41 protein-coding genes and 2 pseudogenes are annotated in these 57,671 nt (G+C 62.6%); 30 read left to right on the top strand and 13 right to left on the bottom strand.

Translation table 11 applies throughout. The features are described from left to right. Positions 1-255: 255 nt before the first annotated feature. The 10 genes from RHE_RS24235 to RHE_RS24190 all read left to right on the top strand — a co-directional run bounded on the left by RHE_RS24235 (position 256) and on the right by RHE_RS24190 (position 14,893). Positions 256-1,599, top strand: coding sequence for an adenylate/guanylate cyclase domain-containing protein (locus tag RHE_RS24235; RefSeq protein WP_042119811.1), 1,344 nt, complete (start codon positions 256-258; stop codon positions 1,597-1,599). 156 nt (positions 1,600-1,755) lie between these two features. Beyond that, positions 1,756-3,645 (top strand): ABC transporter ATP-binding protein, encoded by a 1,890-nt coding sequence (locus RHE_RS24230; RefSeq protein ID WP_011427900.1) that lies wholly within the window; start codon positions 1,756-1,758, stop codon positions 3,643-3,645. Continuing rightward, positions 3,645-5,552 carry an ABC transporter substrate-binding protein gene (locus tag RHE_RS24225; protein WP_011427899.1) on the top strand — a complete coding sequence of 636 codons (1,908 nt, stop codon included), beginning with the start codon at positions 3,645-3,647 and terminating at the stop codon, positions 5,550-5,552. The genes RHE_RS24230 and RHE_RS24225 overlap by 1 nt, the downstream gene beginning before the upstream one ends. Positions 5,553-5,555: 3 nt before the next feature. Further along, positions 5,556-6,554, top strand: coding sequence for an ABC transporter permease (locus tag RHE_RS24220; RefSeq protein WP_011427898.1), 999 nt, complete (start codon positions 5,556-5,558; stop codon positions 6,552-6,554). Further along, on the top strand, positions 6,554-7,726 hold the full coding sequence (locus RHE_RS24215) for an ABC transporter permease (RefSeq protein ID WP_011427897.1): 1,173 nt from the start codon (positions 6,554-6,556) through the stop codon (positions 7,724-7,726). Before RHE_RS24220 ends, RHE_RS24215 begins: the two co-directional genes overlap by 1 nt. A 97-nt stretch (positions 7,727-7,823) precedes the next feature. Beyond that, positions 7,824-9,032 (top strand): glycosyltransferase family protein, encoded by a 1,209-nt coding sequence (locus tag RHE_RS24210; protein WP_020922951.1) that lies wholly within the window; start codon positions 7,824-7,826, stop codon positions 9,030-9,032. Positions 9,033-9,041: 9 nt separating this feature from the next. Then, a complete protein-coding gene (locus RHE_RS24205) occupies positions 9,042-10,289 on the top strand; it encodes a glycosyltransferase (protein ID WP_042119808.1) in 1,248 nt (415 codons plus the stop codon). Continuing rightward, entirely contained in the window at positions 10,286-11,431 is a 1,146-nt protein-coding gene (locus tag RHE_RS24200) for a glycosyltransferase family protein (RefSeq protein ID WP_011427894.1), read from the top strand. Before RHE_RS24205 ends, RHE_RS24200 begins: the two co-directional genes overlap by 4 nt. 182 nt (positions 11,432-11,613) lie before the next feature. Next, the gene (locus tag RHE_RS24195; protein ID WP_011427893.1) at positions 11,614-14,328 is read left to right on the top strand and encodes an ABC transporter ATP-binding protein; all 2,715 of its coding nucleotides are present in this window, start codon (positions 11,614-11,616) and stop codon (positions 14,326-14,328) included. A gap of 97 nt (positions 14,329-14,425) precedes the next feature. Then, entirely contained in the window at positions 14,426-14,893 is a 468-nt protein-coding gene (locus RHE_RS24190) for a cyclic nucleotide-binding domain-containing protein (RefSeq protein WP_004679746.1), read from the top strand. Positions 14,894-14,900: 7 nt separating this feature from the next. On the opposite strand, the gene RHE_RS24185 is transcribed toward RHE_RS24190, so the two are convergent. The 3 genes from RHE_RS24185 to RHE_RS24175 all read right to left on the bottom strand — a co-directional run bounded on the left by RHE_RS24185 (position 14,901) and on the right by RHE_RS24175 (position 17,226). After that, positions 14,901-15,191, bottom strand: coding sequence for a type II toxin-antitoxin system RelE/ParE family toxin (locus RHE_RS24185; RefSeq protein WP_011427892.1), 291 nt, complete (start codon positions 15,189-15,191; stop codon positions 14,901-14,903). Further along, complete coding sequence (locus RHE_RS24180; RefSeq protein WP_063503104.1) at positions 15,188-15,649, bottom strand: hypothetical protein; 462 nt, start codon at positions 15,647-15,649, stop codon at positions 15,188-15,190. Before RHE_RS24180 ends, RHE_RS24185 begins: the two co-directional genes overlap by 4 nt. A 245-nt stretch (positions 15,650-15,894) precedes the next feature. Then, on the bottom strand, positions 15,895-17,226 hold the full coding sequence (locus RHE_RS24175; protein WP_011427890.1) for an MFS transporter: 1,332 nt from the start codon (positions 17,224-17,226) through the stop codon (positions 15,895-15,897). Between the two features lie 378 nt (positions 17,227-17,604). Between RHE_RS24175 and cyoA the strand changes: the two genes are divergently transcribed. The 6 genes from cyoA (at position 17,605) to RHE_RS24145 (ending at position 23,915) form a co-directional block, all read left to right on the top strand. Further along, complete coding sequence (gene cyoA, locus RHE_RS24170; RefSeq protein WP_041679050.1) at positions 17,605-18,789, top strand: ubiquinol oxidase subunit II; 1,185 nt, start codon at positions 17,605-17,607, stop codon at positions 18,787-18,789. A gap of 42 nt (positions 18,790-18,831) precedes the next feature. Further along, positions 18,832-20,835, top strand: a complete 2,004-nt coding sequence (gene cyoB / locus RHE_RS24165; protein WP_011427888.1) for a cytochrome o ubiquinol oxidase subunit I — start codon at positions 18,832-18,834, stop codon at positions 20,833-20,835. Between the two features lie 5 nt (positions 20,836-20,840). After that, entirely contained in the window at positions 20,841-21,461 is a 621-nt protein-coding gene (gene cyoC, locus RHE_RS24160) for a cytochrome o ubiquinol oxidase subunit III (RefSeq protein ID WP_011427887.1), read from the top strand. After that, positions 21,458-21,859 (top strand): cytochrome o ubiquinol oxidase subunit IV, encoded by a 402-nt coding sequence (cyoD, locus tag RHE_RS24155; RefSeq protein WP_011427886.1) that lies wholly within the window; start codon positions 21,458-21,460, stop codon positions 21,857-21,859. The genes cyoC and cyoD overlap by 4 nt, the downstream gene beginning before the upstream one ends. A 46-nt stretch (positions 21,860-21,905) precedes the next feature. Then, entirely contained in the window at positions 21,906-22,661 is a 756-nt protein-coding gene (locus RHE_RS24150; protein ID WP_011427885.1) for an SURF1 family protein, read from the top strand. Between the two features lie 108 nt (positions 22,662-22,769). Beyond that, complete coding sequence (locus RHE_RS24145) at positions 22,770-23,915, top strand: acyltransferase family protein (RefSeq protein WP_011427884.1); 1,146 nt, start codon at positions 22,770-22,772, stop codon at positions 23,913-23,915. A gap of 32 nt (positions 23,916-23,947) precedes the next feature. Here RHE_RS24145 and RHE_RS24140 read toward each other — a convergent pair whose 3' ends face one another. The 4 genes and pseudogenes from RHE_RS24140 to RHE_RS24130 all read right to left on the bottom strand — a co-directional run bounded on the left by RHE_RS24140 (position 23,948) and on the right by RHE_RS24130 (position 28,778). Further along, complete coding sequence (locus tag RHE_RS24140; protein ID WP_011427883.1) at positions 23,948-25,885, bottom strand: hybrid sensor histidine kinase/response regulator; 1,938 nt, start codon at positions 25,883-25,885, stop codon at positions 23,948-23,950. Between the two features lie 70 nt (positions 25,886-25,955). Next, positions 25,956-27,362: an FAD/NAD(P)-binding protein gene (locus RHE_RS24135; protein ID WP_011427882.1), complete on the bottom strand. Its 1,407-nt coding sequence runs from the start codon at positions 27,360-27,362 to the stop codon at positions 25,956-25,958. Between the two features lie 461 nt (positions 27,363-27,823). Next, a pseudogene (locus RHE_RS32190) lies at positions 27,824-28,155 on the bottom strand (LysR substrate-binding domain-containing protein); the annotation flags it as partial. A 5-nt stretch (positions 28,156-28,160) separates the two neighbouring features. Continuing rightward, positions 28,161-28,778, bottom strand: a complete 618-nt coding sequence (locus RHE_RS24130) for a flavodoxin family protein (RefSeq protein ID WP_011427880.1) — start codon at positions 28,776-28,778, stop codon at positions 28,161-28,163. A 276-nt stretch (positions 28,779-29,054) separates the two neighbouring features. Between RHE_RS24130 and RHE_RS24125 the strand changes: the two genes are divergently transcribed. The 4 genes from RHE_RS24125 (at position 29,055) to RHE_RS24110 (ending at position 34,728) form a co-directional block, all read left to right on the top strand. After that, complete coding sequence (locus RHE_RS24125) at positions 29,055-30,863, top strand: ABC transporter ATP-binding protein (RefSeq protein ID WP_041679089.1); 1,809 nt, start codon at positions 29,055-29,057, stop codon at positions 30,861-30,863. A 196-nt stretch (positions 30,864-31,059) separates the two neighbouring features. Then, the gene (locus tag RHE_RS24120) at positions 31,060-32,958 is read left to right on the top strand and encodes an ABC transporter ATP-binding protein (protein ID WP_011427878.1); all 1,899 of its coding nucleotides are present in this window, start codon (positions 31,060-31,062) and stop codon (positions 32,956-32,958) included. Positions 32,959-33,069: 111 nt separating this feature from the next. Beyond that, complete coding sequence (locus tag RHE_RS24115; RefSeq protein WP_011427877.1) at positions 33,070-33,381, top strand: hypothetical protein; 312 nt, start codon at positions 33,070-33,072, stop codon at positions 33,379-33,381. Positions 33,382-33,690: 309 nt separating this feature from the next. Then, the gene (locus RHE_RS24110) at positions 33,691-34,728 is read left to right on the top strand and encodes a LacI family DNA-binding transcriptional regulator (RefSeq protein WP_011427876.1); all 1,038 of its coding nucleotides are present in this window, start codon (positions 33,691-33,693) and stop codon (positions 34,726-34,728) included. A 10-nt stretch (positions 34,729-34,738) separates the two neighbouring features. Here RHE_RS24110 and RHE_RS24105 read toward each other — a convergent pair whose 3' ends face one another. Both RHE_RS24105 and RHE_RS24100 read right to left on the bottom strand, forming a co-directional pair. Continuing rightward, positions 34,739-36,031, bottom strand: a complete 1,293-nt coding sequence (locus RHE_RS24105) for an MFS transporter (protein ID WP_011427875.1) — start codon at positions 36,029-36,031, stop codon at positions 34,739-34,741. A 136-nt stretch (positions 36,032-36,167) separates the two neighbouring features. Continuing rightward, entirely contained in the window at positions 36,168-37,367 is a 1,200-nt protein-coding gene (locus tag RHE_RS24100; protein WP_011427874.1) for a multidrug effflux MFS transporter, read from the bottom strand. A 171-nt stretch (positions 37,368-37,538) separates the two neighbouring features. Between RHE_RS24100 and RHE_RS24095 the strand changes: the two genes are divergently transcribed. Continuing rightward, complete coding sequence (locus RHE_RS24095; RefSeq protein ID WP_041679049.1) at positions 37,539-38,279, top strand: TetR/AcrR family transcriptional regulator; 741 nt, start codon at positions 37,539-37,541, stop codon at positions 38,277-38,279. Here RHE_RS24095 and RHE_RS24090 read toward each other — a convergent pair whose 3' ends face one another. Then, the gene (locus RHE_RS24090; RefSeq protein ID WP_011427872.1) at positions 38,280-38,720 is read right to left on the bottom strand and encodes a response regulator; all 441 of its coding nucleotides are present in this window, start codon (positions 38,718-38,720) and stop codon (positions 38,280-38,282) included. A 269-nt stretch (positions 38,721-38,989) separates the two neighbouring features. Here RHE_RS24090 and RHE_RS24085 point away from each other — a divergent pair. Then, positions 38,990-39,530 (top strand): annotated as a pseudogene (locus RHE_RS24085) (L,D-transpeptidase family protein). Between the two features lie 8 nt (positions 39,531-39,538). On the opposite strand, the gene msrA reads toward RHE_RS24085, so the two are convergent. Further along, positions 39,539-40,243 carry a peptide-methionine (S)-S-oxide reductase MsrA gene (gene msrA / locus RHE_RS24080; RefSeq protein ID WP_011427870.1) on the bottom strand — a complete coding sequence of 235 codons (705 nt, stop codon included), beginning with the start codon at positions 40,241-40,243 and terminating at the stop codon, positions 39,539-39,541. A gap of 208 nt (positions 40,244-40,451) precedes the next feature. On the opposite strand from msrA, the gene RHE_RS24075 reads away from it, so the two are divergent. The 5 genes from RHE_RS24075 to cueR all read left to right on the top strand — a co-directional run bounded on the left by RHE_RS24075 (position 40,452) and on the right by cueR (position 53,724). Continuing rightward, positions 40,452-45,923 carry an alpha-2-macroglobulin family protein gene (locus tag RHE_RS24075; RefSeq protein ID WP_011427869.1) on the top strand — a complete coding sequence of 1,824 codons (5,472 nt, stop codon included), beginning with the start codon at positions 40,452-40,454 and terminating at the stop codon, positions 45,921-45,923. Continuing rightward, a complete protein-coding gene (pbpC, locus tag RHE_RS24070) occupies positions 45,920-48,001 on the top strand; it encodes a penicillin-binding protein 1C (RefSeq protein WP_011427868.1) in 2,082 nt (693 codons plus the stop codon). Before RHE_RS24075 ends, pbpC begins: the two co-directional genes overlap by 4 nt. Positions 48,002-48,060: 59 nt before the next feature. Continuing rightward, positions 48,061-50,664: a malto-oligosyltrehalose synthase gene (gene treY / locus RHE_RS24065; protein ID WP_011427867.1), complete on the top strand. Its 2,604-nt coding sequence runs from the start codon at positions 48,061-48,063 to the stop codon at positions 50,662-50,664. A gap of 138 nt (positions 50,665-50,802) precedes the next feature. Beyond that, complete coding sequence (locus tag RHE_RS24060) at positions 50,803-53,325, top strand: heavy metal translocating P-type ATPase (RefSeq protein ID WP_011427866.1); 2,523 nt, start codon at positions 50,803-50,805, stop codon at positions 53,323-53,325. A gap of 9 nt (positions 53,326-53,334) precedes the next feature. After that, the gene (cueR, locus tag RHE_RS24055; protein WP_011427865.1) at positions 53,335-53,724 is read left to right on the top strand and encodes a Cu(I)-responsive transcriptional regulator; all 390 of its coding nucleotides are present in this window, start codon (positions 53,335-53,337) and stop codon (positions 53,722-53,724) included. Positions 53,725-53,729: 5 nt separating this feature from the next. Here the strand turns inward: cueR and RHE_RS24050 are convergent, their stop codons facing one another. Continuing rightward, positions 53,730-54,038 carry a hypothetical protein gene (locus RHE_RS24050; RefSeq protein WP_042119802.1) on the bottom strand — a complete coding sequence of 103 codons (309 nt, stop codon included), beginning with the start codon at positions 54,036-54,038 and terminating at the stop codon, positions 53,730-53,732. A gap of 176 nt (positions 54,039-54,214) precedes the next feature. Here RHE_RS24050 and RHE_RS24045 point away from each other — a divergent pair, with 176 nt between their 5' ends. The 3 genes from RHE_RS24045 to RHE_RS24035 are packed head-to-tail and all read left to right on the top strand — an operon-like array spanning position 54,215 to position 56,239. Then, positions 54,215-54,754 (top strand): sigma-70 family RNA polymerase sigma factor, encoded by a 540-nt coding sequence (locus RHE_RS24045; RefSeq protein ID WP_011427863.1) that lies wholly within the window; start codon positions 54,215-54,217, stop codon positions 54,752-54,754. Continuing rightward, the gene (locus RHE_RS24040) at positions 54,741-55,508 is read left to right on the top strand and encodes an anti-sigma factor family protein (RefSeq protein WP_011427862.1); all 768 of its coding nucleotides are present in this window, start codon (positions 54,741-54,743) and stop codon (positions 55,506-55,508) included. The genes RHE_RS24045 and RHE_RS24040 overlap by 14 nt, the downstream gene beginning before the upstream one ends. 20 nt (positions 55,509-55,528) lie before the next feature. Continuing rightward, positions 55,529-56,239 carry a Bax inhibitor-1/YccA family protein gene (locus tag RHE_RS24035; protein WP_011427861.1) on the top strand — a complete coding sequence of 237 codons (711 nt, stop codon included), beginning with the start codon at positions 55,529-55,531 and terminating at the stop codon, positions 56,237-56,239. 120 nt (positions 56,240-56,359) lie between these two features. On the opposite strand, the gene RHE_RS24030 is transcribed toward RHE_RS24035, so the two are convergent. Beyond that, complete coding sequence (locus tag RHE_RS24030) at positions 56,360-57,496, bottom strand: RHE_PE00001 family protein (protein WP_011427860.1); 1,137 nt, start codon at positions 57,494-57,496, stop codon at positions 56,360-56,362. Positions 57,497-57,671 lie beyond the last annotated feature (175 nt).

Here is a 57,671-nt window from a genome sequence, read left to right as displayed (position 1 = left end):
AAAAAGTCCGGGTCCCATTGTTTCGCGTCTGCAGCATCCCTATCTGAGTTTGATATTGTACCATCGAGAAAGGATTTCCCGTCCGCTTCCTCGCCAGGGGAACTGAGGGGCGCTGCTGCCGGGCTTTCGGCAGATCGTTGACAAATATTACCGCTCGTACATCCTGATTTCCTTGTGACCTGCGCATGAAAATGCGTCGGCCGAGGGACTTTTGGCTCTTTAGGGATGGCGTGCCTTATGAGGATCATACCGCGAATGAGCACGATCGAATCCAGCGTGTCCTCCATCCTGTTGGACCGCGTCGCCGAATGGCTGACGAATTCTTCACTGGCGGGGAACGATCTCGAAACTATCGTGAGCGGCTTCTGCGAAAGGATGGCCTCCGCCGGCCTGCCGATTGCGCGCGTGCACCTGACCTTTTCGATGCTGCATCCGCTCTACGATGCGCTGAGCTTCACCTGGCGGCGCGCCAGCGGCGTCACCATCGAGGGTTTTCGCATGCCGGCCGGCCAGAAGCCGGACCGCTTCCTGCAGAGCCCCTATTATTACCTGCTCGACAACAACCTGCAGCACATCCGCCGCCGGCTGATGCAGGAAGGGCCGGCCGAATTCCCGATTTTCGAGGACCTGCGCAAGGACAGGATGACCGATTACCTCGCCTTCGTGCAGCCCTTCGGCGATGATTCGGTGCAGGGCATGATGGGCTCCTGGTCGACCGACCATCATAACGGTTTTACTGACGACATGATCGACGCGCTGCTGCGAATGCAGAACCATCTGGCGGTCGCCGCCAAGATGGCAGTGCTCGGCAAGCTCGCCAACAATATGCTGACCACCTATCTCGGTGGCGACGCCGGCAAGCGGGTGCTGAACGGACAGATCCGCCGCGGCGACGGCGAGACGATCCGCGCGGCCCTCGTCATGGGCGACATGCGCGAATCCACCATGTATGCCGAAAAAGAGGGCCGCCAGGCCTATATCGACACGCTGAACCAGTTCTTCGACGCGATCGCCGCCCCCTTCAACCGCAATGGCGGCGAAATATTGAGCTTCCTCGGCGACGGCTTCCTGGCCGTCTATCCCTGCGGGCGCCACAAGGATCCGTCGAAGATCGCCTGCGAGGCAGCACTTTCGGCCGTTCACCAGGCCCAGGCACGGGTCGCCGAGCTCAACGGCGAACGCGAGCAGAAGGGTCTCAGCAAGATCGGCTACGGCATCGGCCTGCATGTCGGCAACGTCATGTTCGGCAATGTCGGCCTGAAGGACCGCCTGACCTTCTCCGCCTTCGGATCAGCGGTCAACGAAGTGCAGCGTCTGCAGATCCTGACCAAGAAATACGGCCGAGAGGTCGTCGCCAGCCAGGCCTTCGCCGGTTATTGCGGCGGCGAATGGACGCGGCTCGGCGAGGAGAAGCTGCGCGGCATCCGCCAGAAGGTTACGGTGCTGCAGCCGCGCGCCCCGGCCCCGGAGATCCATGTCGACGAACATTTCCGCGAGGCCGTGCAGAACGGACTTTCCGAAGCCGAACAGGTCATTCTCCTGCACCGCGACGCCAAGAAACAGGTGAAGCGCACAAGTATGGAGAAATTCATCCAGTAAAACGCCAGGTTGCGACCGCTAAAACGGCGCGTTTCTTCCGGACAGAGATGGTGAAACGCGGCAATTTCCCCTTGATTGTCATCAGCTAGACACCCCGTTTGCGGTACGATAGTGTTGCCTTAACGGGAACATAGAAGACTGGGGAATTTCATTGGTATGGCGTCCGCTGCCGATCTGTTGCGTATTGAGAATCTCGACGTCTCCTTCTCGGTTTTCGGCGATCGCCTGCGTGTCGTAAAGGAAGCCAATCTCCGCATCCTTCCGGGCAAGGTCACCGCTCTCGTCGGTGAATCCGGCTCGGGCAAATCGGTGATCAGCCAGGCCATCATGGGCATCCTGCCCAATCCGGCCAGAGCGTCGGGCAGCATCCTCTTTACCGATCCGCTCGACGGCAGCACGACCGATATCCTCTCCTTGTCACGCGACAGCGAGCAGATGCGCGACCTGCGCGGCCGGCGCATGGCGACGATCTTCCAGGAGCCAATGACCTCGCTCTCGCCGCTGCACACCGTCGGCAACCAGATCAGCGAAGTGCTTTTGATCCACACCGAGATCGACAAGCAGGAGGCGCGTGAAAGGACAGAGGAAATGCTCGGCCTCGTCGGCTTTTCCAATCCGCACCGCACCTACGACATGTATCCGTTCGAATTGTCCGGCGGCATGCGCCAGCGCGCGATGATCGCCATGGCGCTGATCTGCAAGCCGGCGCTCCTGATTGCCGACGAGCCGACGACGGCGCTCGATGTGACGATCCAGGCGCAGATCCTGGAATTGCTGCGCGACCTGCAGGCCAAGCTCGGCATGGCGATGCTGCTCATCACCCACGATCTCGGCATCGTCGCAAACATGGCCGACGAGGTGGTCGTCATTTATCACGGCGAGATCATGGAAGCCGGGCCGGTCGAGGCGATCTTCCGCAACCCGCAGCATCCCTATCTCAAGGCGCTGATGGCCGCCGTCCCGCATTTCGACATGAAACCCGGCGAGCGGCTGAAGGCGCTGCGCGATGTGCGGGTCAATCTTGAGGCGCTTGTTGGCCAGAAAAAGCCGCTGCAAGCGGAAACGCCGGGCACGCTGCTGTCCGTCACCAATCTGTCGAAGACCTACAAGACGCGCAAGCGCAGCTTTCTCGGCAAGCACGAGGCCACCGTGCTGCGCGCCGTCGACGATGTCAGCTTCGATATCCGCCGCGGCGAATGTCTGGGTCTGGTCGGCGAATCAGGCTGCGGCAAGACCACGCTCAGCAAGATCCTGATGCGCGCGATAACGCCGGATTCCGGCGCGGTCCTCTTCAACGACGGCAAGGAGGTCATCGACGTCCTCGCGGTCAAAGGCGACGAGCTGCAGGATATGCGCACCAAGATCCAGATGGTGTTCCAGGATCCAGTCTCCTCGCTTTCGCCGCGCATGACGGTGCGCAACATTCTCAGTGAACCGCTTGAAATTCACGATCGCGGCGACAGCGACGAGCGCAAGCGCAAGGTCGAAGGGCTGATGGCGGCGATCGGCCTAGACAAGCGCTATCTCAGCCGTTACCCGCACAGCTTCTCCGGCGGCCAGCGCCAGCGCATCGGCATTGCCCGTGCACTCGCCCTCGGCCCGAAACTCGTCATTCTCGACGAACCGGTCTCGGCGCTTGACGTCTCCGTCCAGGCGCAGATCCTCAACCTCTTGAAGGATCTGCAGAAGGAGCTGGGGCTGACCTATCTCTTCATCTCGCACAACCTCGCCGTGGTCGACTACATGGCCGACCGCATCGCCGTCATGTGCAAGGGCCGCATCGTTGAGATCGCGCCGCGCGAAATTATTCTGCGCGATCCGGTCCACCCTTATACGAAATCGCTGCTCGCCGCCGTCCCCTTCCCCGATCTCGACCGCCCGCTCAATTTCAAGGCGCTCCGGGAAAACGGCGCCGCCGACAAGCAGAACTGGGGCGCGACCTTCACCGCCGAGCATGACGACGCTTCCGAGCTTGCCTATGCCGACCTCGGTGACGGCCATCTGGTGCGCGCCCGCAAGGGCGCCGATGCCAGGGAGTTGCGCTGATGGTGACGCGTCGCACTTTTCTGGGCGGCCTCGTCGGTGCTGCGATCGCGCCGGCGGTGCTTCGCGCCGAGCAGGCAGTCGAGCCGGAGTTCCTCAAGGAGAAGCTGACATCCGGCAGCCTGCCTGCTATGGCCGAGCGCATTCCCGCCCGCCCGCGCATCGTCAACCTGAAGGAACTGGGGCTCGAGCCCGGCACCTATGGCGGCACGGTGCGGACCATCATCGGCAGCCAGCGCGACATCCGCTTCATGACGATCTACGGCTATTCCCGCCTGGTCGGCTATAACAAGCACCTGCAGTTCCAGCCTGACATTCTGGCCGACTTCCGCTCCGAGGACGACACCGTCTTCACCTTCACGCTGCGGGAAGGCCATAAATGGTCCGACGGAGAGCCGTTTACGGCCGACGATTTCCGCTACTGGTGGGAAGACGTCATCCTCAACGACAAGCTGACGCCGGGCGGCGGCGCCCTCGAGCTTCGTCCGCACGGCAATCTGCCGCGCTTCGAAATGCTCGATGCTCTGACGGTGCGCTATACCTGGGAAAAACCCAACCCGATGTTCCTGCCGAGCTTGGCAGGCCCGCAGCCGCTCGTCATTTTCGGGCCGGCGCATTACCTGAAGCAGTTCCATAAGAAGTTCCAGCCCGACCAGGCGAAGATGGAACAGATGATGCAGACGAGCCGCGTCAAGAAGTGGCAGGATCTGCACATCAAGATGGCGCGCTCCTACCGTCCGGAAAATCCGAACCTGCCGACGCTCGATCCCTGGCGCAACACGACGGCGCTGCCGGCCGAGCAGTTCGTCTTCGAGCGCAACCCGTTCTTCCACCGCGTCGACGAGACCGGCAGGCAGCTGCCCTATCTCGACCGTTTCGTCCTCAACGTCTCCTCCTCGTCGATCATCGCCGCCAAGGCGGGTGCGGGCGAGGCCGACCTGCAGGCGACCGGCATCGATTTCAACGACTACACCTTCCTGAAGGAGGCGGAGAAGCGCTTTCCGGTGAAGGTCAATCTCTGGAAGGTCGCACGCGGCTCGCGCATCACGCTCTTGCCGAATCTCAACTGCGCCGACGAGGTGTGGCGCGGCCTTTTCCGCGATGTACGCCTGCGCCGGGCGCTGTCGCTGGCGATCAACCGGCACGAAATCAACATGGTCGCATTTTACGGCTTGGGCACGCCGAGCGCCGATACCGTGCTGCCCGACAGCCCGCTGTTCAAGCAGGAATATGCCGACGCCTTCGTCAAGTTCGACCCCGACGAGGCCAACCGCCTGCTCGACGAGCTCGGCCTGGCCAGGCGCGGCGACGACGGCATCCGGCTGCTGCCGGATGGGCGGCGCGCAGAGATCACCGTCGAGACCGCCGGCGAAAGCAATCTCGATACGGACGTGCTGGAACTGGTGCACGATCACTGGGCCGATATCGGCCTTGCGCTTTATACCCGCACCTCGCAGCGCGACGTCTTCCGCAACCGCGCCATGAGCGGCACGATCATGATGTCCATCTGGTACGGCCTCGACAACGGCGTGCCGACGGCCGACATGTCGCCGTCCGGTCTTGCGCCGACGCTTGACGATCAGCTGCAGTGGCCGCTCTGGGGCATGCATTATCTTTCCGCCGGCCAGGAGGGCGTGGCGCCCGACCTGCCGGAGGCGGCCGAACTGATCGATCTGCTCAAACAATGGGGCTCAACAGCAAAATTCGAGGAGCGCCAGGCGATCTGGCACAGAATGCTGTCGCTCTATACGCAGCAGGTCTTCTCGATCGGCCTCATCAACAGCACGTTGCAGCCGATCCTGCGCGCGGCCAAGCTGCAGAACCTGCCGGAGAGAGCGCTCTACGGCTTCGATCCCACCTCCTATCTCGGCGTCTATATGCCGGATGTTTTCTGGTACAAGGAGGCCTGAGGCGTGCTCAGATACATTCTCTGGCGCATCGCCGCCATGGTGCCGACACTCTTCGTCATTTCGGCGCTGGTTTTCACCATCATCGAGCTGCCCCCCGGCGACTTCTTCGAGAGCCAGATCGCCGAGCTGCGCGCCTCCGGCGAGACCGCCAACCTCCAGGAAATCGAGGAAATGCGTCAGCAATACGGCTTCGACAAGCCGGAGATCGTGCGCTATTTCTACTGGGTCGGCGGCATGCTGCACGGCGATTTCGGCTATTCCTTCGAATACCAGCTGCCGGTCTCGGATGTGGTCGGCGAACGACTGTGGCTGACGATTCTCGTCTCCTTCACGACGATCCTGCTCACCTGGCTGATCGCCTTTCCGATCGGTATCTATTCGGCGACGCATCAGTATAGCTGGGGCGATTACGGGCTGACCTTTCTCGGCCTGCTCGGCATCGCCATTCCGAACTTCATGCTGGCGCTGATCCTGATGTATTTCGCCAATGTCTGGTTCGGGCTGTCGATCGGCCACCTGATGGACCAGCAATATCTCAACGCGCCGATGAGCTGGGAAAAGGCGAAGTCGATCCTCGCCCATCTCTGGATCCCCGTCATCATCGTCGGCACGGCCGGCACGGCCGGCATGATCCGGCGGCTGCGCGCCAATCTTCTCGACGAGATGCAGAAGCAATATGTGACGACGGCCCGCGCCAAGGGCCTGCACCCGATGCGGGCGTTGGTCAAATATCCGCTGCGCATGGCGCTCAATTTCTTCATCGCCGACATCGGCTCGATCCTGCCGTCGATCATTTCGGGCGCCGAAATCGTCGCCATCGTCCTATCGCTGGAGACGACCGGGCCGATGCTGATCAAGGCGCTGCAGAGCCAGGACATGTATCTCGCCGGCTCGTTTCTGATGTTCCTCGCCTTCTTGAACGTCATCGGCGTGCTGATTTCCGATATCGCCCTCGGCTTCCTCGATCCCCGCATCCGTCTGCAAGGCAGGAGCACCAAATAATGTCGCCCCTTCCCGCACCCGGCGCGCCACTTCCCCACTACGTCTCGACTGCGCCTTTCGATCCGCATGCGACCGAAACCATGACGGCGGCGCAATCGCGCATCCATCTCGCCTCGCAGAAACAGCTGATGTGGTGGAAGTTCAAGCAGCACAGGCTGGCCTTGATCTCCGGCATCTTTCTTGCCGCCGTCTACCTGATGATCCTGATCGTCGAGTTCCTGGCGCCCTACGGCCTGCACACCCGCAACGTCGATTTCATCCATGCGCCGCCGCAGCGCGTTCACTTCTTCGACAAGGGAGAGTTCGTCGGCCCCTTCGTCTACGGCCGCAGCATGACGCTCGATCTCGATACACTGCACAGGGTCTATACCGACCGGCCGAACGACGTGCAGCCGATCCGTTTCTTCTGCCGCGGCGATTCCTATAAATTCTGGGGTGTCGTCGCCTCGAACTACCATCTCATCTGCCCGGCGATCGGCGGCCAGATGTTCCTGCTCGGCACCGACCGGCTCGGCCGCGACGTGCTGTCGCGCATCCTCTATGGCGCACGCATATCGCTGACGATCGGCCTGATCGGCATTTCGATCAGCTTCGTGCTCGGCATCGTCATCGGCGGCCTTGCCGGCTACTGGGGCGGCGTGTTCGACCTCATCGTCCAGCGCCTGATCGAGGTGCTGCAATCGCTGCCGAGTCTGCCGCTATGGATGGCGCTCGCCGCCATCATGCCGGTGACCTGGAGCCCGATCGTCATTTATTTCGGCATTACCGTCATCCTCGGCATCATCGACTGGACCGGGCTGGCGCGGGCCGTGCGCTCCAAGCTCCTGGCGCTGCGCGAGGAGGATTACGTGCAGGCCGCGCAGCTGATGGGCGCCAGCACGCCACGCATCATCGGCCGCCATCTGGTGCCGGGCTTCATGTCGCATCTCATCGCCTCGGCGACGATTTCGATCCCCGGCATGATCCTCGGCGAGACCGCGCTCTCCTTCCTCGGCCTCGGCCTTCGCCCGCCGATCACCAGCTGGGGCATTCTGCTGACCGAGGCAAAAAGCGTCAGCGTCATCGCCTTCTATCCTTGGCTGCTCTTTCCGATCATTCCTGTTGTTCTTGTCATTTTGGCGTTCAACTTTCTGGGAGACGGCTTGCGTGATGCGGCAGATCCCTACAAATAGCAGGAAACCCGGCGGCGCCTCACGGCACCGCGCCCGCCTCGTGACCTCCGGACGGTGGGGGTACTAATTCATGTTGTTCACCCCGGAGGGAACACCCATGGCCAGACGTCTCGAAGATGCTCGCATCCTCATGTACAGCCACGACACCTTCGGCCTCGGCCACCTGCGCCGCTGTCGCGCCATCGCCCATGCATTGGTCGAGGACTATCGCGGCCTCAACATCCTGATCATTTCGGGCGCGACGATCGCCGGCGCCTTCGACTACCGCGCCCGCGTCGACTTCGTGAAGATCCCGAGCGTCATCAAGCTGCGCAACGGCGAATATACCTCGCTTGCCAGCCACATCGATCTGCACGAGACGCTGAAGATGCGCGAATCCAGCATCCGCCACACCGCCGAGACCTTCCAGCCCGACATTTTCATCGTCGACAAGGAGCCGATGGGACTGAAGGGCGAGGTCGAGGATACGCTCGCCTATCTCAAGGCCCGCGGCACCGTGCTGGTGCTCGGCCTGCGCGAGATCATGGACGCGCCGCATCTGCTCGATGCCGAGTGGAAAAGAAACGGTATCATGCAGAAGATCGACCAATATTACGACAGCGTCTGGGTCTATGGCCCGCCGGACTTCTACGACCCGCTGATCGGTCTCGATGTGCCGGTCAGTCTGCGCCGGAAGATGGATTTCGTCGGCTTCCTGCAGCGCAGCGTTTCCAAGGGCAAAACCTCGATCCACGCCCGCAAAGACAATTACCTCCTCGTTACCACAGGCGGCGGCGGCGATGGTTCCGATCTCGTCCACGACGTGATGAATGCCTATGAGGCCGATCCGACGCTGACGCAGAAGGCGCTCGTCGTGCTCGGGCCCTATATGCCGGCCGCCGAGCGCGCCAAGCTGGTGCAGAAGGGTGAAGCCATCCCCTACATCGAGGTGATCGAGTTCGACAATCATATGGAAGAACTGATCGACGGCGCCACCGGTGTCGTCGCCATGGGCGGCTACAACACCTATTGCGAGATCCTCTCCTTCGACAAGCCGGCCCTCATCGTGCCGCGCGTCAAACCGCGCGAGGAACAGCTGCTGCGCGCCAAGCGAGCCAGCGAGCTCGGTCTCGTCGACATGCTGCTGCCGGAGCAATCGGTTGATCCCGCCATCATGGCCGCGGCGCTGAAGCGCCTGCCCTCCCGCCTGCCGCCGTCGAAAAGCGGCAGCAATATGCATCTCGAAGGGCTGGATCACATCTCGCAGACCGTCGGCCGGTGGCTCGACGGCCGGGCCACCCACCTTGCCGTCGTCGGCGCAGAATAGGGCACAGCCTTGCCGCCACGCCGCAATATCCTCGTCGTGCTGAAAGGCTATCCCCGCCTTTCGGAAACCTTCATCGCCCAGGAACTGCTCGGCCTCGAAAGGGCCGGCTTCGACCTGACGCTGATTTCCATGCGCCGGCCGACCGACAAGAAGCGCCATCCCGTACATGACGAGATCAAGGCGCGCGTCGTCTATCTGCCGGAATATCTGCACGAGGAACCGATCCGCGTGCTGAAAGGCCTCGTCGCCGGCTTCGGTAAAACCGGCTTCAAGGCGGTGATGAAACGCTTCTTCGCCGACCTCAAGCGCGACCCCTCCCGCAACCGCTTCCGCCGCCTCGGCCAGGCGCTGGTGCTGGCGCGCGAATGGCCGGATGGAGGCGAGTGGCTGCATGCCCATTTCATCCATACGCCGGCCTCGGTAACGGAATATACAAGCATCCTGACGGGCATGCCCTGGACCTGTTCGGCCCATGCCAAGGACATATGGACCTCGCCCGACTGGGAACTGAAGGAGAAGCTGAAGAGCGCCCGCTGGACCGTCACCTGCACCAGGACCGGCTACGAGCACATGCGCATGCTGACATCGCGCAAGGAGGCCATACATTTGAGCTATCACGGCCTCGATCTCGCCCGCTTCGGCCATTTTTCCGGCGCACATTCGCAGAGAACCGGCAACGACCCGGCCGATCCGGCCTTCATCCTCAGCGTCGGCCGCGCCGTCGAGAAGAAGGGCTACGACGTGTTGCTGCGGGCGCTGGCGCTGCTGCCGGCCGATCTCCATTGGCGCATGGAGCATATCGGCGGCGGCGACGAGCTTGCCATGCTGAAGGCGCTCGCAGCCGAGCTCGGCCTCTCCGGCCGCATCGTCTGGAAGGGCGCCATGGCACAGGAAGACGTGCTCGATCACTACCGCCGCGCCGATCTCTTTGCGCTCGCCTGCCGCATCGCCGCCAACGGCGACCGCGACGGTTTGCCGAACGTGTTGGTCGAGGCCTCGAGCCAGCGCCTCGTCTGCATCTCCACGACGGTATCCGGCGTACCGGAACTGCTGACGGACGGCGAGAACGGCCTCGTCGTGCCGCCGGAGGATCCGGCGCTGCTCGCCCGGGCGCTGGAGGCGGCGATCCGCGATCCGGCGCTGCGCCAGCGCCTCGGCGACGCCGCCGAAAGGCGGGTGCGCGAGGACTTCGATTATCATTCCAGCATCAGACAGCTCACCGGCCTGTTCGAGGCCGAATGGCAGAAGGCGTCATGACGGCACCGCGCATCTTCTTCTACGTCCAGCACCTGCTCGGCATCGGCCACATCGCCCGCGCCAGCCGCATCGCCAATGCGCTGGTCAGGGACGGCTTCGACGTCACCGTGGTGACCGGCGGCCTGCCGGTGCCGGGCTTTCCCGGCGAGGGTGTGAAGACCGTGGCTCTGCCGGCGGTCGTCGCCAGCAATGCCGGTTTCTCCGGCCTCGCCGATGCTGATGGCCGGCCGGCCGGCGAAGAATTCCTCGCCGCCCGCCGGCAATTGCTGCTCGACGCCTTCCATGCCGCAAAGCCCGATGTCGTCATCATCGAGGCCTTCCCCTTCGGCCGGCGGCAGATGCGCTTCGAACTCCTGCCCCTGCTTCGAGCGATCGAAGAGGCCGAACCGCGGCCAAAACTCGTAAGCTCGGTGCGCGACATCCTGCAGGAAAACCGCAAGACCGGCCGCGATCAGGAGACCGTGGCGCTGGTCAGGGATCATTTCGACGCCGTGCTGGTCCACGGTGATCCCGGCTTCGTCAGACTCGAGGATACCTTCCCGCTGGCGCCAGAAATCGCCGACAAGCTGCGTTATACCGGCCTCGTCGCGCCGCCGCCGGCACCCGAACCGGCGGAAACCTTCGATATCATCGCATCGGCCGGCGGCGGCGCGGTCGGCGCCGAGCTGATCGGCGCGGCAAAGGAGGCGGCGAGACTGCTGCCGAGCGATCTTCGCTGGCTGCTGATCTCAGGTCCCAATCTGCCGGAGCCCGATTTTGCCAGGCTGTCGCGGGACGTAGCCCCGAATGTGACGCTGGCGCGCTTCCGCAAGGATTTTCCCTCGCTCTTGCGGTCCGCTAGGGTGTCGATCTCCCAGGCCGGCTACAACACGGTCGGCGACCTCTTGCGCACCGAGTGCCGGGCGATCCTCATTCCCTTCGTCGCCGGCGGCGAGACCGAACAGACGGTGCGGGCCGAGCGGCTGCAGGCGCTGGGTCTTGCCGAAATCCTACCGGAACAAGGGCTGACCTCAGCCCATGTGAAAGAGGCTGTCGAAAAGGGGCTGGCAGCGCCTCGGCAGGAGCCGGCCTCGCTCGATCTCGACGGAGCGGAGAAGACGGCCGCCATCATTCGCTCGATGATTGCCGAATCGCTCGCCTAATTTAAAAATCCTGTGATATAAGCAGAGTTCCGGCGAGAATCGGCCTTTCTGCAGCCGGTGCCCTTCGCCTTGTTTTCATTGCGATATCGGCGGTCCGGCTGCATGGTCCTGTTCTCGACAATTCCTCCCGTCCCGCGCCCGGATCGCGCCTTCGGAATTTCCCAGCACGCTGACGGTTAGTCATGGAAAAGAGCCTCGCCCGCTACATCTGGAAGAACACGCGGCTGCAGCAGCTGTGGATCCTGGCTGTCGTCGCGGCCTCGATGATCCCCTATTTCCTGTCCTTCGATCTGCCGAAGCAGATCGTCAACGGACCGATCCAGGGCGACGGCTTTGAAGGCCCCGGCGCAACCCAGACCTTCATGCATATCGCCTATGACATTCCACTGATCGGCCATGTCGAATTCTTCAAGGGCGTGCAGCTCGACCGCTTCCAGATGCTGATGGCTCTCAGTCTGGTATTCCTGGCGCTGGTGGTGCTGAACGGGCTCTTCAAATTCTACATCAACACCTATAAGGGCCGACTCGGCGAACGCATGCTGCGGCGCATCCGCTTCGAACTGATCGACCGGGTGCTGCGGTTTCCGCCGGCTCATTTCAAGCGGGTGAAATCGGCCGAGATCGCCACCATGATCAAGGACGAGGTGGAGCCGATGGGCGGCTTCACCGGCGACGCCTTCGTCTCGCCCGCCCTGCTCGGCGGTCAGGCGATCACCGCGCTCGCCTTCATCATCGTGCAGAATTTCTGGCTCGGCATGATCGCCGCCGCCATCGTCGGCGTCCAGGCAGTCGTCATTCCCCGCATGCGCAAGCGCTTGCTGGATCTCGGCCGCCAGCGGCAGCTGACGGCCCGCGAGCTTTCCGGTCGCGTCGGCGAAATCGTCGAGGGCATCGGCACGATCCACGGCAACGACACATCCAACCTCGAACGCGCCGATATCGCCTGGCGGCTCGGCCGCATCTTCTCGATCCGCTACGACCTTTACCAGTGGAAGTTCCTGGTGAAGTTCATCAATAACTTTCTCGCCCAGGTCACGCCCTTCCTGTTCTACGCGATCGGCGGTTATCTCGCGCTGCAGGGCCGGCTCGACATCGGCCAGCTCGTCGCCGTCATATCGGCCTACAAGGACCTGCCCGGGCCGCTGAAGGAACTGATCGACTGGGACCAGATGCGCCAGGACGTGCAGGTGAAATATCAGCAGGTCTACGAGCAGTTCAACGTCGAGCCCTTGATCGACAGTAGGATCCAGGAATTGGCGACCGCACCCGTGGGCGCACTGACCAGCGCGCTGGTCGTCACCAATCTGACGCTTTCGGACGACAGCGGCGCCCGCCTCGTCGACCACGTCTCGGTCGAAATCAAGCCGAACGAGACGGTTGCAATCGTCGGTCCGAACGGCAGCGGCGCCGAAGCATTCGCCGAAGCGCTCGGCCGCATGATCTGGCCCGACTCCGGCCGCATCACCATCGACGGACGCGACCTGCTCGAGCTGCCGGAATCGATCACCGGCCGCCGCATCTCCTACGCCTCGGCCGACACCTTCTTCTTCCATGGCACGCTCGCCAGCAATCTGCTCTACGGCCTCAAGCACGCGCCGATGATCGACCCCGTCTACGACGAGAAGCAAGAGCAGGAGTATAAATGGCACTCCGCCGAGGCGCTGAAGGCCGGCAACCCGACGCTCGACCTCAACAGTGATTGGGTGGATTACCAGGCGGCCGGCGCCAATGGACCGGATGATCTCCTCAAAGCGATCCGGCCGGTGCTCGACGCCGTGCTGATCTCGCAGGACATCCTCGACCTGGCGCTGCGCTCGAACGTCAATACCGAGGTGCATGTGGCGGTCAGCGACCATGTCGTGGCGCTGCGCGCCTCGCTGCGCGACCGGCTGCGCGACGAAGGGCTCGACGGCATCGTCGTGCCCTTCGATTTCGACGCCTACAATGCCCAGGCGACGGTCGGTGAGAACCTGCTCTTCGGCACGATGAAGCGGCCGCTGATGACCAACCGCCGGCTTGCCGCCCACCCCTATTTCCAGCAGCTGTTCCGCGAGACGGGCCTCAGCACCGATCTCTACGCCATGGGCCTCGAGATTGCCGAAAACGCCGTCGAACTCTTCCACGACCTGCCGCCGGATCATCCTTTCTTCCAGCAGCTGACCTTCATGACGGCGGACGACATTCCGACTTATCAGGCGCTTCTGCAGAAGCTGCAAAGCCGCCGCTTCGAGGACGCCACGCCTGAGGAGCGGTCCGCCATCATCCGGCTTAGCTTCGCCTATATCGAGCCGCGCCACCGCTTCGGCCTGCTGACCAACGAGCTGATGGACAAGATCGTCAGCGCCCGCAAGCAGTTCCATGCGCATATTCCGGCCGACCTCGCCGAGTTGATCGAGCGCTACGACGCCGAGCGCTTCACCCCGTCGGCAAGCCTGATGGACAATGTGCTCTTCGGCCGTATCGCCTATCAGCAGGCCGACGCCTCCGACCGCATCCGGGCCATCATGGGCGAGCTCTTCGACGCGCTCGACCTTTATGACGATGTCCTGTCGATCGGTCTCGAATTCGACGTCGGCTCCGGCGGCAAGCGGCTGACCATGGTGCAGCGCCAGAAGCTGAATCTTGCCCGCGCACTTCTGAAGCGCTCGGACTATTTCGTCTTCAACCGGCCGCTGTCGGCACTGGATCAACGCGTTCAGGATCAGATCACCCGCAACATCATCGAAGACCTGCATAAGGAAGGTGAGCGCCCGGCGATCATCTGGGTGCTTTCGAATGCGCGGCTCGCCGAAATGTTCGACCGGATCCTGCTCTTCGACCGCGGCGGGCTGGCGGAAGCCGGAAACTATCCGGAACTTTCCGAGAAAAACGGTATGTTCAAGGAACTGTTATCGTAATATTCTATTGGGGCGGCGATGGTAGGCGTTCCCGGGGGAACGCCCGGAATTGAGGCGCCGGGTTCCAAGAACCCTGCGTCAGGGGATTGAAACGCTCATGCTGTTGAGAGACGAAGTCGAAATGCTGCGCCGGGTGCCGATCTTTTCGAGGATTGCGCCAGCGAAACTCAAGCTTTTGGCCTTCACCTCCGACCGCATGACCTACAAGGCCGGTCAGGATCTCTTCCATCAGGGTGATGTCGGCGACGCGGCCTATGTCATTCTCTCCGGCAGCGCCGACATCATCGTCTCCTCGCCGGCCGGCGAAATCAAGGTCGCCGATGTCGAGCTCAATTCCATCGTCGGCGAAATCGCCATCCTCTGCGATGTCTCACGCACGGCAACGGTGCGCGCCACCTCGCCCCTTGAGGTGCTGCGCATCAGCAAGGAGCACTTCCTGAAGCTGCTCAGCGACTTCCCCGAGATGGCCGTGGAAATCATGCGCGTGCTTGCCGACCGCCTGAACCACACCACCGCGGAACTGACCGCGGCGCGGGCGGCGAAGCAGCCGCAGATGGCGCAGTAAGAAACACTCAGCGTTTCGGCGGCCAGTGCTGGGCGCCATGAAGAAGGCGCAGTATTTCCACCCTCTGCGCCTTTTTGTCGATGCGATAGATCAGCAGGAATGCGGTGCGCGGAATGACCAATTCCCGTGTTCCCTCGAGACGACCGCTGCGTCCTGCTTCGGGGTGATCGGCGAGCATTTTGGCCTGATGCCGGATAACATCATCCAACGCGATTGCAGCCTTCGGATTTTGCGCGAAGACGTGCCGAAGCTGATGTTCCCGATCCAGAAGCGTCTGCTGCAGCCAGCTAACGATCAAGCCTCATCTCCGGATTCCACCTGCGCGAGCAGTTCGGCCCGAAGCTTGTCCATTCGTTCTTCGGCATCCTGTGCAGTGATCCAGACCGCGTTCGGATCATCGGCTTGGCGGATCGCTTCCTCGACCTGTTCGCGAAACCACTTGTCGTATTCCGCCGCCTTATGGGTCCGACGCAGAGCTGCGGCCCGATCCGGTCGAGACGCCGTCTCGGAAACGTAATCGGCCGCATCGACATCGAACTGCGAGATGCCGACATCCTTGAGATAGGAGACCAGCGTATCCATACGCTTAAACAGGCGCACCTGCCGGCTGCGTTGAGCGGCGAGCGGACGTTCTGATTTGCCGTAGCGGATAACGACGGACCAGCCGCCGGTCTTGCCGACGACATGCGCGGCTTCGACCGCTCCGGCATCGACAAGGCGGGAAAGGGTTGAATGATCGACGGTTTCTGCGGTCACGGCCATATCCTCGTTGCGGCGACAAGGATATGCATTTAATTATAGATTGCAATGCATTCAATAATTGGATTTGGGCAGATTCGCGCCGATGGCTGCCCCTCACCTAACCCTCTCCCCGTAAAAACGGGGAGAGGGGACGTGCGAGAGCTTGGCGGGGGACGGAGAGGTTGCGGCTTGATCCCTTCGCCCCGTTTACGAGGAGAAGGTGCCGGCAGGCGGATGAGGGGCGGGCCTCGACGCCCCGCCTATTCGCGCTGTTCCAGCGCCTTGCTGAAGGCCAGCGCCGCCAGCGTGCAGATGGCGCCGGAAAGCAGGTAGTAGCCGACGAAGGTCAGGCCGAAGCGGCTGGAGAGGCTGAGCGCCACCAGCGGCGCAAAGCCGGCGCCGACCAGCCAGGCAAGGTCCGAGGTGAAGGCAGCACCGGTATAGCGATAGCCGCGGCCGAACCGCGACGAGATCGAGCCGGTTGCCTGGCCGAAGGACAGGCCGAGCACGCCGAAGCCGATGATGACGAAAGCGTCGTGGCCGTTATTACCGGATGCGATCAGGATCGGCCCGACAAAGCTGAAGACGGCGATGATGACGGCGCAGATGGCGAGCTGGGCGCGCCGGCCGATACGGTCGGCGATCAGGCCGGAGGCGATGATGGCGACGACGCCGACCATGGCGCCGACCACCTGCACCACCATGAAGGTGCCGATCGGCTGGTTGCCGTAAAGGCTCATCCAGCCGAGCGGGAAGATGGTCACCAGGTGGAACATGGCGAAACTGGCAAGCGGCACGAAGGCGCCGATCAGGATGTCGCGGCCGTGAACGCGCAGCACCTCGAGGATCGGTGCGGCCTCCAGCTCATGTTGCTCGAGCAGCGTACCGAATTCCTTGGTCATGACCAGGCGCAGACGCGCAAACAGCGCCACGACATTGATCGCGAAGGCGACGAAGAAGGGATAGCGCCAGCCCCAGGAAAGGAAGTCCTCGCTGGAAAGGTTGGCGACGAAATAACCGAAGAGCGTGCTTGCCAGCGCAAAACCGATCGGAGCGCCGAGCTGCGGGATCATTGCGTACCAGCCACGGTGATTGGGCGGCGCGTTGAGTGCGAGCAGCGATGCCAGGCCGTCCCAGGCGCCGCCGAGCGCGAAGCCCTGGCCGAGTCGGAAGAGCGCCAGCAGCGCGATCGACCAGACGCCGATCTCCGCATAGCCGGGCAGGAAAGCAATCGAGGCCGTGGAGCCGCCGAGCAGGAAGAGCGCGATCGTCAGCTTCGTGCCGCGCCCATACATCCGGTCGATGGTCATGAAGACGACGGAGCCGACGGGACGGGCGAGGAAAGCGAGCGAGAAGATGGCGAAGGAATAGAGCGTGCCGGTCAGCCTGTCGGGCGCGAAAGGAAAGACGAGCTGCGGAAAGACCAGGACCGAGGCGAGGCCGTAGACGAAGAAATCGAAGAATTCCGACATGCGGCCGATCACCACGCCGATGGCGATGCTGCCCGGTGACACCGGCTTGTCGTCGTGAATACGCCGTGCGTCGCGTTCAAGCGACGACGACGACGGTCCGTAATGCGATGTTGTTGCCATAAAACGCCTCCTCGTTAAGGCGCTTGCGGCAAGGCGCCTCAAGTCTGATCTTGATCAAACCTGCAGGCTTATCAAGTCCGTAAGACCGAAATAGTTCATCATCACGGCTCAAATGAAGCGCAGATGGAAAAAATTGCGTGATCCGGACGGTGATTTTCCCCTGCAAATGCTGGCCTGACCGGCAGTTGCGGATATATTGGACTGAACATGCGCAGGGGCTAAAATCCTTCTATATTCCATCAGGATTTCAAAGCACTAGCGCCCGATGATTTTTGCCGCAGTGCGGCATGTTTGCTGCACTGCGACCTTCCGCCTCATGTCGCTATCCGGTTCAGTGCTTTAGTCGCGGACAAAACGAAACAACAAGAGCTTAGAGACGTGCCAAAACTCATGAAGTTTTCCCGCCTTCTATCCGTCTTGCCGCTGCTTTTCCTGGCAGGATGCAACATGGTGGTCATGGCGCCCTCCGGCGACATCGCCGCGCAACAGCGCGATCTGATCGTCATCGCGACGGTGCTGATGCTTCTGATCATCGTTCCGGTGATCTTCCTGACGCTGCTCTTCGCCTGGCGCTACCGCCGCTCCAACACTGCCGCGACTTATGCGCCGGAATGGCATCATTCGACCCGCCTCGAAATCGTCATCTGGGCGGCACCCCTGGCGATCATCATTGCGCTCGGCGCCGTCACCTGGATATCCACGCATAAGCTCGATCCCTACCGCCCCCTCGACCGGCTCGATGCCGAGCGCGCCATCCCGGCCGATACCAAGCCGCTGACCGTCGAGGTCGTGGCGCTCGACTGGAAATGGCTGTTCTTCTATCCCGAACTCGGCATCGCCACCGTCAACGAGCTTGCCGCTCCCGTCGACATGCCGGTCAATTTCAAGATCACCGCCTCCTCGGTGATGAACTCCTTCTACATCCCCGCCCTTGCCGGCCAGATCTACGCCATGCCCGGCATGGAGACGAAGCTGCACGCCGTCATCAACCGGGAAGGCGAATATGAAGGCTTCTCCGCCAATTACAGCGGCGCCGGCTTCTCGCACATGCGCTTCAAGTTCCATGGCCTCACCCGCGCAGGCTTCGACGCCTGGGTAGCCAAGGTCAAGCAGCAGGGCACGATGCTCAACCGCGACGCTTATCTGAAGCTGGAGAAGCCGAGTGAGAAGGAGCCGGTGCGTTATTATGCCGGCGCCGACGCCGATCTTTACACCGCCATCCTCAACATGTGCGCGACGCCGGGCAAGATGTGCATGAACGAGATGATGCACATCGACATGATGGGCGGCGGCGGCAAGGAAAGTGCTGAGAACCGCGAGAAGCTGCAATACGACAACCGCCACGCCGGCGAAGGCGTGGTGGCGCCCGCCGCCACCGTGCCGGCAACGGGGGCTCCGGCACGCAGCGAGCCAGACAGAAGCACCGATGGCAACAGCATGCAGCATGACATGCCCGGGATGCACAGCACGCCCGGAATGGACATGCAGCATGACGGCCATTCCATGCCCGGCATGGGCAACGACGCCGGTCCGGCGCCGGCGCAGCTCAACAACAACAATTAACCTGGCGCTTTGCGTCGCAAGACATAATGAACGGGTTGTTCCATGTTTTCCAATCCTGACCTCCTGAAGTTGATCTTCGGCCGGTTGACCCTCGACGCCATTCCCTACCACGAGCCGATTCTGGTCGTGACCTTTATCGGCGTCGTCATCGGCGGTCTCGCCGTGCTTGGCGCCATCACCTATTTCAAGTTCTGGGGTCCGCTCTGGCACGACTGGATCTGCAGCGTCGATCACAAGAAGATCGGCATCATGTATGTGATCCTGGCCGTCATCATGCTCTTGCGCGGCTTTTCCGATGCGATCCTGATGCGCGTCCAGCAGGCAATCGCCTTCAACGGGTCGGAGGGCTACCTGCCGCCGCACCATTACGACCAGATCTTCACCGCCCACGGCGTCATCATGATCTTTTTCGTGGCGATGCCCTTCGTCACCGGCCTGATGAACTTCGTGGTGCCGCTGCAGATCGGCGCGCGCGACGTCTCCTTCCCCTTCTTGAACAACTTCTCCTTCTGGATGACGACCGCCGGCGCGATCATCATCATGCTGTCGCTGTTCATCGGTGAATTCGCCCAGACCGGCTGGCTCGCCTACCCGCCGCTATCGGGGGCCGCCTATAGCCCGGGTGTCGGCGTCGACTATTATATCTGGGGCCTGCAGGTGGCCGGTGTCGGCACGACGCTCTCCGGCATCAACCTGATCGCCACCATCGTCAAGATGCGCGCGCCGGGCATGACCTTCATGAAGATGCCGGTCTTCACCTGGACCGCACTCTGCACCAACGTGCTGATTGTCGCCTCCTTCCCGATCCTGACGGCAACGCTCGCGCTGCTGTCGCTCGACCGCTATGCCGGGACGAACTTCTTTACCAACGACCTCGGCGGCAATCCGATGATGTACATCAACCTCATCTGGATCTGGGGCCATCCGGAGGTCTACATTCTGGTGCTGCCGGCCTTCGGCATCTTCTCGGAAGTCGTCGCCACCTTCTCCGGCAAACGCCTGTTCGGCTATGCCTCAATGGTCTACGCCACCTGCGTGATCATGATCCTGTCCTACATCGTCTGGCTACACCACTTCTTCACAATGGGTTCCGGCGCCAGCGTCAATTCCTTCTTCGGCATCACCACGATGATCATCTCGATCCCCACGGGAGCGAAGATCTTCAACTGGCTCTTCACCATGTATCGCGGCCGCATCCGCTACGAGGTGCCGATGCTGTGGACGGTCGGCTTCATGGTGACCTTTGTCATCGGCGGCATGACCGGCGTCATGCTCGCCGTGCCGCCGGCCGACTTCGTGCTGCACAATTCACTGTTCCTCATCGCCCACTTCCACAACGTCATCATCGGCGGCGTTCTCTTCGGCATGTTCGCCGGCGTGAACTACTGGTTCCCGAAGGCCTTCGGCTTCAAGCTCGATCCCTTCTGGGGCAAGATGAGCTTCTGGTTCTGGCAGATCGGCTTCTGGTTCGCCTTCATGCCGCTCTACGTGCTCGGCCTTATGGGCGTCACCCGCCGCATGAGCCAGTTCGAGGATCCGTCACTGCGGATCTGGTTCATCGTCGCCGCCTTCGGTGTCGGCCTGATCGCGCTCGGCATCGCCGCCTTCCTGATCCAGATCGTCGTCAGCTTCATCAAACGCGAGGAATTGCGAGACGATAGCGGCGATCCCTGGGATGCCCGGACGCTGGAATGGTCGACCTCCTCGCCGCCGCCGGACTACAACTTCGCCTTCACGCCCGTGGTGCACGATCATGACAGCTGGTACGACATGAAACGGCGCGGCTACGAGCGCCCGCTCGGCGGCTTCAAGCCGATCCACATGCCGAAGAATACCGGCACCGGCGCCATCCTGTCGGCAATCAGCGTCGCGCTTGCCTTCGGCCTGATCTGGTACATGTGGTGGCTGGTCGTCGTCTCCGCCGTCGCGCTGCTCGTGGTGGCGATCGGCCATACGTTCAACTACAAACGCGACTTCTACATACCCGCCGGCAAGGTGACCGAAACGGAAGGCAAGCGCACGGCGCTGCTTGCCGAGCAGGTGTAATGACCATGAGCGATCAAACCATCGACAGGGCCGAAAAGCCTGAATTCTATCTGACCGAAGACCATCATCCGGAGGGGAGCACCAATCTCGGCTTCTGGCTCTATTTGATGAGCGACTGCCTGATCTTCGCGGTGCTGTTTGCCACGCACGGCGTGCTCGGCCGGAACTATGCCGCCGGGCCGTCGCCGGCCGATCTCTTCGATCTGCCGATCGTCGCCCTCAACACCTCGATGCTGCTCCTCTCGTCGATCACCTACGGCTTCGCCATGCTGCAGATGGAGCGGAACGCCAAGGCGGAAACGCTGTTCTGGCTTGCCGTCACCGGCCTGTTCGGCGCAGCCTTCATCGGGCTCGAGCTTTACGAGTTCATCCACCTGATCCACGAGGGCGCAGGGCCGACGCGCAGCGCCTTCCTCTCCTCCTTCTTTACGCTCGTCGGCACCCACGGGCTGCACGTCACCTTCGGCATCATCTGGCTGATCACGCTGATGGTGCAGGTGTCGATGCACGGGCTGGTCGAGGCCAACCGCCGCCGCCTGATGTGCCTTTCGATGTTCTGGCACTTCCTCGACGTCGTCTGGATCGGCGTCTTTTCCTTCGTCTATCTGCTCGGAGTTGTCGGATGAGTTCGCAAGCCCCTGCTCATGAGGACGCCCACGAGGCGCATCACGGCCACAGCCACGGCCATCAGGCCGGCCATGGCACCTTCCGCAGCTATATGGCGGGCTTCGCGCTATCCGTCGTCCTGACCGCCATTCCCTTCTGGCTGGTCATGGCGGGCGTCTTCGCAAGCCCGGCGGTGACGGCGGTGCTGGTGATGGCCATCGGCGCTGTCCAGATCGTCGTCCATATGGTCTTCTTCCTGCATATGAACCCGAGAAGCGAGGGCGGCTGGACGATGATGGCGCTGATCTTCACCCTCATCATCGTCGCGATCGCGCTCTCCGGTTCGCTCTGGGTCATGCATCATCTCAACACCAACATGATGCCGATGAGCCCCGAGATGATGAAGAACATGCCGTGATGACATCGAAAGGGCGGCGGCAACGCCGCCCGAAGCGGTTCTTGCCATGAGCGAGACTTCCCCGGAAAAAGAGGATAGACGGCATTCGCCTGCAAAACGCGCGCTCTTTGTCGTCTGCCTGGCGCTGCTTGCCGCAGCGCTTGCTGCGCTCGGCACCTGGCAGGTGCAGCGGCTGGCCTGGAAGCGCGACCTCACCGCCCGCATCGACCAGCGCGTGCATGCCGCAGCAGTGCCCGCCCCGGCGCGGACCGAATGGGCCAAGATCAATGCCGACGACGAATATCGCCGGGTAAACGCGGCCGGGACGCTGGCCAACGACAGGGAGACGCTGGTCTACGCCTCGACGGCGCTCGGCCCGGGTTATTGGGTGATGACGCCGCTCACGCTTGCCGACGGCACTGCTATCCTCATCAATCGCGGCTTCGTTCCCACAGACAAGCGCGACCCGGCCGCGCGCCGCGAAGGCCAGGTGTCGGGGCCGGTCGAGATCACCGGGCTGATGCGGATGACGGAGCCGAAGGGATCGCTGCTGCGATCCAACGACGTTGAAGCCGACCGCTGGTATTCACGCGATGTCGCCGCCATCGCGCAAAAGCGCGGCGTTGATGGGGTCGCACCCTATTTCATCGATGCCGACGCCGCTGCCAATCCGGGCGGCCTGCCAGTCGGCGGCCTGACGGTCATCCATTTCCCAAACAACCATCTCGTCTATGCCATCACCTGGTACGGGCTGGCGGCGATGGCGCTCGCCTTGCTGGTATTCATCCTTCGCGGCGAGATCGGAAGAGGCGGCCGCCGATAGCGGAGCACCGGCAAGCAGTTGCGCCGGACGCTCGAGCGCAACCGGATTAATATCATGTAAAGTGATGTCCGCTACTGCTTGCCTGAACAGAATATGTAAAAGCTGCACATGAACCGGCCGGATTACATTCCCAGTCTCGATGGATTGCGCGGCATCGCCGCGCTGCTGGTCGTTCAAGCTCATATCGGCCTTATCTTTCCAAACACCGCCCAGCATTTGATGACGATGGGCAGCGAAGCCGTCGGCCTGTTCTTTGTCCTTAGCGGCTTTCTGATGGCCCATCTCTATGGTTCACGGCCGGTGACCAGGGAAAATGTACTGGATTTCCTGGTGAGCCGTTTTGCCCGCATCTATCCGGTCTATCTGGCTGCGGTTCTGCTCGTGGCGATGCTGTCCGGCATGCAGGGTCTGAATTTCGTCCAGCCTATCATCGGCGGCACGGACTTTCTGCGTCATGTCCTTCTTCTGGGCTCGAGCGGCGTTTTCTGGTCAATTCCCCCGGAAATTCAATTCTATCTGCTCTTCCCGATCCTGTGGCTTTGCTTAGCCCACCCGCACCGCTATGGCGGCCTCATCGCGGGCTTCGCCGTGGCAGTCGTCGTCGATGGTCTGCTTGAATTGCCGGGGCCGGGAATCATGCTCGTTTCCAAGCTCCCTTACTTTCTTTTCGGCGCGCTTGCCGGGAGGATGAATTCTTCGTGGCAGGGATGGGCGCCATCCGGCCTCACGGGGTTCTTCACTCTGCTCCTTCTGGCGGTATTCTTCGCTTACAGGCATGTCCTGCCGAGTTTTTCCCCCGCATTCTGGGGCCTGCAGAGCGCGGCCGCCGCAGCGGTGATCGTGGCGCTGGTCGCGCGGCAGCCGCCCGTCGCAGCCCATCTCCTGGCAGCTGCGCCCGTGAGATTCCTCGGCACGATCAGCTTCTCGCTCTATCTTTTCCACGTCCCGATCATGTTCCTTGTCCATCGGACTTTTGAATCTTGGATTCCGGAATCGGTGCTCATCGCGGTGGCGCTTGCCGTGGCGATGGGGGGAGCATGGTTCCTGCATGAGACGATAGAAGTCCCAAGCAGACGCCTGCTCGTCGCCTGGTGGCAGCATCATCGGTGGCGCCTGGTCTCGCGCGACACGCCGGCCTCGGGGATCGAACGGGCGATCCTCGACCTGCAGGCGGCCGAAAAGCGCCTTCTGAACGGCGCAGCTTCAGCCACGGCGGTCATCCCTTGCAACGGCGACGAGAAGCTCCGCGCATAACGGGTTCGCCGGACCAGCTCAGCCGCCTCATTTCACGCTCCTTGAGAAGCGACCCGGCTGATCGCATCGGCGAGCTGCGCCTGCGAGAAAGGCTTGCCAAGGCGGGGCAGATTGGCGGCGCCGGCGCCGTCGGGCAGATCGGCATAGCCGGTGGCGAGGATGATCGGCATCTCGGGCCACTCGCTGCGGATCGCCTCGGCGAGCTGCGCCCCAGTCATGCGCGGCATGGCGTGATCGCAGATGACCAGATCGACCGACTCCTTGCGCAGGATGTCGAGCGCCTCGGGACCGGCCATCGCCTCGAAGACGGTGTGGCCGAGATCCTCGAGCATCAGCGTCGTATTCATCAAGACCAGGCCGTCGTCATCGACGGCGACGATGCGCAGCCGGCGCCGTGCATCGTCATCCGCTCGCCGCACGTCGGCCGCTACAGCGGCCCGCTGCTCGACGGCGACGACGGGGAACCATAATTCCGCGGTCGTTCCTTCGCCGGGGCGGCTTTTCAGGATGAGCCGGCCGCCGGACTGGGTTGCAAGACCCTGCACCATCGAAAGGCCGAGACCGGTGCCCTTGCCGACACCCTTGGTGGTGAAGAATGGCGTAACCGCCTGCTCCAGCGTCTTTGTGTCCATGCCCTCGCCTTCATCGATCACGGCGATCCGGACATAGCGGCCGGCCGATAGCGGCCCTTTGCCAGCGGCGATCGACTCCTCCGACGCGCGCAGCACGATGCGGCCGCCCGACGGCATTGCGTCGCGCGCGTTGACGACGAGGTTGAGGATCGCCATCTCCAGCTGGTTCGGATCTGTGAGGATGGTCGGAAGCCTGACGGGGAAGGAGGTTTCGATCGTGGTGAGAGGACCGAGCGAACGGCTCAGAATATCCATCATGCCACGCACCAGACCGGAGACGTCGATCGGCTCCATAAGCAATTCCTGCCGGCGGGAGAAGGCAAGCATGCGCTGGGTCAAGGCAGCACCGCGCTGGGCGCCCTGCATGGCATTGTCGACGAGCGATGTCAGCGAGAGATCCTGCGGCATGCGTTTCTTAAGGATTTCCAGGCTGCCGAGGACGGCCATCAGCAGATTGTTGAAATCATGGGCGATACCGCCGGTCAGTTGACCGATCGCCTCCATCTTCTGCGATTGGAAAAGCTCTTCGCGGGCCTGTTCCAACGCCCGCTGCGTCTCCATCTTTTCGGTGATGTCGCGGGTGATCTTGGCAAAACCGAGGACTTCGCCGTCATCGCCCCGGATGACATCGACAACGACGCTCGCCCAGAATCGGGTGCCGTCCTTGCGGACGCGCCAGCCTTCCCTTTCGAACCGGCCTTCGGCGCGCGCGACGCGCAGCGCCGTCTCCGGCAGGCCAGCCGCGCGATCCTCGGGCGTATAGAAGGTCGAAAAATGCCGGCCGATGATCTCATCAGGCCGATAGCCCTTGATGCGCTCGGCGCCAAAATTCCAGCTGCTGACATTGCCATTGGGATCGAGCATGTAGATGGCATAGTCCGAAACGCCCTGGACGAGGCGGCGAAATTGCTCCTCGCTCTGGCGGATCGCGTGCTCGGCGGCCCTGCGTTCGGTGAGGTCGCGGGTGATCTTGGCAAAGCCGACCAGTTCGCCGGAGGGGTGGCGGATCGGATCGATGACGACATGCGCCCAAAAGCGGCTGCCGTCCTTGCGCTGGCGCCAGCCCTCCCCCTCGAACCGTCCCTGCTCGAGCGCCGTGGCAAGCGCGCGCTCGGGAATTCCGGCCGCGCGGTCCTCGTCCACATAAAAACGCGAAAAATGCTCGCCGAGAATTTCCGAGGGCTTGTAGCCCTTGAAGCGCTGAGCGCCGGTATTCCAGCTCGTGACGATGCCTTCGGGGCTCAACATGTAGATGGCGTAGTCGGTGATGGCATCGACCAGAAGACGAAAGCGTCCCTCTTCGCTAAGAGACGTAACATGTCGATCCAGCACTTCCATCTGCCCCTCTCGGTCACCAGCGCTCTTAACGCTACGGGGGCGCAGATGGTTCCGAAAAGATCACACTTTTTCAGACGGCCCTGACCTGCGGATAGAACCGCTCGCCGATCCGCTCGGCAGCGGCATAGGCCTGTGAAACGATCTCGGGGACGAGATCAATATCGGGCAGGCTGCCGAGGCCGAGCGGGCCGACGGCAAACAGTCCGGCGACCGTTGAGCCGTCCTCCAGGAAGGGCTCGCCCAGCGCAGTGACCGCCAGCCCGAGCGAAAGTTCGTCCGGCATGGCGAGGCCGGAGGAAAACAGGCTCTGCATCAGCGGCGCGGAAAGATCCGGCGCCTGGCAGCGGCAATCGATAATGCGCTCGGCATAGATGACCTCTTCGACAGAGGAGCCGGCCGGCGTGAAGAACAGGCCGCTCAAGCCGCGGCGGCCGGCCCGGCCGCGACGCAGCACGGTGCGGCCTTCGGCAAGCTCGCGCTGCAGGCGCAGGTGCATGGCCTCCGGCAGGCGATTGCGATGGCTGTCATAGATCGCTCGCAAATGTCGGTTGAACTGATGCTTGTCGCGGGCCGGCAGCGAGCGCCAGAGCGAGCGAGCATGTTTCCTGAGGCCGTTCATCACCGACTGCCAGCTTCGCCCCTCTTCTTCCGCCTCGCGACAGGCCTGGCGGATGAAGCGCACGATGTCGGGCAGGCTCTCAGGCAGCGCTTCGGCCGGGAACACCGGATCGGCGGAATTCGGCGTATGGCTCTGGGGCAGGAAGCCGCGCCGGGAAATGATCGTCACCTGGCCGGCATAACCGGAATCGCGCAGTTGCAGCAACTGGTCGACGACGCGAATGCCGCTGCCGAGCAGCACGGCATGCGGCCGCGCGACGAGACGCTGGGCGCGGACCGGCGAAACCTCCGGCGCCTCGGCATGCGGATCGCTGAGGCCGTAGCCGGTGGCGAGGATCACAGTATCGAATAGCGGATTGGCCGGATTGGCGCTTTCGAGCAGGAAGCGGTTGCCGTGGCTCCGGCGGATCGCCACCACAGGATCGTTGCAGACCTGGACGGTAATGTCCCGGCGCGCCGCCAGCGCTTCGGAAAACCGCTGGTAGACATAATCGCTGAAGATGTCCTTTGGCACGAATATCTGCCGGAAACCCGGAATGGCGGCCGGCACGGCGGCACGGAAGGCGGCGTTGGTACAGAGCCAGTCGTTGAAATCGTCGCTGTCGCCGACCGCGACCGAGAGATCGCGCACGCGAGTATTGAGGATCGTCGAGGCGCGGGCAGAGGCCAGCGCCTGGCCGCCGCTGACCGACGAGTTCGGATCGAACAGTTGCAGGTGAAAGGGCGCGCGCACCGTCTTCATCAGCGCAATGGCCGTCATCATGCCGGAAAAGCCGCGCCCGACGATCGCAATGCGCGGAACGGCCGATATCTGCGCCGCCGCATTGGCTCTTGCGGAAAAAAGTCCCTGAACCGTCATCGCAACTCCTTTGCGGCTTCATCCGCACCCTGGGGTCGATCGAGGTTTCAACGCATAAACAATGGGTCACGCGTTGATCAGGTTCATTCGGCCATTCGCAAACTTCCGCCGCATGGGTCCGTATAGGCGGCCCTCAAGCAACATTCCCGGGCAAAGCAGGCCGACGATAGTCTATCAATCTAGTCGTGTATGAAAGCGCCAAAAATCGCCAGTGGCAAGGGATTTATTGGACTCGAAGCTTAAGCCGTTCAAAAAATAAGCATATTTTCCAAACAAAACGTCTTGCGCCGCAGTGGCCACGCCTCGGCGGCCGCCTCGGCCTGACCGTCTCGCCTTCAACGGACTGGCCGGATCCGCTGATTGCGGATCACGGGCTGGCCATCTCTGCGCTCCCTCTTAGAGTATTTTCACTGTGAGCAACGTTTGATCCGTTCCTCGAACTCTCGTCGCAGCGCCTTCAATTACGTTCCCCATACACCTATCAACATCTCAAGAAACCGTTCTGCCGCCGGCGAGAGGTGCCGCCGCAACGTCGAACCACGCCGATTGTACGGGAGATCTCAGGATTGCGGATGGGGCGGGTGATCAGGGCTGGATGGTCTTCGCGCGGGGTTGCCATTCGTGGCAGCACCGAAATCCCAAGGCCAGCCTCCACCAAACCGAGGGAGGTAGACAGATGCGTTACCTCGTAAAACCAGCGAAGTTTGATATTTGATTTTGCCAGTGCCGCGTCGAGCAGCGTCCTGTTGCCGCTCGACCGATGAACCGTAATCAAGTGATAAGGCTCCACATCTAGTCTTAAGCGCTTTCACCGGGATATTGCTTTGCCTTCAGCAACCCGGCCAGATGCGCCGTATTGCGCGCCAGCATGTCGACGGCCTTTGTCACGACCTTCGGCACCTTGTCGAGATCAACGAAATTGGTGGAACCCATCGCTTCCCCGACCCAATAGGCGACCGCATTGGCAGGAATGGTGAAGCCGACATCGTTCAGCGCCTGGTAGAGTTCGGCCGACACATGATGGGCGCCATCCTCGTTGCCGACAACGGCAACGGCTGCGACCCTGCCATAGGAAACCATGCGGCCCTGATCGTCCGTTTCCTCAAGGAAGGCGTCCATGCGCTCCAGCGCCCGCTTGCAGACGCTGGACGGCTGGCCGAGCCAGATCGGCGTCGCCATCAGCAGAATATCGGCGTCCAATAGTTTCGCACGGATATCCGGCCAGTCGTCGCCGGCGCCTTCATCCGAGGTGACACCCGGCTTGACGTTGAAATCGGCAAGGCGAAGCACGTCGGTCACAACGTCATATTCGGACAACGCCTTGTCGATGAGACCGATCATCCGGTCGGTCGACGACGGGTCCTTGGCGTCGCTGGTCTTCAGCGTGGCGTTGAGAGCAAGGGCTTTCAGCGGCATCGTATCTCTCCGGTAACGGTTGCCCTGGCGGATCTGCCCGGTGCAACCCACCCGCGCGCCGATTGTTCCCGCGGCCGAGGCGAGGCGGCCTCACGCAAAAATAACCAGTTGGTGAATTCTTTACTTGAACCGCCAAATGGAATCGGCAAAACTGACGGTGCTATCAATCCTTTCATGGATTTGCCGTCTTTTCGGGCCAGCGTCCGAGCACACATCTATTGGAAAAATACCGTGAGCAGCGATGCGTTAACACGCGCGACGAAGCCTTCGGCTTCGATGGCGCTTGCAACTGCGGCAGGCTGGGGCCGAGGCCTCTTTACACTGGTGCGCATCACCGTGATGGCCTTCCGCCACCCTTGGCAGGCGGGCTTTGCAATCGGCGCCACGCTCATCGCATCGACCTTCCAGCTGATGATCCCCCGCCTTCTCGGCCAGGCCGTCGACCACACGCAAATGGCGATGGGCGGCGGTGCGGCGGGCCAGGTCGCGCAGGACGCGCTGCTGACGACGGCCTTGCTGCTGCTCGGTGCCAGCGTGCTGCGCGGCCTCTTCACCATGGTGCAGAACTATTTCAGTGAGTCCGTCGGTCACCACATGGGCTACGAGCTGCGCCTGGCCTGCTACGAGAAGATCCAGCGACTCTCCTTCAGCTTTCACGACACCGTGCATTCCGGCGATCTGATCACCGTCGGCATGCTCGATCTCGAAGGCGTGCGCATGTATTTTTCCACCGCGCTGGTGCGCATGATCCTGCTCACGATCCTGATCGGCATCGGCGCCTATATGCTGCTGTCGACCGATGCCGTGCTCGGGCTGCTGGCGCTCTCCTTCGTGCCGTTCGTCGGCTGGCGCTCCTCGGTGACGCAGCTCAGGCTGCGCGCCACCTGGCTCGACCTGCAGGAGCGGCTGTCGGTGCTGACCCGCATCATGGAGGAGAATCTCGGCGGCATCCGCGTCGTGCGCGCCTTTGCCGCGCAGGAGCATGAACTCACGAAATTCGAGGCGGCCTCGAAAAACGCGCTGGCGCTTGCCCATCAGCGGGTCGGCATCCGCGTCGTCAATACCAGCGCCATGACCTTTTCCTTCTTCGCGGCGATGGGCCTCGTGCTCTGGATCGGCGGCGGCAAGGTCATGTCCGGCGAGATCACCGTCGGCACGCTCGCCTCGTTCCTGACCTTCATGACAATCCTGCAGATGCCGGTGCGCCAGCTCGGCCTGATGGTCAATGCCTTTGCCCGCGCCTCCACCTGCGGCTCGCGTCTCTTCAACCTGCTCGACCTCGATATCGCGATCAAGGATGCGCCGGATGCCAAAGAATTAGCGGTAACGGAAGGCGTGCTGCGCTTCGAAAATGTCAGTTTCGCCTATCCGGGCTCGGAAAAGCGCACGGTGCTCCACGATGTCTCCTTCGAAGCCCGGCGCGGCCAGACGATCGGCATCGTCGGTCCGCCCGGCAGCGGCAAGTCGACGATCGCCCATCTGATCCCGCGCTTCTACGACGTCACTGGCGGCAAGATCACCATCGACGGCCAGGATATCCGCAAGGCAACCCTGCAGTCGCTGCGCCGCGCCGTTGCCGTCGTGCAGCAGGATTCCTTCCTGTTCACGACGACGATCGAAAACAACATCGCCTATGGTGACCCTTGGGCGAAGGAAAGCCGCATCGAACGCGCCAGCGAAAGCGCCCAGCTGCACAATTACGTGCTCGGCCTGCCCACCGGCTACGGCACCGTCGTCGGCGAACGCGGCATATCGCTGTCCGGCGGTCAGCGGCAGCGTCTTTCGATTGCCCGGGCGCTGATGCTGAAGCCGGCGGTGATGGTGTTCGACGATTCGACGGCGGCGATCGATGCCGCCACCGAACAGCGCATCCGCAGCGCCATGCGCCGCTATGCCGCCGACCGGGTGACGATCATCGTCGCCCACCGCCTGAGCTCGCTGATGCATGCCGACCAGATCCTGTTCGTCGAAGACGGAAGAATCGTCGAGCGCGGCACGCATCAGGCGCTTTTGGCGCTCGGCGGACGGTACAAGGCGCTGTACGAGCTGCAGGTACGGCCCGGCGACGAGGTGTTGAGCGCGTAGTTGCCCTCTTCTCCCCACTGGAGAGAAGTGCCGAGCAAAGCGAGGCGATGAGGGGCGAGGCGCGGTAGCGAAGGGCAAACGAGGGCGTGCCGTGTGGCCCCCTCATCCGCCCGTCGGGCACCTTCTCCCCGTTGGAGAAGCGGACAAAGAATTCACGCGCGGACCACCTCAAGTGATGGCCGCAGGAGGAACGACGATGGCCGAGGAACTGGAAACCGAGCGTTCCGACGTTCGCGAGGACGGCCGCCGCCCGCCGCGGGCAGTGGTCGGTTCGCATCGCATCGAGGAGGAAATGTTCGGCAAGGCCTTCGACGGCAACATCGTCAAGCGCATCTGGGCATTCGTTCACCCCTACCGCACCCAAGTCCTCTGGGCGGTCGTCGCCGTCCTGACCTTCACGACGATGCAATTGCTGATCCCGCTGATCATCCGTTACGCCATCGACCACGGCATGTCGCCGGGCGGCAATCCTTCGGCGCTGATCTCGGCGATCGCCGCCTTCGCCATCGCCATCCTTATCAATTATGCGGCAAGTTACGCCCAGGAGACGCTGGTCGGCAACGTCGCCGAAGAGGTGCTCTTCGACATCCGCAAGGCGATGTTCTCGCATCTCCAGCGCGTCTCGCTCTCCTTCATGGACAAGACCGAAGTGGGGCGGCTGATGTCGCGCCTGCAAGGCGACGTCAATTCGATGCAGGAATTCCTCGAAACCTCGGTTCTCTCGGTCGGCGACATCGTGCTGCTCTTCGGCATCGTTTTCGTCATGCTCTATCTCGATTTCAAGCTGGGCCTGCTGACGCTTGCGGTGCTGCCGGTGCTGTTCGTGGTCCGGCTGTTCTGGCTGCCGCTCGCCCGCAAATCCTTCATGGCCGCGCATGAGACCAATTCGGTGGCGAACGGCGCACTCGCCGAAGCGATCCATGGCGTGCGCGCCGTCCAGAGCATGGACAGGCAGGGCGTCAACTTCACGCTCTACGACGACAAGGCACATGCCAATCTCAGGACGCATCTGACGGCGGCGCGTTATGCCCAGGTGATGGTGCCGATCGTCGACAGCCTGACCGGTGTAGCGATGGCGCTTGTCATCGTCGTCGGCGGCGCCCGCGTTCTAAACCAGGCGCTCGATGTCGGCGTGCTCGTCGCTTTTCTGTTTTATATCCAGCGTTTCTTCGACCCGATCCGGTCGCTGACGCTGCAATATTCGGTGATGCAGCGCGCCATGGCGTCCGGCCAGCGGTTGACCGAGGTGCTCGACGTGCCCGTCGACATCGAGGACGCGCCCGACGCCAAGATCCTGTCGCGCGACATGGACGGTTCGGTGGAATTCAAGGATGTAATCTTCGGCTACAATCCGAAACATCCGGTGCTGAAACATGTGAGCTTCAAGGTCAATCCCGGTGAGACGGTGGCGCTGGTCGGGCCGACGGGGTCCGGAAAATCGAGCTGCATGTCGCTGATCCACCGCTTCTACGACGTGCAGCAGGGCCAGGTGCTGGTCGGCGGCCATGATGTGCGTGCGCTGACGCAGGATTCGCTCGGCGCGCAGATCGCCATGGTGCTGCAGGAGCCCTTCCTGTTCACCGGCACCGTCTTCGAAAACATCCGCTACCACAAGCTTGAGGCGACGCGCGAACAGGTGATCGAGGCGGCGAAGGCCGTCGGCGCCCATGATTTCATCATGCGTCTGCCCGATGGTTACGACAGCATTCTCGGTGAACGCGGCGGCAATCTTTCGCTCGGCCAGCGCCAGCTCCTAAGCTTCGCCCGAGCGCTGGTGGCCGACGCCAAGATCCTGGTGCTCGACGAGGCGACGGCCAATATCGACAGCTATACCGAGATGCTGATCCAGAAGGCGCTCGTCAAGCTGCTCGAAAACCGCACCGGCCTGGTCATCGCTCATCGCCTGGCGACGATCCGCGAGGCCGACCGCATCATTGTGCTGCAGAACGGCGAGATCATCGAAAGCGGCGACCATCGCCAGCTGATGAAGAACGGCAAGCTCTATTCCAGGCTCTATAACCTCAACTACGCCTCGTTCGACGATATTCCCGAAGACGTGCTGGAAGAGACGACGGCGACACAATCGGCGACCTAAGACTAAAGGCGGATGACACGCATTAACTCATGTTGCAAAGATTGAACGAACCAACGCCTTGCTGCCGCATTTCCCTCCTAATCGGGGGCCGGTACCACTGAGGAGAAAGTTATGAAAAGAATAATTAGCAGCCTGTTGATCGCGGCGGCCCTTGTTGGATCGGCTGTTCAGCCCGCTGCCGCGCGTGACCATCATCACCATAACAATACCGGCCGGATCATCGCCGGCGGCGTTGCCGCAGGCGTGGTCGGCGGCCTGATCGGCGGCGCGATTGCCAACGGTGGCCCGCGCTACGTCGATGAAGGCCCTCGTTATGTCGAGAGCCCCCGCTATGTCGAACCGAGATGCTGGTATGAGGACCGCGACGTTCGCAACCGCTACGACGGCGGCTATCACGCCGAAACCGTACGGGTCTGCGAGTAGACCTGACGTTTTTTGAAGCGGCGTTGAACGCGTCAGCGTCGCTCGACCCTCAGCCGAGGTTGCGTTCCGCAGCCTCGGCTTTTTCAGTTATATCAGCGACATGCCGGCAGGAGAGCAGCCACCGACCGGGGTCGAGCCACGCGTCTCGAAAATCCGGACGCGCCTGCAGATTACGAACGCGTCGTCCCGGAGCTGGTCATCCGCCGGAGCTACCTACCGTAACCTCTTTCTCCCATGGCTTTTCGCAGAGGTCATCCTGTGGCAAGAAGGACGATGACACGGCGCCGTAGGGGAGGAAAATCGGCTGACATGAAGGGAATCCGCCAGCTCGCCGAGCATCTCGATATTTCGATTGGGACCGTGTCCCGTGCGCTGAATGGCAAGCCCGATGTCAACGAGGAAACGCGCCGGCGGGTGCTCGCCGCCGCCGAGGAGCTTGGCTACGTCGCCAACCAGTCGGGCCGCAGCCTTCGCCAGGGCATGACCAATGTCATCGGGCTGATGCTGGAAGTGAGCCGCGAGACGGTCGAAAACAGCGACGACTTCTTCCTCGGCGTCACCGACGGGCTGCAGAGCGTGTTTTCCCGGCACAAGCTCGATCTGGTCATGCTGCCCTGCCCTGATGACGAGGATCCGCACGAATATCTGAAGCGCATGGTCGCGCGCCGCCTCGTCGATGCCCTGATCATCTCGGCGACACGGCGCACCGACCGGCGCATCGAGCTTCTGGAAAAGGCCCGCATCCCCTTCGTGGCGCTCGGCCGCAGCGCGTCCGGCGGCAGCTATACCTGGATGGATCTCGATTTCGAAGGCGTGGCGGCGCGCGGCGTCGACCGGCTCGTCGCAAAGGGCCATCGGCGGATTGCGGTGGCTGCCCCCTCCTCCGACATCAATCTCGGCTATATCTTCCTCGACAGCTACCGCCAGGCGCTGCAAAGCCACGGCCTAGCCTTCGACCCGGCGCTCGTCATCCGCGTCAAGTCGAGCGAACAGGGTGGCTATCAGGCCGGCCACGAACTGCTGATGATCGAAGACCGGCCGACGGCGATCATCCTGATCCACGAGCTGATGGCGATCGGGCTTTACCGCAGGCTGGCGGAGGCCGGCATCGTGCCCGGCCGCGACCTCGCCGTCGTCGGCTTCCGCGAAGAGTCGCGCACGCATTTCCTGCAGCCGACGCTGACCTCTTTTCGCATGTCGCTGCGCGATCTCGGCGCCCAGCTCGGCGAAACCCTGCTCGCCACCATGCCGGCCTATGCCGATCACTATCCGCAGGGCGCCCGCAACAGGATCTGGCCGATGGAACTCGTTCCGGGCGAAAGCGACGCCTTCACACTGACGGCTTGAAGCACACCGCTCAGACCCGGCTCGGTGCCGCCGCAGCTTCCCGGCTCGACAATTGACGCGTCACGAAGAAGACCAGAAGGGCGCCGGCCGCAAGGCAGGCGGCCAGGAAGAACATCGGCGCGATCGTGCTGCCGCTTTCATCCTTGATCCAGGGCACGACATTCTGGGCGACGAAGCCGCCGAGATTGCCGACCGAATTGATGGCGGCAAGCCCGGCCGCCGCACCCGCCCCTTTCAGGAAGCGCGACGGCAGGCTCCAGAACACCGGCTGGGGGGCGAAGATGCCGGCGGCGGCGACACAGAGGAAGGCGAATTGCAGAGTGTGGTTCGGGATCAGCGCTGACAGCAGCAGGCAGGCGGCGCCGATAAACGCCGGAATGACGATATAGGGCGTCTTCGATTGTGCCTTGTCGGCCATGGCGGGAACGGCATAGAGCGCGACTGCGACCAGCAGCCAGGGAATGACGTTGAGGAAACCGTTCACCGTGTTGCTGACGCCGAAGGCCTTGACGATGGTCGGCAGCCAGTAACTCAGCCCATAGGCCGACAGCGGAAAGGCGATATAGCAGAGCGCCATTAAAAGGACGCGCGGGTCGACGAGCGCCTTGAAGCCGTCCGACGCATTTTCGGCCATGCCGGCATTTTCCGAAGCGAGCCTGCGCTCGAGCCATTTCTTCTCGTTGCTGCTCAAGAAGGTCGCATTTTCCGGCCGCCCGGGAAGATAGAAAAAGGTGACGATGCCGGCGACGACGGCCGGAATACCGGTCGCCAGGAACACCCACTCCCAGCCGGCAAAGCCGTAGAGGCCGTCGAGATCAAGCAGCGCGCCGCCGAGCGGTGCGCCGACGGCATTGGCGATGGCGCTGAAGATCATGAACAGGCCGACCATCCGGCCGCGATAGCCCGAAGGGAACCATAGCGTCAGGAGATAAAGGACGCCGGGAAAGAAGCCGGCTTCGCAGACGCCGAGCAGGAAACGGAGGATATAGAACATCGCCGCGTTCTGGGTGAAGGCGAGCGCGATGGTAACGAGGCCCCAGGAGACCAGGATGCGGGCAAACCAGACACGCGCGCCGAGCCTGTCGAGGAAGAGATTGCTCGGCACCTCGAAGAGAAAATAGCCGATGAAGAAGAGCGAAGCGCCAAGACCATAGGCATATTCGCTCAGGCCCAGGGCATCGACCATTTGCAGCTTGGCGAAGCTGACATTTTGCCGGTCGATATAGGCGATCAGATAGAGGATGCCGAGAAACGGCATCAGCTTCCAGGTGATTTTCGAGATCAGCCGCTTCTCATCAACCATGCGTATTCTCCGGAATGATCATGTTGGTCGGAGCTTAGATAGCGCCGCCCGCCGATATTCAATCGCGCGACGTATTTTCTTCGATGCCGCAACCATATGGTAGCCGCATCCGGGATCGGATGCGGCCGGTCTTTGACTATTCGGCAGCGGCTACGGCGGCACGGCGGCCGATCGTTGCCTGGGTCAGCACGAAGGCTGCGAAAGCGCAGAGCGCGATGCCGGCGGCCATCGGAACGGCGGTGCCGTCGAAGAACAGGCTCGAGATCACCATGGCGACGGCGGCGATGACGAAATGCAGCGTGCCCATCAGCGACGAGGCGGTGCCGGCGATTGCGCCGTGATCCTCAAGCGCCAGCACGGCGCTCGTCGGGATGACGAGGCCGAGGAAGCCGTAGCCAATGAAGAGGAAGGTCGCCATCACCGGCAGCTGGTTGAAGCCCGCGGCCATCACCACCGCCATGACGACCATGGCCAGCGCGAAGGCGCTGACGGCAATCCGCATGACGCGCACCAGGCCGAAACGCTCGCCGAGCCAGCCCGTCGCCTGCGATACCGCGAAGAAGGACACGGCGTTGATCGAGAAGGCGAAGCTGTATTGTGTTGGCGTCAGGCCGTAATGCTCAATCAGCACGAAGGGCGAGTTGGCGAGATAGACGAGGAAGCTCGAAATGCCGAGACCGCCGATGAAGGTCAGCGTCAGGAAATTGCGGTCGGAAAGCAGCAGCCGGTAGGCGGCCATGGCGCTCCCGAGACCGCTGCCGCTACGCTCGGTGGCCGGGCGGGTCTCGTCAAGCTGGGTCGCGAGCAGAACGAGGCCGATCAAGGCCGCCATTGTCACGGCCCAGAACACGCCGCGCCAGCCGTAAAACTCGATGACGGCGCTGCCGGTCAGCGGCGCCAGGATCGGCGAGATCGAGAAGACCAGCATGAGCAGCGACATCAGGCGCGCCGCCTGAACGCCGGTGTGCATGTCGCGGACGATGGCACGAGGAATGACCATGCCGGCAGCACCGCCGATGCCCTGGATGAAACGGAAGGCGATCAGGGTTTCGATATCGGTCGCAAGCGCGCAGCCGATCGAGGCGAGCGCGAAGAGGCCGATGCCGAGATAGAGCGGCAGCTTGCGGCCGCACATGTCCGAGATCGGACCGTAGACGAGCTGTGAGAGCGCAAAGGAGATAAAGAAGGCGAGCAGGGTCAGCTGGGTGACGTTATTGTCGGCATGCAGATCCTGGCCGATCGAAGGCAGCGCCGGCAGATACATGTCGATGGCGAAGGGGCCGATGGCCGATAAAAGGCCGAGAATGAGGGCAATGCGGAAGAAGGAAGCCGTCATAGTGGTGATCTTTCATAAAAGCGCGAGCAAAGACGCCGGATGGTGTTTCGCCGCAGTGCTCTTAGGGTTCAATGATGATCGTTCGCGCGAAGACGAAGTTGGGAGCTCATATCTTCAGCTGGGAAGCAGGAGTGTCAATTAATTTGGACACTGCTGTAAAATTAGACGCCATTGTCTAAAACGTCAAGACGTCTTATCTTCGCTCTCATGAACGATCGCATGACACCGGCAGTCCGGATGACGGGGCATAGCCAGCGCGGGCAATGTGCCAAGCGCATGTCAATCCTCGATGCCGCCGCCGACGTTTTCTGCCGCCAGGGATTTGCCGCCGCCAGCATCGACGAGATCGCCGCCGTCGCCTGTGTCTCCCGGCAGACGATCTACAACCACTACCGCGAGAAGGAAACGCTGTTCGTCGCCGTCGTCGAGGACGTCATGAACCGCGCCAATGCCATGCTCTTCTCCGTGCTGTCGGCCTTCCCTGCTGACGCCAACAATCTGGAGGACGACCTAACCGCCTTCGTCATGCGCCTGAACAAGAATTGCATCTGCAACCACGACGGAAAATTCCTGCGCAAGCTGGTGCAGACGGAGGGAGAGCGCTACCCGCATCTCTTCGAAAGCTGGCGCCAGCACGGGCCCGGCAAGCTGACGACTGCGCTTTCCGCGCTTCTTGCGCGGCTGGCGCAAAAAGGAGCGCTCGTCATCGACGATTTCGACGTCGCCGCCCGGCAGTTCGTCGCGCTCGGCAATGCCGACCTGCAGATGATGACCCTTTTCGGGGGAACGCCGACGGACGCCGAACTTGAAAAGGCGGCCCGCAATGCCGTTCGCACTTTTCTCAGGGCCTATGGCCGACCCGCAGCGGAGAAGGCCGGCGCTCCGCCGCAGCTGGCAGCCATATCCGGCTGATCAGGCAAAAACCGTCATCTGCGCCGGCACGACGGCGAACATGCCGGCGCGGCGTGCGGCAAGATACTTCACCAGCTGTTCGACAACCGAAGGCATGACCGGCTTCTGGACAACGCCGACCGCGCCCTTGACGCCGTCGGCGACAGTCTCGGGATTGCCGGTCATGAAGACGACGGCGATGCCGTGCTCTTGCGCCAGCCGCCGGCCGATCTCGGGCCCGGTCGGGCCGTCGGCAAGATTGACGTCGACGAAGGCGATATCGGCCAACGGTGCCAGCCGCAGCGCCTGTTCGCGATCATTTGCCAAGCCGGCGACCTGCATGCCCATGCCTTCCACCGTCGCGCCGAGATCGAGGGCGATGAGGAATTCATCTTCGACGATCAAGACGCGCTGTTTCATGAGATCATCTCGCTGCCAGCGCCGCACGACATTGGTGGCCATGATACGTCCCCTTGTTACGCACATACTTCGAAAGAAGGATTCGCTTCAGCAGCTGTGCCTGCCGAAACTCATTGTCGTAACGGCGAACTTGACGATATGTTCCGCGGTGAAACGCGATTTTTTTGATTTAAGGTATTGTTAACGTTAATGAATTCGTAAGGAGGCGCTGGCAGCGCAGGAAAACCATGGCCGATCTTGAGCGCGCACCTCTGGTTGAGGGCGCAATGACACGATGTGATTATTCAACGGCTTGAGGACTGAGGGGCGACTTGAGAAACAAGATTATCGTGTTGGCCATCGCGGCCGTCAGCCTTTTCGCCTACACCAAGGTGATGGCCAGGATCGGCTCGGGCTCACCGCCCCCGGCCGCGCCGATGGAACAACGCGCCGACCTCATTCGCGTCTATAAATCCGAACGCCGCATGGTTTTCCTTAAAGGCGACGCTCCCATCGCGGCCTATGAAATTTCTCTGGGCAGTGCTGCCGATGCAGGCCCGAAACAACGCGAAGGCGACGAGAAGACGCCGGAAGGCCCCTATGAAATAGACTGGCGCAATCCGAAATCGACGGCGCATCTGAGCCTGCATATTTCCTATCCGAAGCCGGAAGAGCAGCGGGCGGCTGAAGTGAACGGCTTTCCGCCAGGTGGCAATATCAATGATCCACGGGCTGCCCAATGGCTGGGGCCGGCTCGGGCAAGCCCATCGCCTGTGGGACTGGACGGATGGCTGTATTGCCGTCACCAATGCGGAAATGGGCGAGATCTGGGCGCGCGTCCCAGACCATACGCCGATCGACATCATGCCCTGACCAGCCAATCAGCCCTTGGTCTTGCCGACGAGGACCGGCTGGCTGCGATAGTCGGCGGGAAACAGTGACTTCAGGTTCTCGATTTTCGGCAGGTCGTTATAGACGATATAGGGATAGGTCGGGTTGAGCGTCAGGAAATCCTGATGATAGGCTTCGGCAGGATAGAAGCCGGCTGCATCGGACACCTTGGTGACGATCGGCCGCGGAAAGGCATGCGCCTTGTCGAGCTGGTCGATATAACCCTCGGCGACCTTGCGTTGCTGCGGATTTGAGACGAACAGCGCCGAGCGATATTGCGTGCCCCGGTCCGGGCCCTGGTAATTCAGCTGCGTCGGGTTGTGCGCCACCGAGAAGAAGATTTGCAGCAACCTGCCGTAGCTGACCTGTTTCGGATCGAACTTCACCTCGACGGCTTCGGCGTGACCTGTCGAGCCGGTGCTGACGGTTTCATACTGCGCCGTCTTGGCCGTGCCGCCGGCATAACCGGAGACGGCGCTTTCTACGCCCTTCACATGCTGGAAGACGCCCTGGACGCCCCAGAAGCAGCCGCCGGCGAAAATTGCGGTCTCGGTGCCGGAGCCGGCAGCCTCGTCGATCTCAGGCGGCGGGATGACGACCGCCTCTTCGGCAGCGGCGGTTACATCCGCACCGAGCAAGACAGCCGCGACGGCAAGGAACGCGGCGAGGCGCCGGCGGTTGGAAGACATGGACATCGGGCTAGCTCCAAAGGGTCGGCCAAATCCTTGCTCACCCTTGCAAAAGCTGCAAATCACAAACCGGTTGCTCACGCCGATGTGACAGGCCGAAGAAAGCGCCTGTGCGAAGTTGAACCAACCCTCAAGTTGAGTTGACAATCTCGTGAGGAGTGAGGAGAGTGCGGCCGGTCAGAGCCAGCATCGCCTGTATCCTTGGGGGGAATCTATGTCCGTGCGCTCGTTCTTCGCTTTCGCCAGCATCGCATTTTTGTCCATGGTCGCCGTCGGTTTTCCAGCCGCCGCTGCAGAAACCAAGCGTGATATCCAGACGATCAAGGACGCCGATTTCTTCGGCTTCGACCTTCGCACCGAGCAGAACGTATCGCTCGATCAGTGCAAGACCTCCTGCATCGGCGACAAGAGCTGCAAGGCCTTCACCTACAATCCAAAGGTGAAATGGTGCTTCCTCAAATCCGATTTCAAGACGATGAATGCCTTCCCCGGCGCCATCGCCGGCAAGATCGTCGAGACGGCCGCCCAGAAGGAGCCGGATATCGGTGCGGCGCCGCGCCTGACCTTCCTGACCAACGACCTGATCCAGCAGGCCCACGACTTCAGGGACAATCTTGCCCTGACCGACGCCCAGCAGGGCCAGAGCCTCGACAGCCTGACGGCCAGCGCCCGCCTCGACATGACCGCCAACAACCTGACCGACGCGCTGACAGCCTTCCACGGCGCGCTGTCGATCACCCCCGGCGATGCCGATCTCTGGCTCGAAACCGCACGTGCGGCCATTTCCTACGGCAGCACCGAGAGCAGCGTCACCGGCCAGGCCGTGCTCGACGCGCTGAACGGCTACGAGCTGACGCGCACCAAGGCCAAGCGCGCCGAGGCGCTCTCGGTGCTCGCCACCGCGCTGGAACGAAACGCCAATTACCGCCCGGCGCTCGACGCCTACAAGGCGAGCCTGGCGCTGGTTGCCTCCGACGATGTGCAGACGGCCTATCTGCAGCTGAAGGCGACGCAGGGCTTCCGCATCACCGAACACACCGTCGACGCCGACAGCGCCACACCGCGGGCCTGCGCCACCTTCTCCGAAGCGCTCGTCAAGACCACCGACTACACGCCCTTCGTGACGCTCAACGGCGCCGCTCCCAAGGCGGTGGAAACCAAGGACAAGCAGATCTGCGTCGAGGGCCTGACTCACGGCGAGACCTATAAGATCGCCTTCCGCACCGGCCTGCCGTCGTCCGTCGACGAGACGCTCGAAGCGCCCGTCACCATCGATGTCTACATCAAGGACCGCAGCCAGATGGTGCGGTTTACCGGCGACAGCTTCGTGCTGCCCTCGACGGCACGCCGCGGCATCCCGATCGTCTCGGTCAACATGACCTCAGCCAACCTCAAGCTCTACCGCATCGGCGACCGCGCCATCGCGCCGCTGTTGACCAACTCGCAGTTCCTGAGCCAGCTCGATGGCTACAGCGCCCAGAGCATCGAGGATCAGAACGGCGAACTGGTCTGGCAGGGCTCGATCGAAATCGCCAACGAGCTGAACAAGGACATCGTCACCAGCTTCCCGGTCGACGAGGCGCTGCCGGAGCGCAAGCCCGGCATCTACGTGCTGACGGCAACGGCGCCGAACGGCCCGGCGCAGGAGTGGGATTCGCAGGCGACGCAATGGTTCCTGGTCTCCGATATCGGCATCACCACCTATGCCGGCACCGACGGGCTCAACGTCTTCACCCGCTCGCTCGCCTCGGCCAAGCCGATAGCAGGCGTCGAGCTGCAGCTGCTTGCCAAGAACAATGAAGTGCTCGGCACCGCGACGACAGACGAAAACGGCCGCGCCACCTTCACCGCCGGGCTGATCCGCGGCACGGCGGCGCTGACGCCGGCCGTCATCGCCGCCAAGAACGGCATGTCGGACTATGTCTTCCTCGACATGACCCGGGCCGGCTTCGACCTCTCCGACCGCGGCGTCACCGGCCGCGCCGCACCCGGCGCAATCGACGTTCTGACTTTCACCGAACGCGGCATCTACCGCGCCGGCGAGACGGTGCATGCGCAGGCGCTTGCCCGCGACACCGACGGCAATGCCATCGAGAACCTGCCGCTCACTTTCATCTTCAGCCGCCCGGATGGCGTCGAAGATCGGCGGATCGTCAGCCAGACCAGCAATCTCGGCGGTTATTCCGTCGATTTCGCCACCCAGGAAAACGCCATGCGCGGCACCTGGACGATGAACATCTATACCGATCCGAAGGGCAGCGCGATCGCCAGCAAAAGTTTCCTGGTCGATGATTTCGTGCCCGATCGCACCGACATGGAGATCAAGACCGAGGCCAAGGAAATCGGTCCGGATACGCCGGCGAATATCACCATCTCCGGCAAGTATCTCTACGGCGCTCCGGCCGCCGGCCTGACGCTCGAGGGCGACGTCGTCGTCAAGCCGACGCGTGAGAGCGCCGCCTATAAGGGCTTCCTGTTCGGGCTCGCCGACGAAGAAGCGAACGAAGATTCCCGCCTGCCGATCGACGGCCTGCCGGAGCTCGACGAGAACGGGCAAGCTTCGACCGATCTGACCGTCGGCGATCTGCCGGCGACGACGCAGCTGCTCAACGCCACCGTCTATATCAGGATGCAGGAAGCCGGCGGGCGCGCCATCGAGCGGTCGCTTGTCATTCCGGTAAAGAGCGAGCGCGCGACGATCGGCATCAAGCCGGAATTTTCCGACGAGCTGCCCGAGAATTCGATCGCCAACTTCACGGTGATCGGCGTCAATGCCGACGGCAAGAAGCAGGAGGCCAAGGGCCTGCGCTGGAAATTCTATAGCCTCAACCGCGAATACCAATGGTATCGCGAGGGAACGGCGTGGAAATACGAACCGGTTTACACCGCCGAGCAGATTTCCAACGGCAGCGTCGATGCGACGATGGACGGCGGCAAGATCTCGGTGCCGGTAACGTGGGGCCGTTATCGCCTCGAAGTGGAAAGCCCGGATGCCGACGGTCCGACCTCAAGCGTTGAATTCGACGCCGGCTGGTTCGTGGCCTCGACCTCGACCGAAACGCCCGACGGCCTGGAAATCGCTCTCGATAAGGGCAGCTACAAGATCGGTGAGACGGCCAAGCTGAAGGTCACCTCGCGCTACGGCGGCGAGCTGATGGTAACGGCCGGAACCGAAAAGCTGGTCGCCGTGCATAATACGACGGTCGGCGAGACCGGCGGCGAGATCGATATCCCCGTCACCGCGGACTGGGGCGCCGGCGCCTATGTGACCGCGACGCTCTTCCGCCCCGGCGACGCGCAGGACAGCCACATGCCGATGCGCTCGATCGGCATCCAATGGCTGAAGGTCGATCCCGAGCAGCGTGCGCTGCAGGTCAAGCTCGACACGCCGGAAAAGATGCTGCCGCGCGGACCGTTGAACATCGGCCTGCAGGTGGCTGGCGCGGGCGCCAATGAGGATGCCTATGTCACGGTTGCCGCCGTCGATGTCGGCATTCTCAACCTGACGCGCTACGAACCGCCGAATCCTGAGGACTGGTATTTCGGCCAGCGCCAGCTCGGCCTTGAAATCCGCGACCTCTATGGCCGCCTGATCGACGGTTCGCTGGGCGCGACCGGCAAGCTCAGGACCGGCGGCGACGGCGGCGCGATTGCGCTGCAGGCCAGCCCGCCGACGCAGAAGCTCGTCGCCTTCTTCTCCGGTCCGGTGAAGCTCGACGCCGAAGGCAAGGCCAATGTCTCCTTCGACATTCCGCAATTCAACGGTACGGCCCGGGTCATGGCGGTCGCCTGGTCGAAGAGCGGTGTCGGCCACGGCGTCAAGGACGTCATCATCCGTGATCCCGTTGTCGTGACCGCGAGCCTGCCGAAATTCCTCGCCCCCGGCGACAAGGCGAATCTGCGCCTCGACATCGCCAACACCGATGCGCCGGCCGGCGATTTCAAACTGCAACTGACCGGCAACGAGGCGGTCGGCATCGAGCAGGCCTCCGCCGCCCAGACCATCCGCCTCGAGGCCGGCGCAAAGACTGAACTGACGCTTTCGCTCCTCGGCAAGCAGCCGGGCGCCGGCAGCGTTTCGATCAACCTCTCCGACGCCTCCGGCCTGTCGCTCGACCAGACCGTCGACGTGCCGGTACGCCCGGCATCCCTGCCGGTCACCCAGCGCAGGGTGCTTGCGCTGAAGCCGGGGGCCAAGCTCACCGTCGACAAGAACCTCTTGGCCGACAGCGTGTTGCCCGGGGCTGCGATCAGCGTCAACGTCACCCGTTCGGCCGCTTTCGATATTCCGGCGCTGCTGATGACGCTCGACCGCTATCCCTTCGGCTGCGCCGAGCAGACCACCAGCCGGGCCCTGCCGCTGCTCTACTTCGCCGAGGTGGCGAAGCAGGCCGGCATCGAAAACGACGACGACGTGCACAAGCGCGTGCAGGACGCAATCTACCGCGTGCTCTCCTATCAGGCCTCGGCCGGCAGCTTCGGTCTCTGGGGGCCGGATTCGGGCGACGTCTGGCTCGATTCCTACGTCACCGATTTCCTGACGCGAGCCCGCGAAATGAAATATGACGTGCCGGAAAAGGCCTTCGTGCAGGCGCTCGAAAACCTGCAGAATACGCTCTCCTATACGACCGACATCAAGGGCCAGGGCGACCAGATCGCTTATGCGATCTATGTCCTTGCCCGCAACAAGAAGGCGGCGATCAGCGATCTGCGTTATTACGCCGATACGATGATCAACGACTTCCCGACGCCGCTCGCCAAGGCGCATATTGCCGCCGCACTGGCGCTCTATGGCGACGCCCAGCGCTCCAAGAACATTTTCATCGACGCGCTGCAGATGTCGCAGCAGTCGATGGTGTCGCGAGTGAACCTGTCGCGTACCGACTATGGCACGATCCTGCGCGACGGCGCGGCCATCCTGGCGCTTGCCGCCGAAAGCCGGCCGGTGCCGCCTGTCGTCCCGGATCTCGCCAAGGCCGTCGCCAAGGAATGGGGCCGCAGCAAATACAAGAGCACCCAGGAAGAAAGCTGGATGCTGCTTGCCGCCCGCGCCATCCAGGGCGGTGATGACGGGTTGAAGGTCGACGTCAATGGCGCGCCGCACACCGGCGCCTACATGGCCCGGATGACCGGCGAGGCGCTCGCCGACCATCCGCTGACCTTGACCAACCAGACCAATGACGCGGTCTCGGCTGTCGTCACCACCGTTGCCGCCCCGACCGTGCCGCTAACGGCGGGCGGCGACGGTTTCCTCATCGAGCGCAGCTATTACACGCTCGACGGCGAAGAGGCGAATGTCAGCGAAGCGCAGCAGAACGAACGCTATGTCGTCGTCATCCATGTGCGCGAGACCAACGACTGGCAGTCGCGCATCGTCATCACCGATCTCCTGCCGGCCGGTTTCGAGATCGACAATCCCAACCTCGTCGACAGCGCCCAGATGACGAATTTCGACTGGATCGGCGAAATCTCCGCCGCCCATACAGAATTCCGTTACGATCGTTTCGTCGCCGCCTTCAACCGCGCACCCGGCGACGAACGGGAATTCAACGTCGCCTATGTCGTGCGTGCCGTCACTCCCGGCACCTACGACCATCCGGCCGCAAGCGTCGAGGACATGTATCGACCCGAGCTTTCGGCCCGCACGGCGACCGGCAAGATGGAGGTCGTGGCGGCGCAACAATGAGGCTGTGGCGCAAGTTTGCGATCGGCTCCGCCGCCGGCATTCTTCTTGCCGGCGCGGCCATGCTTGCGCTCGACGCCGCCGACAAGGCTTTTCCGCCGCCACTCGACAGGGCGGATACGGTTTCCCCGGAAGTGCTGGATGCCGACGGGCAGTTGCTGCGCGCCTTCGCGACCGGTGAAGGCCGCTGGCGGCTGAAGACGACGGTCGCCGATGTCGATCCGCAGTTCCTGCGCATGCTTGTTGCCTATGAGGATCAGCGTTTCTACGATCACGGCGGCGTCGACGCCTGGGCCCTCGGGCGGGCGAGCCTGCAATTCATCCGCAATGGCCGCATCGTTTCCGGCGCCTCGACGCTGTCGATGCAGGTGGCGCGGCTGATCGAGCCGCGAGCGGAACGCTCGTTTTCGGCAAAACTTCTGCAGCTCGTCCGCGCGGTGCAGACCGAACGGCGGCTGTCAAAGGAAGAGATTCTCGATCTTTATCTCACCCATGCGCCCTATGGCGGCAATCTCGAAGGCGTGCGCGCCGCAAGTCTCGCCTATTTCGGCAAGGAGCCGCGACGCCTGACGGTCGCCGAAGCCGCCCTGCTCGTCGCCCTGCCGCAATTGCCGGAACGGCGCCGGCCGGATCGTAATCTGAAGGCGGCACAGGAGGCGCGCAAGCGCGTGCTCGATCGCGCCGCGGTGGCCGAGGCGGTCGGCGACGGTGAAGCGGAGCGGGCCGAAGCTGTCGCCATACCGCCGCGGCGCCTGCAGTTGCCGGCCCTCGCCGCCCATCTCGCTGAAGCCGCGCTGCGCAAGGAGCCGGCGATCCTCAAGCACCAGACGACCTTGAAGAAGCCGGTGCAGCAGGGGCTGGAGCAAGTCGCCCGTGCCGCGACGATGAAACTCGGGCCGAAGCTTTCGCTCGCCATGGTGATGGCCGATGCCCAGACCGGCGCGATCGTTGGCGAGGTCGGTTCGGCCGATTATTTTGACGCCAGCCGCTCCGGCTGGATCGACATGACACGCGTCAACCGCTCGCCCGGATCGACGCTCAAGCCCTTCATCTACGGGCTCGCCTTCGAACAGGGCCTCGTGTCCCAGGAGACGATCATCGAAGATCGGCCTGCCGATTTCTTCGGCTACCGCCCGCGCAATTTCGACATGAGCTATCAGGGCGATGTCACCGTGCGCGAGGCTTTGCAGCTCTCCTTGAACGTGCCGGCCGTCAAGCTGCTCGATGCCGTCGGGCCGTCACGGCTGCTGGTGCGTTTCCGCCGCGCCGAGGTGCGCCCTGCCCTGCCGGCGAACGAAACGCCGGGACTGGCAATCGGTCTTGGCGGCGTCGGCATCACGCTCAAGGATCTGGTGCAGCTCTATACGGCGCTCGCCGATCGCGGTCAGCCGGCAAGGCTCGGCGATGGCATCACCGGTACACCTGGCAAGCTCGACGGCGAACCGCTGCTCGAGCCGGTCGCGGTTTGGAACGTCGCCGATATTCTCTCCGGCGTCATCCCTCCCGCCGGCGCGCCGCAGCGCGGCATCGCCTATAAGACCGGCACGAGCTATGGCTATCGCGACGCCTGGTCGGTCGGTTATGACGGGCGTTTTGTTCTCGGCATCTGGGTCGGCCGGCCCGATAACAGCGCCGTCCCGGGTCTGACCGGCTACGGCACCGCGGCACCGATCCTGTTCGAGGCTTTTGCCAAATCAGGTATTGCAACGACGCCCCTGCCGCGCCCGCCGGCGGGCGCCGTGCGCATCGCCCAATCGGAGCTTCCGATCAGCCAGCGGCGTTTTGCCCTCAACGCCAGCGGCCTGCTCGTCGCCTCCGGCCGCGAACCCGCGCCGCAGATCGTTTATCCGCCCGAAGGCGCCCATATCGATCTCGGTGCAAAAGGCGGCGATCTGTCGCCATTGATGCTGAAGCTGCAAGGCGGCCGTGCGCCCTTCCGCTGGCTTGCCAACGGCAAGCCCTTACCCGATCTCTCGCGCCGGCGCACGCAGCAATGGCAGCCCGATGGCGGCGGCTATTCCAAACTGACCGTCATCGATTCGGCCGGGCGCGCCGCAAGTGTCGGCGTTTTCATCGACTGAAGGAACCAAAGCCGGGCGACAACCGTTGGAAGAGTCTCTCTCCAACGTCAGACGGCCTCATGATTCTTCCGACTGCGACCTACCGGATACAGTTTCGCAACGGCATGACCTTCGATCGCGCCCGCGACCTTGTTCCCTATCTGAAGACGCTCGGCATCAGCCATCTCTATGCCTCGCCGATCTTCACCGCCGTCAGCGGCTCAACCCATGGCTATGACGTCACCGACGCCAACGAAATCGATCCGGCGCTCGGCGGCCGGGCGGGGTTCGACCGGCTGACGGAAAGTCTTGCCGCAGCGGACATGGGGCTGATCCTCGACATCGTCCCCAACCACATGGCCGCTTCGCCGGAAAACGCCTGGTGGCGCGACGTGCTGGCCTTCGGTCGGCAAAGCACCTATGCCGGCCATTTCGACATCGACTGGAGCGAGCCGCTGACGCTGCCGCAGCTCGGCCAGGATTTCGACGGCGCGCTCACCGATGGCGAGCTCAAGCTCGTGCTCGACGAAACCCAGGGCAACTTCGCCATGGCTTATTTCCAAACGCTGTTGCCGCTGAACCCCGGCAGCTACGGCGCGATCGCAAACCGGCTCGGCGATCCGGTCGCAACGCGGATGGCGGAGGCCGTCACCTCAGGCGAGGATTTCGCCCGGGCGATCCGCGACATCCTCTTTGAAGGCGGCAATCGGGCCACTCTCCGGCAAAAACTCGAGGATATCTCTTCCGATCATGATTTTCTCAGAAGCCTGCATGAGGGGCAGCATTGGCGACTTACCCACTGGAAAGACGCGGCGCGGCATCTGAGTTACCGCCGCTTTTTCGAAGTGACCGGACTGGTCGGCACCCGCGTCGAAGATCCCCCAGTGTTCGACGACCTGCATCGGCTGGTGCTCGAACTGGTGCGCGAGGGCAAGGTGCAGGGCCTGCGCATCGATCATGTCGACGGGCTTGCCGAGCCCAAGGCTTATCTCGACAGGCTTCGGGCAGCGGTCGGAGCCGATATTTATATCGTCGTGGAAAAGATCCTCGGAGCAAGCGAGGTGCTGCCGGAGAGCTGGCCGGTTGCCGGCACCACAGGATATGAATTTATCGCTGCGCTGAGCGAACTCTTCATCGATGCTGGCGGACTGCGCATATTGGACGACGCCTATCGCAGCCTCGCCGGCGAAACGGGTGATCCCGAGGCGGGCCGGCGGCTTGCCAGGCAACAGATGGTGGAGCGCAATTTCGCCGGGGAGACCGCCAGGCTGGCAGCGATCGCGGCGGGCATCTTTCCCGAACTCAACCGAGGAGAGATCGCCACCGCGCTCGGCGCGCTGCTGATCGCCTTTCCCGTCTACCGCACCTATGGCGACGGCGGTCCGCTTTCCTGGCAGGATTCGGCCGTCCTTGCCGCAACCGCATCGCAAGTCATGGCAGAACTCGACGACCGGCGCGCGCTCGATCATGTGCTGAAGCTTCTAGAAGGCAGGATCGACGGCGATGCGGCTCATGAATTCCGAATCCGCTTCCAGCAATTGAGCGGGCCGGTCATGGCGAAGGCGACCGAGGATACGCTGTTCTACCGCTATAACAGGCTGCTTGCCGCAAACGAAGTCGGCAGCGAACCGGGCAAGCCGCCGGAGGGCCTGGACGGCTTCCATCGCCGCATGGCCGAACGGGCGCGGCTGCAGCCGCATGGGCTTTCGGCAACGGCGACCCACGACACCAAGCGCGGCGAGGATGCCCGCGCAAGGCTCTATGCCTTGAGCGAAGGGGCGGATGTTTTTGCCCAGGCGGTGGCGCGTTGGCGTGACATGAACCGGCCGTGGCTGAAGGATCTGCCGGATGGCGTGGCACCGGAGCCGAATACCGAATGGATGTTGTATCAGGCGCTTGCCGGCGTCTGGCCGGAGGATTTCGACAGAGGGCAGATGGACGAGCTTCGCGCCCGCTTTACCGACTATGCGGTCAAGGCGGTGCGCGAGGCCAAATTGCGCACTGCCTGGACGGAACAGGATGGTGCGTATGAAGACGCCGTCACGAATTATGCCGCGGCGCTGGTGTCGCCGGACAATGACGCCTTTCTCGAAGATTTCGAAAGCGTGCTGCAGCCCTTCATTGCGGCGGGCTACGTCAACAGCCTGTCGCAGACACTGCTGAAGCTGACGGCGCCTGGCATTCCCGACATTTACCAGGGCGCGGAAGGTTTCGATTTCAGTCTTGTCGATCCCGACAATCGCCGACCTGTCGACCACGAACAGCTGGCAGCCTGGCTTGATGAAGCCCGACCGATCGCCAAGCTTCAGGCGGCGGCGTTGAAGCAGCGCATCGTCGGGATCAGCCTTCAATTGCGGCGGCGGCAGCCGACTCTGTTTTCGAAAGGCGACTATCTGCCGTTAAAAGCGACGGGCAGCCGGCGTGACCATCTGCTCGCTTTTGCCCGTGTGCAGGATGGTGATTTCGCGATCATCGCCGCGCCCCGGCTGATGTTCGGCTGGCTCGACCCTGGCGTGCTTTTTGCCGGTCCTGAATTCTGGGAAGATACTATGATCGCCGTCCCCTCCCCTCTTCACGGCCTGAAGGCGGATCTCCTGACCGGAAAGACGATCGAGCCAGGGGGCAGCATTTCAGTCTCTGCCCTGCTCGGGACCCAGCCGGTCGGGCTTATCAGCCCGATCTGAAGATCGCGCGCGCCGTCAGCTCTGGAAGCGAGCGGCGGTCGTCGAAAAATCGATCTCGCCCAAATTTAGCGCTTGACCTTCCAGTTGCTGGAAGGTCGATAAGTCTCTCCAACTGCCTTGCGGGCATAGGAGACCAGCATGAACACAAAACACGACCACCATCACGGCCACGCCCATGGCGATGATGATCATAGCCATTGCAGCCATGACCGGGGCAAGGTCGCCGACACGGTCATTCGTGATCCCGTCTGCGGCATGACCGTCAATCCGCAAGCCGGCAAGCCCACCCTTACCCATGCTGACCGCCTTTACCATTTCTGCTCCGAAAGCTGCCGGACGAAATTTGCGGCCGCACCCCAGGATTACCTGACAGCGAAGGACCCTGTCTGCGGCATGACCGTCGATCGTTCGACGGCCAAACATTTCTTAAAGGTCGAGGGCGAGAAATTCTACTTCTGCTCGGCCGGCTGCAAGACGAAATTCGAAGCCGACCCCACGGCCTATCGCGACGGCAATCGCCCGGTAGCAAAGCCGGCGCCGAAGGGCACGCTCTATACCTGCCCGATGCATCCGGAGGTCATCAGCGACCGTCCCGGCGACTGCCCGAAGTGCGGCATGGCGCTGGAACCGATGGGTATTCCTCCCGCTGACGAAGGCCCGAACCCGGAACTTGTCGATTTCACCAAACGGCTTTGGGTCAGCGCCATCCTTGCGCTGCCGCTGCTGGCGCTCGGCATGGGGCCGATGCTCGGCCTGCCGCTCCGCGAAGCGATCGGCGAACCGCAGGCGAGTTACATCGAGCTGTTGCTGGCAACACCTGTGGTGCTGTGGGCGGCCCTGCCCTTCTTCCGGCGTGCCTGGGCGTCTCTCGTCAACCGCAGCCCGAACATGTGGACCCTGATCGGTCTCGGCGTCGGCACCGCCTATGTCTACAGCCTCGTCGCCACGCTAGCGCCCGGGATTTTCCCGATGAGCTTTCGCGGCCATGGCGCTTCCGTGCCCGTCTATTTCGAGGCGGCGGCCGTCATCGTCGCGCTCGTCTTCGTCGGCCAGGTGCTGGAATTGAAGGCGCGCGAACGCACCGGTTCGGCGATCCGCGCCCTGCTCGACCTCTCGCCGAAGACGGCGCGGCGGATCGCTGCCGACGGCAGCGAAAGCGACCTACCGGTCGAGGAAATTCAAACCGGCGACCGGCTGCGCGTGCGTCCCGGCGAACGCATTCCGGTGGACGGCTCCGTCGTCGAGGGCCAGTCGACCGTCGATGAATCGATGATTACAGGCGAGCCTCTGCCCGTCGAGAAGTCGAAAGGCGACGGACTGACGGGCGGCACGATCAACAAGAACGGCTCGCTGGTCATGTCGGCCGAAAAGGTGGGCGCCGACACGGTGCTGTCGCGCATCGTCGACATGGTCGCTACGGCGCAGCGCTCGCGGGCGCCTATCCAGGGCGCGGTCGACCGGGTGTCGGCCTTCTTCGTGCCGGCCGTCGTCGTCACGGCTATCCTTGCCTTCATTGTCTGGGCCGCGATCGGGCCGGAACCGAGCCTCGCCGATGCGCTGCTGGCCGCCGTCGCCGTACTGATCATCGCCTGCCCCTGCGCTCTCGGTCTTGCGACGCCGATGTCGATCATGATCGCGACCGGGCGCGGCGCCGGAGAAGGAGTGCTGATCAAGGACGCCGAAGCACTGGAGCGCTTTTCCAAGGTCGACACGCTGATCGTCGACAAAACAGGCACACTGACCGAAGGAAAGCCGAAGCTTACCGACATCGTTGCCCTCGGCGGAACCGAGGAAAGCCGGCTGCTGTCGCTGGCCGCGAGCCTGGAGCGCGGCTCCGAACATCCGCTGGCCGAAGCGATCATCTCCGGCGCCGAAGAACGCGGCGTCACTTTCGTCGAGATCACCGGCTTCGAGGCGAAGACCGGCAAGGGTGTAAAGGGCCTTGTCGACGGCACAAGCATAGCGCTCGGCAATGCGGCCATGCTCGCCGATCTCGGCATCGATCCCGCAGCGCTGTCGGAGAAGACCGAGGCCCTGCGCGGTGACGGCAAGACGGTGATGTTCGTGACGCTCGACGGTACGCTTGCTGGCCTCGTCGCCGTCGCCGACCGGATCAAGCCGACAACGGCCGTCGCCATCAAGGCGCTGCACGAGAGCGGTATGAAGATCATCATGGCGACGGGCGACAATGAGCGGACGGCGCGCGCAGTGGCAAAGAGCCTCGGCATCGATGAGGTCCGCGCCGACGTCCTGCCGGAAGGCAAGAAGGCGCTGATCGAGGAATTGCGCGCCAACGGCGCCGTCGTCGCCATGGCCGGCGACGGCGTCAACGATGCGCCGGCCCTTGCTTCGGCCGATGTCGGCATCGCCATGGGCACCGGCGCCGACGTTGCGATGGAAAGTGCCGGCATTACATTGGTAAAGGGCGACCTCAACGGCATCGTCAGGGCACGGCGGCTGGCGGAGGCGACGATGCGCAACATTCGCCAGAATCTCGGTTTCGCCTTCGGTTATAATGCGCTCGGCGTGCCGGTCGCAGCCGGCGTGCTCTATCCGATCTTCGGCCTGCTGCTGTCGCCGATGATCGCGGCGGCGGCGATGAGCCTCTCGTCGGTCTCGGTGATAGCAAATGCGCTGAGACTGCGCTTTGCGAAATCATAGGAGACGGCAATGAACATCGGCGAGGCATCTGAGCGGTCCGGCCTGCCTTCGAAGACAATCCGCTATTACGAGGATATCGGCCTCATCCGCCCCGAAAGGGGCGGAAACGGCTATCGCGACTATGCGGCAAGCGACGTCCACAAGCTGCGCTTCCTGCAGCGCTCACGCGGACTCGGCTTCTCAGTAGAGGAATGCCGGCAACTGCTGGCGCTTTATGAAGACAAAGCCCGGGCGAGCGCCGACGTCAAGGATATCGCCGAGAGCAAACTTGGCGAGATCGACCGCAAGATCCGTGAACTGACGGAACTTCGCCGCACCCTGGAGCATCTCGTGCATGCCTGCCATGGCAACGACCGGCCGGATTGTCCGATTCTCGAAGAACTTTCGGACGGCGGCTGAGTATTTCAGGGAAGTCGGAATCTGTCCTGGCTCGGCGTCCGAGAGAACGGCGCCAGCTCGGCGGGCTCGTCCTCGTCGCCATCATCAAGCACGCCTTCATCGAGACGATGCTTGATCGCAAGCGTATAGATCACGTCGAGAATATTGCGGTCTTTGAGATGAGGATCGGTCAGGGCGAGAAGCGAGGCCCGGACGATCTTCTTGCTGGTGGCCTTCGGACAACGCATCTTAACGAAATCATAAAGCGCCTCACCCGTCAGCCCGTCCATGGCGCCGTCCACGAGAGCCTCGTAGACCCGCTTCTTTTCCTTCATTTCGTATCTTCCCCTTAAATCAGCGGGGTGAATGATCAGTCATATAACTGTCATAAACAATTGCCGATTTGAGGCGCTCATCGCATGGCGGCCGGATCTTCGGCAGCGATCTCTCCTCCGGATGATTTTTTTGCCGTGCCGGGAATAAAATCCGGCGCGCTTGCGTATACTCAATCATGGAACGCAAAGACCGCCCCTTCGACGTCATCGGACAGCTCGCCGCGCTGAGGCGCTACGCGCGCGCGCTGGTGCGCAATTCGGACGAGGCCGAGGATCTGGTGCATGATGCGCTGGTGCGCGCCTTCGAGAAGAAGAAGAGCTTTCGCAGCGGCGGCAACCTGCGCACTTGGCTGCTGTCCATCCTGCACAATGCCCATATCGATCGCCTTCGCCAAAACCGGTCGCTGACGCGCCGCCACGACGAAGCGGCTGTCGAGGCCGATCGGTCCTTGCCGGCCGGCCAGGAACACGCCGTGCGCTTGCAGCAGGTACGCGATGCCTTCTTCGACCTGCCGGAGGAACAGCGCGAGGCGCTGCATCTCGTGGCGATCGAAGACCTTTCCTATCAGGAAGCTGCCAATGCGCTCGGCATTCCGATCGGCACCTTGATGTCGCGCATCTCCCGCGCCCGCGCGCAGCTGCGCGAATTCGAGGAGAAGACGCCGCGCGTTTCGCATCTGCGATTAATCGGAGGGAACGGCAATGAAGACAATTGATCCGATCGTCGATGCCGATCTCGACGCCTATGTGGATGGCGAGCTTGATGTCGCCCGCCGCATCCAGGTGGAATCCTATCTTTCGGCGCACCCCGCGATTGCCGCCAAGGTGATGGCCGATCTCAGCATGAAGGGTGAGCTGCGCCTGGCGCTTGCCGGCGAAAGCGCCTTCGGCCGCCCCGATATCCGCGATGCCGCCCGCCGGCTGGAGCGTGGCCTTTCCTACGGCCGCATTTTCCACTCTATGCAGCGCATCGCCGCCGTTGGCATTCTGGTTACCGCCGGCTGGGTGGCGCATAATTCCTTTGGCGCCTTCTCAGCAACCGAAGTATCGGCTTCGGTTCCGGCGCCTGCCTATGTCGAGGATGCCGTTCGCGCCTACCAGACCGCGACCCTCCGCGCCTCGATGCCGGCGCAGACGCCGACGATCTTCAGCGCCGAGGACATCCGTTCCGCCACCGCGATCGTCATGCCCGAATTGCCGAAAGACTGGAAGGTGGCCGACGTGCAGATCTTCCCGTCCGAATTCGGTCCCAGCGTCGAGATGGCGATCACGGTGGCGGACGGAAAGCGACTGTCGCTTTTCGCCGTCCGGCCTGGCGCCTTCGAGGTCCAGCCGGTCAGCCATCTCGCCCTTGAAAAGGCAGAAGCCGCCTATTGGCAAATCGGCGAGGTCGCCTATGCGCTGATTGCCGAGGATAGCGGCCTCAATCTCGATCAGGCGGCCGAACGGCTCGCCCGTTCTCTCTATTAGTTCAAACCGAGGAGATCAGCATGAACCCGATCAATCCCCGTTACAACGCCGTACCCGGCTCCCAGGCCCTTTTCGACGAGGGTCTGCGCCAGCACATGCTGCGCGTCTACAATTATATGAGTCTCGGCCTAGTCATTACAGGCATCGTCGCCTTCATCGTCGGCTCGACGCCGGCGCTTTACGTACCGATCTTCGGCTCGCCGCTGAAGTGGGTGGTGATGCTCGCGCCGCTCGCCTTCGTCTTCTTCTTCTCGTTCCGCATCCAGACGATGTCGGCGAGCACTGCGCAAATTACTTTCTGGGCCTTCTGCGCGGTGATGGGCCTGTCGCTTGCCTCCGTCTTCCTGGTCTTCACCAAGACGAGCATCGCCCAGACCTTCTTCATCACCGCCGCCATGTTCGGCTCCACCAGCCTCTACGGCTACACGACGAAGCGCGACCTGTCGAAGATGGGCTCGTTCCTGATGATGGGCCTCTTCGGCATCATCATCGCCGGCATCGTCAACATCTTCCTGGGTTCAAGCGCGCTGCAGTTCGCGATCTCGGTGATCGGCATCGTCGTCTTCGTCGGTCTGACCGCCTACGACACCCAGAACATCAAGGAACAATATTCGGAAAATTACGATCAGGAATCGAACCAGAAGCTCGCCGTCTTCGGTGCGCTCTCGCTCTACCTGAACTTCGTCAACATCTTCCAGCTTCTGCTCAACTTCACGGGCGAACGGGAATAGGATCGCGCTTCCGGGGGCAATGGAAGCGCAAGAGCCCCGGTCTGCACTCTGTGACAGATGGCAGATCGGGTGCTCATCTCAAAACGAAGCGGCCGGGTTCACGACCCGGCCGCTTTCGTTTCAGATGATACCCCAGGCACGATAGCGGCCGCGCCCGGTGATTTCGCGAATGCCGATCTCATTGACGAGGTTCAGCGCGCCGCGCGGCGTAATCCGCAGATGGCGGGCGACCATCGCCGCCGAGACCATCGGCCGCGACAGAATGAAATCGGCCAGTTCCGGCAGGCTGCTGTTCGAGCGGCGGCCGCGAAAGCGCAGCTCCATCTGCGTGCGCGCCAGCGACAGCCGGTCGATTTCCTTGAGGCCCGCCGCCGCAGCCAGCTGCATCGCTTCGAGAAAAGCTTGCAGCCGCGTCGCCCGGTCACGGGCCCGACGCCGCTCGTGGCGCACCAATTTCAGCCCGCCGTAAAAGGAAAAGAGATGCGAAGCGACCTTACCGCGGGCGCGCAGGTAGCTTTCGACCAGAAGTCCGCCGAGCCAATGCTGACGCCGCAACGGCTCGATCCTGTCCCAGGCTTCGAACAGGATGACGGCGCCTAGAACCGGCGGCAGGCTGTCGGCCAATGGCAGCACGCCTCGCCACTCCGCAAGCCGCTGCTCCTCATCCCATTCCTCGTCGCCTAGCAGGCCGAGAGGGTCATAGTTGCGCTTGGCCGGAGATATTGCGGCCGCCTCCTCGCCGGACGGCGCTTTGCCCGTATGGATGTCGATGAGCTTCTGCGAGCGGGCAAGAATGGCATCGATCTCGGCCATCTCGGCGGCGAGCGGCGCGTCTTCATCCTCGCCCTCGTCGTCGGCCTCGACCGCAGCCGCCGGGCTCTTGGCCTCGGGAGTGAGACCCTCCCCTTCCCCTGTGGTCGCCGTCAGCGTTGCCAGCCCCGAGGCGCCGAGCGCCCAGGACGGTTCGCCGGTCCAGATGCGCCGACGCGTCCGCAGCACCGAATGGGCGATCGTCAGTTCATGGCTGGGAGCGCGGCTATCCATATGCGCGTCGTGCAGAACGAGATCCTCGACATGAACGAGCTCGCCGGCGACCCATAACGCACCTGCGGCATCGAAGAAGTGGCTGCGCTCGGCAAATCCCTCACCAACCGATGAGCGCAACACCCGCTCGTCCAGCCGCGCCGCCGCGTCCTCCGCCGCGGCAAGCAATGGAAGCAGGGTTTGGAGCATTACACCGTCGATATCGTAGCGCATTGTTAAGCTTTATAGTTTCTCACAAATGGAAGCAAAGCGGCTGTTTCCTTCCGCCATCTATGACATGGTTAACCGTTTATTTCAACAAAAGCGCGGGAAGGAAGAGAAGAAGATGGCCGACTGCCGTTCTACAATCCCCCTAACAGCTGCGACTGGCGCAAAGCTTTCGGGCCTT

It is taken from the genome of Rhizobium etli CFN 42 (genome assembly GCF_000092045.1).
Classification (GTDB): Bacteria; Pseudomonadota; Alphaproteobacteria; order Rhizobiales; family Rhizobiaceae; genus Rhizobium; species Rhizobium etli.
The sequence above is the reverse complement of the archived record's forward strand: the minus strand, read 5'-3'. Positions and strand labels throughout refer to the sequence as shown.

Coding starts and splice junctions, on each gene's coding strand:
- RHE_RS24235 (WP_042119811.1), top strand. CDS start 256: ATGAGCACGATCGAATCCAGCGTGTCCTCCATCCTGTTGGACCGCGTC.
- RHE_RS24230 (WP_011427900.1), top strand. CDS start 1,756: ATGGCGTCCGCTGCCGATCTGTTGCGTATTGAGAATCTCGACGTCTCC.
- RHE_RS24225 (WP_011427899.1), top strand. CDS start 3,645: ATGGTGACGCGTCGCACTTTTCTGGGCGGCCTCGTCGGTGCTGCGATC.
- RHE_RS24215 (WP_011427897.1), top strand. CDS start 6,554: ATGTCGCCCCTTCCCGCACCCGGCGCGCCACTTCCCCACTACGTCTCG.
- RHE_RS24210 (WP_020922951.1), top strand. CDS start 7,824: ATGGCCAGACGTCTCGAAGATGCTCGCATCCTCATGTACAGCCACGAC.
- RHE_RS24200 (WP_011427894.1), top strand. CDS start 10,286: ATGACGGCACCGCGCATCTTCTTCTACGTCCAGCACCTGCTCGGCATC.
- RHE_RS24195 (WP_011427893.1), top strand. CDS start 11,614: ATGGAAAAGAGCCTCGCCCGCTACATCTGGAAGAACACGCGGCTGCAG.
- RHE_RS24190 (WP_004679746.1), top strand. CDS start 14,426: ATGCTGTTGAGAGACGAAGTCGAAATGCTGCGCCGGGTGCCGATCTTT.
- RHE_RS24175 (WP_011427890.1), bottom strand. CDS start 17,226: ATGGCAACAACATCGCATTACGGACCGTCGTCGTCGTCGCTTGAACGC.
- cyoB (WP_011427888.1), top strand. CDS start 18,832: ATGTTTTCCAATCCTGACCTCCTGAAGTTGATCTTCGGCCGGTTGACC.
- cyoC (WP_011427887.1), top strand. CDS start 20,841: ATGAGCGATCAAACCATCGACAGGGCCGAAAAGCCTGAATTCTATCTG.
- cyoD (WP_011427886.1), top strand. CDS start 21,458: ATGAGTTCGCAAGCCCCTGCTCATGAGGACGCCCACGAGGCGCATCAC.
- RHE_RS24150 (WP_011427885.1), top strand. CDS start 21,906: ATGAGCGAGACTTCCCCGGAAAAAGAGGATAGACGGCATTCGCCTGCA.
- RHE_RS24145 (WP_011427884.1), top strand. CDS start 22,770: ATGAACCGGCCGGATTACATTCCCAGTCTCGATGGATTGCGCGGCATC.
- RHE_RS24140 (WP_011427883.1), bottom strand. CDS start 25,885: ATGGAAGTGCTGGATCGACATGTTACGTCTCTTAGCGAAGAGGGACGC.
- RHE_RS24135 (WP_011427882.1), bottom strand. CDS start 27,362: ATGACGGTTCAGGGACTTTTTTCCGCAAGAGCCAATGCGGCGGCGCAG.
- RHE_RS24130 (WP_011427880.1), bottom strand. CDS start 28,778: ATGCCGCTGAAAGCCCTTGCTCTCAACGCCACGCTGAAGACCAGCGAC.
- RHE_RS24125 (WP_041679089.1), top strand. CDS start 29,055: ATGGCGCTTGCAACTGCGGCAGGCTGGGGCCGAGGCCTCTTTACACTG.
- RHE_RS24120 (WP_011427878.1), top strand. CDS start 31,060: ATGGCCGAGGAACTGGAAACCGAGCGTTCCGACGTTCGCGAGGACGGC.
- RHE_RS24115 (WP_011427877.1), top strand. CDS start 33,070: ATGAAAAGAATAATTAGCAGCCTGTTGATCGCGGCGGCCCTTGTTGGA.
- RHE_RS24110 (WP_011427876.1), top strand. CDS start 33,691: ATGAAGGGAATCCGCCAGCTCGCCGAGCATCTCGATATTTCGATTGGG.
- RHE_RS24105 (WP_011427875.1), bottom strand. CDS start 36,031: ATGGTTGATGAGAAGCGGCTGATCTCGAAAATCACCTGGAAGCTGATG.
- RHE_RS24100 (WP_011427874.1), bottom strand. CDS start 37,367: ATGACGGCTTCCTTCTTCCGCATTGCCCTCATTCTCGGCCTTTTATCG.
- RHE_RS24090 (WP_011427872.1), bottom strand. CDS start 38,720: ATGGCCACCAATGTCGTGCGGCGCTGGCAGCGAGATGATCTCATGAAA.
- msrA (WP_011427870.1), bottom strand. CDS start 40,243: ATGTCCATGTCTTCCAACCGCCGGCGCCTCGCCGCGTTCCTTGCCGTC.
- RHE_RS24075 (WP_011427869.1), top strand. CDS start 40,452: ATGTCCGTGCGCTCGTTCTTCGCTTTCGCCAGCATCGCATTTTTGTCC.
- pbpC (WP_011427868.1), top strand. CDS start 45,920: ATGAGGCTGTGGCGCAAGTTTGCGATCGGCTCCGCCGCCGGCATTCTT.
- treY (WP_011427867.1), top strand. CDS start 48,061: ATGATTCTTCCGACTGCGACCTACCGGATACAGTTTCGCAACGGCATG.
- RHE_RS24060 (WP_011427866.1), top strand. CDS start 50,803: ATGAACACAAAACACGACCACCATCACGGCCACGCCCATGGCGATGAT.
- cueR (WP_011427865.1), top strand. CDS start 53,335: ATGAACATCGGCGAGGCATCTGAGCGGTCCGGCCTGCCTTCGAAGACA.
- RHE_RS24050 (WP_042119802.1), bottom strand. CDS start 54,038: ATGAAGGAAAAGAAGCGGGTCTACGAGGCTCTCGTGGACGGCGCCATG.
- RHE_RS24045 (WP_011427863.1), top strand. CDS start 54,215: ATGGAACGCAAAGACCGCCCCTTCGACGTCATCGGACAGCTCGCCGCG.
- RHE_RS24040 (WP_011427862.1), top strand. CDS start 54,741: ATGAAGACAATTGATCCGATCGTCGATGCCGATCTCGACGCCTATGTG.
- RHE_RS24035 (WP_011427861.1), top strand. CDS start 55,529: ATGAACCCGATCAATCCCCGTTACAACGCCGTACCCGGCTCCCAGGCC.
- RHE_RS24030 (WP_011427860.1), bottom strand. CDS start 57,496: ATGCGCTACGATATCGACGGTGTAATGCTCCAAACCCTGCTTCCATTG.